We start from the raw sequence: 57,671 nt of genomic DNA on the forward strand, positions 1-57,671 counted from the left end.
TGGTGTATACATTCCGCGAGCTAAGCTAATACGTTGTTTTTGCCCTCCAGATAATAAAATCCCTTTTTCTCCCACTAAAGTTTGAATACCGTCAGGAAAGGTTTTTATTTCTTTTTCCATGGCGCTTTGTTTTAACACTTTTTGCATTGAAATAGACTTCTCTGACAAGCTTGAACCAAACGTTATGTTGTTTTCTAAAGTGTCAGAAAACAAAAAGGGCTCTTGTGTAATGGTTCTTACTGCGGATCGTAGTTCATTACGAGACAACTTAGTTATATCAAATCCATCAATATAAATGCTGTTTTCTGGTATGTCATAAAAACGATTTAAACAATTAACTAGTGTCGATTTTCCACTGCCAACACGCCCTAAAATAGCAATTTTCTCTCCGGGGTTAATATCAAACGAAATGTTTTTTAGTGCGAATTCGTTTTTGTTTATCTCATTATCGATATTGTTTTTATTTGTTGTTTTTGGGTATTTAAAATTTAAGTTTCTTACCTGTAAACCTTTTGAAAAAAGTTTTTCTTGGTTAAATGACGATTTTTCAGTGTCATTCAGGGTGTTTGTATCTTCTATGGTTTGATTTAATATACGGCCCATACTTTTCAAACTTACCATTCCCATTTGAACGGTTGATATCAATCGACCTAACGACATAAAAGGCATAGCTAATAGGGTTGCGTAAGCTAGAAAAGCGGTAATATCTCCTAAAGAAAGCTCTGATTGAACAAGGTACCAACCACCTAGCCCTAATATAATTATTTTTAAAACAGCTTCTGTATATTCTAAAATGGGCATAACGAAACTACGAATTTTAAGTTGTTGTAATGAAACTTCCAGTATTTCATCATTACTTTGACTGAATTTATTTAAGGCCCAAGGTTGAATACCGCTGCCTTTTATTACATCAACCCCATTTAAAAAGTTGACTGCCTGAGATGATAGCGTTTGTAGGTGACGCATTCTTTGTGACATTAGTTTTCGCATAGTTGAAATAGCATAGTTCACAATTAAAAATGCAATAATCATAGGGATAAGACAGTACAGCATGAGTGTAGGAGATATTTGCCACATTTTTATAGGGGTCATTGAAAGCGTAAAGAAAATATTAAAAATATTCATCATGCCAACACCAGCCATAGCGCGTATGCCGTTAATGTCATTATTTACAATAGAAATTAAGCCGCCTACAGGATTTGAACGATAAAAGCTTTGTTGTGATTGGGTTAATACTTTAAAGGCATCGTTTTTAAATGCTTTTTCGACTAGTCGACCGGGGTTGAAAAATAGCATTCTTGAAGCTGTACGAGTTAATAAAACGCACAATGCAAAACCAATAACCCAGTAAATTTTTTCTATTAACAGTTCATAATCTTCTTTGCCTGAACCACCCAATAAATCGATGCTATCACCTAAGTAAATAGGGATAGTTACTGCTAATAAATTTGTTATAAAAAGGCAAACAATACCTAATAAATAAGAGTATTTGTGTTGCAAGGTATAAGAGAAAAATAAGCGTAATTCGTTCAAAGTAATAAACCAGTTTTATAAAAACAAACCAATAAGAATATATATTCTTAGCATGAGAAAGATGAATTAAATAATGAGTTAAGAACTACAGGATAACATTGAGCAACCCACTTTGTTTTTTGCCCAATCTGGACGTTTACCTGCGTATTGCTCAAACTCAGGTTGTTCGTCATAAGGATTTTTAAGTAAGGCATGTAACTGTTTTATTTCGCTAAAGTCACCATTTTCTGCTTTATCTATCGCTTGTTGAGATAAGTAATTTCTTAACACAAACTTAGGGTTTACTTTATTCATTTTTGTTGCACGTGTTGTGTCATCGTAATTTTCAGCAGTAAAGATTTCTTGGTATTGGCTCATCCACAGTACAAGCTTTTCTGTATAAGCATCAGTTATTTGATCTGCATCGTAATAACAGGGAGTGAAGTGTTTTATTAATGTTTCTGCTGCTGTTGGTGCATTCATATCTGTATTTTTAAGTTCAAAAGTGGCGAGTAAACGATAGAAAATGGTCATATCTGTTTCTATCTCACTTAATAGGCGATCTACGTTCTTACATAGGGTTTTATTCGTTTCTTTTGTTGTTTGGTCTTCTAGGCTTGAAGGTGCAGTTAATCCTAATTTTTGCATCATCATTTCATACCATTTTTGTTCATACATAGCGCTATAACTTTCTACTTTAGTTTGTAGTTCTTCAGTACTACCAACAAGTGGGATAATGGCATTCGCTAATTGGCATAAATTCCATAAGCTGACTTCTGCTTGTGCGCCAAAACGGTAGCGTCTGTTTTGGCTGTCGGTTGTGTTAGGTGTCCAGCTTAAGTCAAAGTTATCTATCCAGCCGTATGGGCCAAAATCTATAGTTTCTCCTATAAGTGACATATTGTCGGTATTCATTACGCCATGAACAAAGCCAACTCTCATCCAGTGTACAATTAGGTCGCATGTTGTATCACAAATTTGATCAAACCAAGCGAGATAAACGTTTTTGTCGATAACGGGCTCTTTATCTTGCTCTACATTTTGCGAAAGTAAAGCAGGGAAGTCGTGTGTAATACTGTAATTAACTAACTGTGTTAATAACTCAAGATCACGTCGCATAGCGGGTAATTGAATTGAACCAAATCGCATAAATGATGGAGACACTCTGCAAACTACAGCACCGAGCTCAGGCTTAGCATTTCCGTCGTACATTATATCTCGAACAACGTGTTCTCCTGTTAAACATAAACTTAACGCGCGCGTTGTTGGAATGCCAAGATGGTACATAGCTTCAGAGCATAAAAATTCTCTTACTGATGAACGTAAAACAGCAAAACCATCAGCCGTTCTTGAATAAGGGGTAGGGCCTGAACCTTTTAATTGAAGTGTTTGAGAGCCTTGTTCATCGGTACTGACTTCACCTAAGTTAATGGCTCTACCATCACCTAATTGCCCAGCCCAATTACCAAACTGAAAACCGCCATAACACATAGCATAAGGCTCCATACCGTCAATTAATTGATTGCCTGAAAATATTTGCGCAAAGTCTTCTGAATCAACAAATTCGTTTGTAAAGTTAAACAATTCAGCGACTTCTGTTGCTACTATAATGGTTTTCGGCTGTTTAACGTTAATAGGCATAGCCTGTGAGTAAGCCGCGTGTTCAACTTGTCGGGGATAGGTTTCTTCAATGGGATCACAAGGTAAAATTTTTCGAAAGGTATTATTGAAGTTTAATTTAAGTTTTTGCACAATATCACTTTATAGCATGGCTTTTGTTTTGTATTGCGAATTATAACTGATAGCAGCCTTGGCATAAATGGATCTTTATTTATTTGTTTAGCGTTTTAGCCTATACAGTTTATGCTATAGGTTGTTGGTATCACTTTATTTAAGGTAATTATTTTGCTTGGATATATTCAAAAAAGTTCATTAACGCATACTTATTTTGGTCCTCAAGGTTTTCAGTTATTTAGCTCAGAAGAAGAGCAGAGGGCAGTACAAAGAAAATTCACCGATGATCCATCGTGGAATAATGCTTGGTTTATTGTAGGTATGGATACTGAATTAGGTGATCCCTATTTAATTAATAAAAGTAGTGATGACGCCGTTGTTTACACGGGTGTTTTTAATGGAAATACATGGGAACTTGTACCTGTAGCGCAAACCATATATAGCTTTATTGAATGTTTAACGCTCCTTAGAACCGTAAGTGCGCAAACATCAGAAATATTTGTGCCAGATGATTCAACCTTAACTGATAAAGATATTTTGAAAGACTTAGAACAACAATTAATTGAAATATCTAAATGTGAAGCATTTTGGCAACAATTTATTGTTTGTTATATAGATTGGTTAACAGAGTGATTTTTTCCTAATCCAACATCTTGGTTAACTTTCTAGTAGTACACTCATTGACTTCCCCTTAGAAGAATTATATTCTTTACAAATGTAAGCGCTTTCATTTTTATTATTAAGTGATTTTTACTTTATAACTATTCTAGGAAATATAATGAATTCAAAAGCTTTAGCCGAGCAAAAACTATCATTAAAAGAAAAACTTGGTTATGCATGTGGAGACGTAGCCAGTAATTTTTATTGGCGTGTTTTTGATGTGTTTTTATTTATATTTTATACCGATGTTTTTGGTATTCCTGCAGCAGCCGTAGGTACTATGATGTTGGTGACTCGTTTAGTGGATGCCTTTTCAGATCCCTTAATGGGAGCGCTAGCTGATAGAACACAAACTAAATACGGTAAGTTTAGACCTTATTTACTTTGGGGGATTTTACCTTTAGCGGCAGCAGGGGTGTTAACTTTCACCGTTCCTGATTTGGATGAAAGCGGTAAACTTGTTTGGGCTTACGTAACCTATATTTTTATGATGTTGGCGTATACATTTATTAATGTGCCTTATGGCGCTTTATTAGGTGTAGTTACAGGCAATACACAAGAGCGAACTACGCTAACCAGTTTTAGATTTATTGGAGCATTTTCTGGTGGTAGTTTAGTTGCATTTTTAACGCCTGAGTTGGTGAGCTATTTAGGTAGTGGCGATGAAATTACCGGTTGGCAATTAACCATGGGCTTATATGGTGTTGTAGCGGCTATGCTATTTGCGTTTTCTTTTTATTCCACCAAAGAAAGAATAAAACCTCCAGCCAATCAAAAAACACCGGTTATACAAGATTTAAAAGACCTAACAAAAAATAAGCCATGGATCGTATTATTTTGCCTTGCGCTTATTATTATGATGACAATTTCGCTTAGAGGAAGTACAGGTACTTTTTACTTTAAGTATTTTGTTGGACGAGAAGATTTAATTGGTAGTTTCTCTCTTGCTTATATGCTTTCGTTAGCGGTTGGCGCGGCATCTACACCTTTATTAACTAAGTTTTTTGATAAAAAATCTCTTCTTACTTTACTAATGATGATTGTGGCCATTTTGTCTGTGAGCTTTTACTTTGTGCCAAAAGATCATATTGAATTAATGTTTACTCTTCAAATACTCATTGGTTTAGCGCTCGGACCAAAATCACCTTTGGTTTTTTCAATGTATGCAGACACTGCTGATTATTCCCAATGGAAAACTGGGCGAAGAGCAACAGCGATGATTTTTTCTGCCGCGGCTTTTGCACAAAAGTTAGGAGGAGCAATAGCTGGTGCCATGATAGGTTGGATTTTAGCGTCTATGGGCTATATCGCCAATCAAGCTCAAACTGGTGCATCGGAACAGGGTATTGTTTTATTGATGACCTTGATCCCTGGAGTTATCGCTATTGTTGCCGTAGTTGTTATTCGTTTCTATCCCTTAACTGACGAACAACAAAAACAAATTCAACACGACTTATCAAATCAAATATCAGCAGGAAAATAATTAATGTTAGATCGTAATACCTATTCATTTGCTCATGATGGCCAAAGCATTACTTTACATAGTCCAACTAAGTTACCCAATGCCAGTGGTTTTTTATGGAATAGCCAAATGATGATAAACATGAATTGTAGAGGTTATGCCATATCGCAATTCATGCAACCTGAACCTGCTAAATACTCGTATGCCCCTAACATGGAAGCTAAAACCTTTATGCAACCCGAGCATGCGTATTTTTCTCATCATCCAGGGCGTTTTTTTTATATTAAAGACGAAGATACAGGTGAGATTTTTTCAGCACCTTACGAACCGGTAAGAGCTTCGTTAGACACATTTGATTTTGTATTGAATAAACACAACATTAACTGGGTCATTAGAAAGCTAGATATTGAAGTGCAATTGTCTTTAAGTTTAACGGTAGATAAACCGATTGAATTATGGACGGTAGCGATTAAAAACTTAAGTGATCGAGCGCGTAATATTAGCGTATATCCGTATTTTTCTATCGGTTATATGTCGTGGCTTAATCAGTCAGCTGTGTTTGATTCATCTTTAAATGCTATTGTTGCGACTTGTGTTACGCCATACCAAAAAGTTGAAGACTATCCAAAGCTGAAAGAATTTAAAGACAAAACCTTTTTAATAGCAAACCGTAAACCTATAAGTTGGACGGCTAATCAAAAAGTATTCGAAGGTGAAGGCGGGTTACATAACCCTAGTGCTTTAGCTAATCAATACTTAGCTAAAGAAGAGGCTATATATGAAACTCCGGTTGCGGTACTTCAATATCAATTTCATTTAGCTCCTCAAACATCTGAGTCATTAAAACTTATTTTTGGCGCAGCTAAAACAAATGATGATATTGCGCAGGTAAAGAAACACTTTTTTACGACTAGGCAAGAGAACAGTGGAGAAGATGGCTTTACTGATGAACTAAAACAATATGAAAACTATGTAAATAGCGGTAAAAGTAATATCAACATAGCATCGCCAGATGCTGAATTTAATCATGTAATAAACCATTGGTTACCTAGACAGGTTTTTTATCATGGTGATGTAAACCGACTATCAACCGATCCCCAAACTCGTAATTATCTGCAAGACAATATGGGCATGAGCTACATAAACGCTTCGTTAACTAAACAGTCGTTTATTACCTCGTTATCACAACAGCTATCAAGTGGTGTGATGCCTGATGGCATTTTGCTGCACCCAGATGCGGAGTTAAAATATATTAATCAGGTTCCTCATACCGATCATTGTGTGTGGTTACCGATTTGTTTGTCAGTCTACCTATCTGAAACGAACGACCAAAGTTTGTTAAGCCAACAAATACCTTTTGTTGATTCAGCTCAAACTCAAAGTGTTAAACAGCATATTGATTTAGCTATGGAGTCGTTAATTGCAGCTAGAGATCACCGTGGTTTAAGTTTTATTGAACAAGGCGATTGGTGTGATCCTATGAACATGGTAGGACACAAAGGTAAAGGCGTATCAGCATGGCTTTCTTTAGCAACCGCTTATGCATTAAATACATGGGCTGACTTATGTGAAATTTACACGAATGATCATAATAAAATTGAATATTATAGAAAAACTGCTGCTGAAATTAATGAAGCCGTTAACCTAAATTTGTGGGACGGAAAATGGTATGGCAGAGGTATTACAGACGATAATGTTGTGTTTGGTGTTAAAAAGGATGTGGAAGGGCGTATTTATTTAAATCCTCAATCGTGGTCTATTTTAAGTGGTGCAGCAAATAAAGATAAAATTTGCAGTATGTTAGATGAAGTAGAACAACAACTTTCAACACCTTTTGGTGACATGATGCTAGCGCCGAGTTATACCAAAATGCGTGACGATGTAGGTCGTTTAACGCAAAAGCATCCAGGTGTTTCTGAAAATGGGGCGGTTTATAACCACGCTGCTATTTTTTATGCATATAGTTTGTATACCATCAATAAGAGTGATGAAGCCTTTAGTCTTCTTAAAAAGATGCTCCCATCGTTAGATGATGTAGAAAAGCGCGGACAATTACCCAATTTTATTCCCAACTATTATCGAGGTGCTTATAAACAATTTCCAGAGCAAGCGGGTCGATCAAGCCAGTTGTTTAACACAGGTACAGTGGCATGGTTTCAACGATGTATTGTTGAAGGTTTATGTGGTTTAAAGGGGGTAAAAGGGGAGTTAGTTATTCATCCGCAATTACCTAGCCATTGGAATGAAATGGAAATTACCCGCTCATATTTAGGGGCGCAATTTAACGTTAACATTGTAAGAAAAGACATAAATAAAATGCGCATTATATTAAATGGAGAAGAGTTAATGAGCCATATTATTTCAAATATTAAACAAGGTAGGTGTTATAAACTTAACATTAGTATTCCTTTAAAAAATAGCGATAACTGATTATGAGCTCTATTAAAAAAGCTACCACTAACTCATTGCAATTCATCATTGTAATGGGGGTTAGCGGTTCAGGTAAATCAAGTATTGCAGAAAAAATAGCGAGTCAATTAGGTTATTTATTTGTAGAGGCCGACGATTTTCATTCAGATGAATCAAAAGAATGGATGGCGTCAGGAAAACCTTTAACTAATGAAATGCGTGAACCTTGGGTTATCTCAGTTCAACAATACATAAAAAAACAATTAGCTAATAATGTTTCATGTGTACTCTCATACTCAGGTTTAATCAAATCTCATCGAGATATCTTCAGGCAATTACAGATCAATATACAATTTTTGTTTTTAGATGGTTCAGAGGAACTGATTAAAGGCAGATTGAAGAAAAGACAAAATCATTTTTTTAACCCTTCGTTGTTGCATAGTCAATTTGTTGCTTTGGAGCGACCATTTCATAATGAATATGATACAAAAGTTATTGACATATCTGGAGATTTTGAACAGGTGTATAAAAAGTGCCTTATACATTTAAGCCAATAAAATTAAATGTTTACTTAGTTGCGAGTTGTTTATTTTAGGTTTGTTGTAGTGGGGGTTTTGTGATGGTAACTAATGAGATTTATACCCGTTACCAATCAAGATGTGAATTTCAGAGCATCGTGAATGGTTACGGGTATATATTACTTTAATTCAAACTGAAATAAGGTGGCATTGAGTAGAAAATATACAATAAGGGATGTTTGGTCTATACTAAATTTATGTTTTTATTATTGTGAGAAATCATCATGAAAAGACATTATGCTCAATTTGTAGTTCTATTCCTTTCACTTTTATTACTTTCGGGTTGTGAAAGCATCACTAATGGCTATCGGCAAAACATTAAAAATACCAACGAATTATATTTAGATAGCGCCTACCCAACATCAAATACATTTCAAATAGAAAGCGAAGAAGAGCTTTTCGCCATTGATGAAGAAATGGCAAACATGGTTGAATATGTTTTAAAGCCAGTACGTGATCATGAAAAAAAAGCTCGTCTTTTATTAGAATATATATTTTCATCTAATCATATTGCTATGTCTTATGAAAGCGGCGCTAATGTAACCGCGATAGATGCTTTTCATGGGAGAAAAGCAAATTGCATGTCGTTAACCATTATGGCTTATGCTTTAGCCACTAAAGCAGGTATGAAGTTAAAATTTCAAGATATTCAAGTACCTGAATATTGGATGAGAAAAGGTAGTCATCAATTATTGATGGGGCATGTAAACTTACTAATAAATAAACCTGTGTCTAATTTAGGTAATCAAATTTGGTCAAAGGACATTTTACAAATTGATTTTGACCCCAGTGCAGCTAAATCACATTTTAAACGTAAAGTTGTGAGTAAAAAAACGATAGTCGCCATGTTTTATAATAATAAAGGCGCAGAAGCACTCATTCGCTCTGAATACGATTTAGCTTATGCTTATTTTAAAGCGGCAACACAGGTTGATCCTTTATTTTATAGTGGTTGGGGCAACTTAGGCGTTTTATATAAAATGAATCATCATTACGACTTAGCGGTGAATGCTTATAAGTATGCATTAGATTTGAGTCCTAATGATTTGACTTCTTTAGAAAATATTGCGCTTTTATTCAAAAAATTAGATAGAAAAGACGAAGCATTAAATATACAAAATAAGTTACATACTAAGCGTTTAAGTAATCCTCATTATCATGCGTTATTATCAAATGAAGCGAATTATAAAGGTGAGTACTTATCAGCAATTACCCATTTAAAAAAAGCGATTAGGTTAGAATCTAAGTTTCATGAGTTTCATTACAATTTAGCTAAACTTTATTTAAAAACTGAACAATTAGATTTAGCTAAGTCTTCAATGAGAAAAGCCCTTAAACTCAATAAAAACATGAATACTGAGCGTGAGTACAATAGAAAATTAAATTTTTTGAACCAAGCTTCAATCAGATACGAATCTAAATAAGATTGGAGCAAGTCATTAATTTATTTGTTCCTTTTTCGTGTATTCATTTTATTGTAAAAATCGTATCGTCTCTTTTCAATAAATTGGGTTTTATACTATAGTATTCACCTTCAAATTTAATTATTTCGATCTTTTAATTCAAAACCTAACCATTTGGTAAAGAAATGGTTATAATGTTTTAATTATTAAGATATCAAGAGGCATGAATACCAATGGAAAAAAAATTTATTACCGCTCAAGAACTTTTAGAAGATTCTTTCAGGCTTGCAGCTAAAGTTTACGAAGACGGTTTTAGACCTCAGTTTATAGTAGGAATATGGCGTGGCGGCGCACCTATTGGTATTGCAGTACAAGAATATTTTGATTTTAAAAAAGTTGAAACCGATCATATTGCTGTTCGTACATCATCTTATTACGGCATCAATAAACAAAGTAAAGAAATTAAAGTTCATGGTTTACATTATATTATTGAAAATGCGAATGCTGACGATGGATTACTTATTGTAGACGACGTGTTTGATTCTGGCCGCAGTATCGATGCTTTAATCAAACAATTGAAAAAACTGAGCCGTAATAACATGCCAACAGATGTAAGAGTGGCCTGTCCTTGGTTTAAACCTAAAAATAATAAAGTGGATATTGTTCCTGACTACTATGTACACGAGTCGGATGAATGGTTAGTTTTTCCACACGAGCTTTCTGGGTTAACTGAAGAAGAACTTCTTAACGGCAAAAGTGATTTAGCGAATATTGTACATCTTTTAAAATAAAAATTGTGGGTGGTGGCTAAGATAATAGCCACCATTGCTTTAATAAAACCTTAATCAATTTATTCTAAACTATCATTTCTTTTTACTTATTTAATAGCATCATAATCTAAATATGAAAAATCTCTTTATTGCATCGATTGCTGGTATTGTTTTATTTTTTTCTTTTTTACTTATTACTGACTCAAATAAACAAACAATTAAAACACTTCAAATAACACCAACGATCTTATTGTCGATTGATGGTTTTTCTAATGATTATTTACAACGCTTTAAACCAAAAAATATATTAATGCTGGCTGAAGGCGGCGTAAAAGCTAAGTCGTTAACGCCTGTATTTCCAAGTAAAACATTCCCAAATCATATTTCAATGGTTACAGGAAATTATCCTGCTAAACATGGGGTTATTCATAACAGTTTTTATAATAGGGCGTTAGATAAAAATTATAAATTAGGTTTAGGTAAAGATGACCCTAATTGGTTACGCAGTCCTACGTTATGGTCAATAGCAGAACAACACGATATTAAAACGGGTATTTATTTTTGGCCTGAATCAGAAATTAATACAACTCAATATAAGCCTACCTATGTAAAACCTTATAAACATAATACGCCTAACGAACAGCGCTTTAATCAAATTATTGATTGGTTAAAAATGCCAGTAAATGAACGTCCTTCATTAGTGTTAGGCTATTTTTCGGTAATTGATAGTGCAGGGCACGATTACGGTACTACATCTAAAGAATTGGAAGAGGCGATAGCAGAGCTTGATGATCTCTTAGGTCAATTTATTGATAATTTAAAACAAAACCTAGATTACGAAGTCAATATTGTTTTAGTTTCAGATCATGGCATGACGAATATTTCCCCCAAGACAATATTATATAATCACCTTTTTGAAGGGCTGGAAGATATACGTGTTGTTGATGGCCAAACTCAATTATTTCTTTATCTACCAGAGGACGATAAAGCGAAAGAAGCGGCATTGGTTCGCACTATAAAAAATAGACTAACACCTTTTGAAAAAACATTAGTTAATGTTTATGATTTTGATAATTATCCAAAACATTGGCATTTTAAAGATCGTTCATCGGTAATGCCTAACGTGATTTTAGAAGTATTGCCGCCTTACGTTTTTGGTAAACCTAGAGAAAAAGGTAATGCTACTCATGGTTATGATCCAAAGCTTACTTCAGAGCTGAATGCTATTTTTATTGCTAATGGTCCTAGTTTCAAAGAAGGGTTAGTCATTGAGCCTTTTGAAAATATCTATATATTTCCTATGATGCTTTCGCTGTTAGGGATAGATTTACAACCAGACGCTGATGCCCATCAAAATATTTTATTACCTATATTAAATACCAATAATTAGGGTCTATTGAGCTTTAAATTTTGTTCGAATTTAAAGCTTGTTGAATTGCGGTGTTAAATTGCTGTAGAAACAATTAGACCCTAATGGTTATTTTTGAAAATTAAAATAAGCAGCTTATTGCCTTCTCATTGCATGTAGCTCATTTTGGAGTGATGAGTAGGTTGAAACACAAAAAGGTACAAAGTAAGTCGCGATAATTTTAAAAATATCTAAAGAACTTAAGTCTACGGTTAATAATTTGTCTCCATGGTTTAAAACCGCCAGAAAGCTACCCACAATAAGTGAAATTTTTATACTTCTTTTAATTATGTCTGGACGAGTAGCTATTTGTAACCATGTTGCAGCGTTAGAATTTTCAGTCGTTAACATATAACCTTCTGTAGCTTATCTAAGGTGTGCATTGCTTTTAAGCATTGTACTAAGCTTGCATTAGGTTCTTTCCCTGTTTTTATCGCGTTTATAAACTCTCTGTCTATTAATTCTACGCCATCACCTAATAATGCAAGGTCACCTAAGTCTATTTCTTTACCTGAACCATCAAAGAGTTGATCATAATGAGCTATGTAAGTGCCGTTATCGCATATATAACGGAACTTAGTGCCGAGAGGTCCATCACTATTAAAAGATAGAGATAGGTTACATATAGCTCCGTCTGTTGCTTTTAAACCAATACTCATATCCATAGGGATACCTAACTCTGGGTGTATAGGACCTTGTAGAGCAAAACAATGTTCAATACTTTGGTCTGTTTGATATTGAAATAAATCGACAGTATGACAAGCATGATGCCAGAGCAAATTATCTGTCCAGCTACGAGCTTCTCCTTTGGCGTTGGTATTTGTACGACGAAAGAAGTGTGTTTGTGCTTCAAGTTGTTGTATTTTTAACTCTCCACATTGAATTTTATTATGTATCCATTGGTGACTAGGGTTAAATCTACGGATGTGTCCCGCCATAGCGATAACATCCGTTTTCTTCTGGATCTCAACCAACTCTACGGCATCTTCTATATTATCTGCCATAGGTATTTCTACCAATAAGTGCTTACCTGCAAGCATAACTTGTTTTGCTTGAGAAGCATGAATAGGAGTAGGACTGGTTAGAATGATCCCGTCAATCTCTGAACTATTGAGAGCATCGTTGAGATTGCAACTCCAGTTAGGAATGTTGTGATGCTCGGCAACTGACTTTGTTGATGTTTCAACACCGCCAATTAACCAAGAAACATCAACATTTTCTATTTTTTTTAAAGCTTCTAAATGTTTATTTCCAAAAGCTCCTTCACCGACTACGCACAGTTTTATCATGTTATATTTATTATTTAAGTTCAGGCCAATAAAGCTTAAGAGGGTTTGCAACAAGTAGTTTATGTTGAAGCTCTTGAGTAGGGGCTATTTGAGGTATGAAGTTAACTAAGTTCCCATCATCTGGTATATGAGTTTTCATATTAGGATGTGGCCAGTCTGTTCCCCAAAGGACTCTGTCAGGAAATTCTTCAACTACCCTACGCCCAAATGGAATAGCGTCTTGATATCCATTTGGTCCAGTATTTGATATCCGTTCAGGACAACTTACCTTCGACCAAAAATTATCATTATCACTAAGTAATTTAATAAACAAATCAAAATCAGAACCTTTAACTGGCTTACTTACATCAGGACGTCCCATATGATCAACAACAATGGTTACTGGTAATGATGTGAAGAAATCATAATATTGAGCAAGATCTTGAGCTTCAAAATATATAACAATATGCCAACCTAGTTTTTTGATACGATGAGCAATACTTTCTAATGAATCAAACGGTAATGTATCAACAAGGCGTTTTACAAAATTAAAACGAACACCTTTTACGCCTGCAAAGTCGAGCGCTTGTAGCTCTTCGTCTGATATTGTTGATTTTACAGTTGCTACACCTTTTGCTTTACCTTGGCTATGAATAAGCGCATCAACTAAAGCGCTATTATCTGAACCATGACAAGTGGCTTGAACGATTACATTGCGTTCAAGACCTAGGTAGTCTCTTAATGCAAATAATTGATCTTTAGAGGCATCACAAGGGGTATATTTACGCTCTGGAGAAAAAGGAAATATATCTCCAGGACCAAATACATGGCAATGTGCGTCTACCGAGCCTTTAGGTAATTTAAATGTTGGCTTTGTTGGGTTTTTACACCAATGTAGCCAATTTGCATCTACTTCAAATTTACTCATTCACTGTCCAGGATAATTAATCCTGCTCCTGTATTAGATACGGGTACATGATAATGGCGATAAAGTTCTTTAGGGTTTTTTAAAGCCCCAAGCATGATCATCCACATCACCATTTCTGCGCCTTCTGACCCAGCTTCTCTTAAATATTCTGCATGCCCTATATTTATTAAGCGTTCAGGGTTAGCTGTTAAGTCATCTAAAAATGAAATATCAAATTCTTTATTAACTAAGCCAGCTCTTTCGCCTTGTAACTGGTGCGACATACCACCAGTACCTAAAATACATACTTTCAAATCTTCATCAAAGCTCTCAACAGCATCACGAATAGCTTGACCTAAAGCATAACAACGGGTACCTAAAGGTTGAGGGTATTGAATAACATTGACACAAACAGGGATGACCTGACATGGCCATTCTTCGGGCTGGTCATACATTATTGATAGAGGAACGGTAAGGCCGTGATCAACAGGCATTTCATTGACGATGGTTATATCGAATGAGTTTTTAATCAGGCTTTCGCAAATATGCCAACCTAATTTAGCGTGACCTTTTACTGTAGGCACTTTTCTTGGACCGTAACCTTCATCAGCAGGTTTGTATTCATCAGCTACCCCTACAGCAAAAGTTGGGATCATTTCTAATGAAAATGCTGATGCGTGATCATTGTATACAATAATACATACATCGGGTTTTTCTTTTTCTATCCATTCACGTGGATATTTATACCCATCCATTAATGGGCGCCAATTTTCTTGGTCTGCCATACCTTTATCGACTATAGCACCAATAAGTGGAACATGAGATGTACCTACACCAGATGTGATTTTGGCCATTATTTTTCTTCCCATTCATGTTTATAACGATTACCTTCAGGCTTTCTACCGCCATTTTGCATCATTGTTTTAAATTCTTCTTCAGTAACACCTGACATTAATCCTCCAACGCCTTGCATGGTCATTCCGTCAAATATGGCTAATTTAAAAGTGTAGTAGTAGTTACCGCCTAAACGAAGTAACCCTATCCAATCACGCTCTAAAACAGCTTTCTTTTGATCTTCTGTCATTGGAAATTGTTCTAGGTATTTAGGCTCGTTTGCACGGAATTCGTCGCGGTTTTCTGCTTTATTGAGAGACATGCAAAACATGTTTAAATGGTAACCCATCATATTATGATGAGGATCGAAGACATATGTACCAGGAATGTCGCTATAGTCTCTATCATTACGCATAAAATAACCTTTTCTCTAATTTTATTTATTGACTAAATTCTAACGCTATACAGCGAAGATGTACCAATTATAAAAGATAAAAAGCAGATGAAATTTTATCTTTGCTCTTTTAACCCATACAGAAAGAGTTATAGTTTGCATTTTGAAGGAAAAAATATGAAAAATTTAGTCACTATAACTTCTGCTGATGGTCACCAATTTTCAGGTTATTTAAGCCAGTCTAAGCAAAAAAATATTAAAGGCGCTATTGTATTAGTTCATGAAATATTTGGTATAACGGAACAGATGACAGAGTTAGCTGATCATTATGCAAATTTAGGTTTTACTACGCTTGTTCCTGCATTGTTCGATAGAATTTCAAAAGATGCGGTATTTCCATATAATGAACCCAAAAAAGGCCTAAGCATAGTTGCTCAATGTTCAAAAGAATCTTTATTGTTGGATATTAAAGCGTCTATTGATTATTTAAATCTGAGTAAAGTTTCTGTCGTCGGTTATTGTTGGGGGGGGGACTCGCTTATCTCGCTGCCTGTGAATTGGAGCTATATAGCGGTGCAGCATTTTATGGTACCCGTTTGGAAACATACTTACCTAGCATACCCAAATGCCCATTTCAATTTCATTTCGGCGCATTAGATGACCATAGCCCTAAACACGTTATTGATAATATGAAGAGTGCTGCGACTGAGGCACAGTTTTATATATATCCTGAAGCTGGCCATGCTTTTGCTAATCATCATAAACCTAGCTTTAATCAGAGCGCTAATGAATTATCACAAGAGCGTTTGTTAAAAATTCTCTCGTAATATCTACTATATTTTCGACGCTTAGCTTTCTTTCGAATATGAAACCTGTGACTCAACAAGTTTCATATTTTAAGTTAAATTAATATATTGAATGGTAAAAAGATCTTATTATGCTTAATATTTTCTACTGCTGGAAAGTTAGCTAAGCAACTACAATTTCATCTGCCACTTGTCTTAATTTATTTAGAAACAATTGAGCTGCCGGTGATGGTTCAGTGTGTTTTCGCATTGTTATACCTATGGAGCGATATGTGTCGTCCATTTTTACTGGCAGAACATCGAGTAAATCACTATGTTCATCATAAAAGATTTGGTGCTTAGAAAGTAAAGCAACACGATCGCTGCTAATGAGTAACCCTCTGATCATAGATAACGAACTTGTATGTATTGCTTGGTCAGGTAGGCTGCATCCATGACTATTCATGGTTTCAATGAATAGTTTGCCTGCGGGAGTATGGAATTCTGGTAAAATCCAACCGTATTCATTCAAATCATTTAACGTTACTTTTGACTTATTCATCAAAGGGTGATGCTTACGAGCCACAATCGATAGTTTATCTTCTAAAAGAATTTCAGTTTTTATATCATTCGATTTATCCATGGTTCGTACAGCTCCTATAATAAGGTCGATATCACCACTTCTTAAAGACGACTCCATCAATTCATATGTGCCTTCATAGGTAGTCACTCCTAGTCCAGGGTATTCTTTTAATAATTTATTAATTGCGTTTGGTGTTAAATATGTTCGGGTATATGGCAGTGTACCTATTTTAACGTTACCGCAAGTAATACCGTCAATATTTGCCATATCTTCTATACCATGACGTATTTCAGCAAATGCTAGCTTTATATGTTGTGCTAATACATGACAAAAAGGAACAGGTGAAACTCCGCTTGGAGCGCTATTGAATAGCGGCATTTCAAGCCATTCTTCCATTTGTCGTACTGAGCTATAGATAGCTGCTTTAGTTATATTGAGTTGTTCAGCAGCTCGTTGATAATTATTTAAATGATACAAAGCAATAAACGCAGATAATCTTTTGTAGCTTATATCCATTGAAAATATAGGAATATTCTCAACAGGCCGATTTATATCTGAATATTCAAGCAGTTTGTCACCAACTTTTTTAAATTCATCCATTGCTCTTTTTGAACGTACCGTTAATGATTTTCCGTGTGGAGTTAAAATCATTCCTGTAGAGGTTCTATCGAACAGCTTTTTTCCTACAGTTAATTCAAGATCTGAAATGGCTTTAGTGATTGCTGTTTGAGAACGATTTAGTTCTTTAGAGGCTTTGGTTACATTTTGATATTCGGCCACATAAACAAGAGCTCTTAACTGTCTAAGGCTAATGTCTGGTATTCCATTTGGATCAAATTGAATCATTTTAATGCGCCTTTTATTAAATAAGTTCTACGGGTGTAATGAACAAGAATTTAGCATGAATTTAAATATTCAAGCAATGAGTATTTGTTTGATGTTAATAATATTTTGTTCTTTAGGCCTTTAAAAACTGTAATTGTATATTTGTTTTTGTGTTTTTTGGTATGAATTTTATTGAGTTGTATTCTTTATTTTAGTTGAGGTTAATTATTTTGCATGGCTAGAAAACAGTTTCCCATTGGAAGTTAAACGTATATCGCCTTTATGCTTTACCCATCTCAAAATAAAGGTGGTTAATATTGTGAGTCAAATGTCTATTCCATTTATGCAAATTCGAGGTGGTAGTTCTAAAGGTCTTTACTTTTTAGCTTCTGATTTACCAACCTCTGAAAGTTTAACAAATCAAATAATATTAGATGCGGTAGGAAGGGATGATAGTCAAATAGACGGTTTAGGCGGTGGTCATCCTTTAACGAGTAAAGTAGCTATTGTATCTCCTTCTAAGTTGCCGAATGTTGATATTGATTTTTTATTTATTCAAGTTGTTGTTGGTCAGAATCAAATTGATACGACGCCAAATTGTGGAAATATACTTGCAGGAGTAGGTCCTTTTGCTATTGAATCTGGCTTAGTTACTCCTACTGACTCTATGACTAAAATTACTGTGAACATGCTTAACACAAATAAATTGTGTGAATTGATTTTGCATACCCCGAATGGAGAAATCAATTATAACGGTGACCAGCGTATTGATGGTGTTTCTGGTACATCGGCTCCTATTGTTTGTAACTACATGGATATTTCAGGTTCTGTAACTGGAGAGCTTTTTCCGACCGGAGCCGTTAAAGATAATGTTGATGGTGTTGAAGTGACTTGCATTGATAATGGTATGCCTGTGGTTTTAGTTAGAGCAGAAGACTTACAAGTTAGCGGGTATGAAACACCCGAAGAGCTTAACAGTGATCAAAATCTCAAAGATAAGTTAGAAAGTATTCGTTTAGCTATATCACCTAAAATGAACATTGAAAATGCTCAATCAAAAGCCGTTCCTAAAATGTGTATTATCTCACCAGCAAGGTATGGAGGGCTTATAAATACACGCACATTTATACCACATCATTGTCACTCAGCTATTGGAGTATTAGGAGCTGTTTCAGTTGCTACTGCTTGTATTGTAAAAGGTAGTGTTGCTGAAAATTACAGTAATGGTGTTATTACGCCGAATGATCCTATTTCTGTTGAACATCCGTGTGGGGAATTTACCGTTAATTTAGATTTTGAAGATGATGGCGTTATCCCTCAAATTAATGGTGCGGGAGTTATTAGAACGGCAAGATTATTGAGTAAAGGTGTTTTATTCGTACCACAACCGAATTGATCTAAGGAAATTTAAAATGAAACCTGTAGTTATTAGAAATATTGAAAGAAATGAAGTATCAAGCCTAGATGAGTTGGCACATTACGGAACATCAACGGTACATGAATCTCAAGGTCGAGTCGGGTTATTAAAACCGTACATGAGACCCATTTATCCTGGCGCTAGAATTGCGGGTAATGCCGTTACCATACTGGCTCAACCGGGTGATAATTGGATGTTGCATGTAGCTATGGAATTATGTAAACCGGGCGATATATTAGTTGTTGCATGTACTACTGATAATACAGACGGAATGTTTGGAGATTTACTCGCAACATCAGCACAAGCTAGAGGAGTAAGAGGCTTAGTCATTGATGCTGGTGTTCGTGATGTTAAAGACTTACAAGAAATGTCTTTCCCTGTATGGTCACGTGCTGTAAGTGCTAAAGGAACCGTAAAAAATACCTTAGGTTCGGTAAATATTCCCGTAGTTGTCGCAGGACAAGTTATTAACCCTGGAGATGCAATAGTTGCCGATGATGACGGTGTTTGTGTTGTAGCAAGAAGTGAATTGAAAGAGGTTTTGGTTAGCTCTCATAAAAGAGAAGTTAATGAAGAAGAAAAAAGATTAAAACTGAAAAGTGGTGTTTTAGGATTAGATTTATATAATATGCGTCCACGTCTTGAAGAAGAAGGGTTAACTTACTTTGATTCAAACGAGGAATGGAAAAAAAGTCTTTAGTTAAAAATGTAATACCCGTTCTAATTAAGGGGGGCTATTTATCCAGCTAGAATTTAAAAATTAATTAGTGGGGTTGGTTATGTGGCATAAAATTAAAGCCGCCTTAGGTCTGACAGGAAAAAACAATATAGTTAATGGTGTTATCCTAGGGACCGATTCTCACGAGTATAGTATGTGTAAAAAGTTGCGTTCAAAAAAGGTACAGATCTTGTTTTTTATTTCTGAAGATCCATGGCAATATAATACTTGTTTTGAAGGAGCTATATGCAAGTATCCTATTGAACTGAAAGCCTTGTGTGCAAAACATAATATAACAAACATATATTATTGTGATGAATCGTGGCTAAAAAAAATACCTTCCCTGCCAGTTGGTACTACGCTTATACAATATCACTAATGACCGATTTAATTATTATTAGCTTAGGCTGTTTTGTTGCAGCCTTTATAAACGCTTCATTTGCTACTGGTGGCGTTTATATTATGTTAGCTACTGTGTCTGCTGTATTACCTTTAACTGTAACTATACCTTTATTACCCGCACTTGCCTTACCTTCATTATTTGCTCGCATTGTTTTATTTAAAGATCATATCAATCCATCCATTGTTAAAGCATTTATTTTTGGATCAATTTTTGGCGTTTTGCTTGGTGGGCAAATATTTGTCAGTTTAGATGAACATATTATTTCACTATCAATAGGAGGATTAATATTACTCATTACATGGTGGCCTAGTATTAGTATAAAACTCCCCCGTTTTAATGTGTTTTCGTATATTGGTTTTAGCCATTCGTTTATTGGTACTTTGTTTGGTGTTGGCGGCATTTTACAACCTGCTATATTTAGAACCGCAATGACACAAGCACAAATAACAGGAACTTTAGCTGCTTGCCTGTTTACTATGGATATATTTAAAATTTCTAGTTATGTTTTTAATGGTTTTTCATATTTTTCATATACGCTTCAATTATTGTCTGCCATTTTCTTTGGCTTTTTAGGTGCATGGATAGGTAAGCGAACTTCAGTTGCTATTTCTCGTAAAACGTTTAGACGTATTTTTAAGTTCATTATAACGATGGTGGCTTTAAGACTTATATTTAAAGGGATTATTTATTAAGTAACCTGAACTCGACTTAATAAATACTTCTCTAGCCACTATTTTTCTAACTTCTGCGTTAAATTTACTTGCAATAGAGGAGTATTGACGCGAAATTTGCCTGAATTAATAAAAACTAGCAAGCTAGAGGCTTAAGAAAACTATTTTTTATATTTCAATTTGTTAAGAATCTCTTAAACCGAGTTCAGGTTAAGTACAAAAGCATGATAAATATTTTATTATGGCAAAGTAATTAATATGCATTGGTTTACATTTAATCTTACTCATATGCTATAGCTTGAATTATTTTATTTAGGGAAGTTTATGATTATAGATTGCCATGGCCATTATACGACCACACCCGATGAATTAGGTTTTTATAGAGAGCAACAAAAGCAAGATTTATTAACGGATAAAAACTTTAAGCATCAAAAAGGTATCATTAATATTTCTGATGATCAAATCATAGAAAGCCTTGAAAATGCTCAACTAAAATTACAGCGCGAACGTGGCACAGACCTTACGATTTTCTCTCCTCGAGCAAGTTGGATGGGACACCATATTGGTAATGAGTCAACCAGTAAATACTGGAGCGAGCATTGTAATGATCTGATTCATCGTATTACAAATTTATATCCTAAAAATTTCGCGGGTGGTTGTCAGTTGCCTCAAACACCAGGCTCAGATTTAACTAACAGTGTTATTGAGTTAGAGCGTTGTATTACTGAATTGGGATTTGTAGGCTTTAATTTGAATTTAGATCCTTCAGGCGGACACTGGGATTCTCCACCATTAGGTGACCGTTATTGGTATCCTATTTATGAAAAAATGTGTGAACTAGATGTTCCCGCAATGATTCATGTTAGTGGTTGTTGTAATCCATCTTTTCATACTACGGGTTCTTATTACTTAAGTGCTGATACGGTTGCTTTTATGCAATTAATGACCTCTGATGTATTTAAAGATTTTCCAAACATTAAGTTTATTATTCCACATGGTGGTGGGGCTGTACCTTATCATTGGGGACGATTTAGAGGCTTAGCTGATATGCTTAAGTTACCTCCATTAAATGAGTCTGTTATGAATAATATATACTTTGATACTTGTGTGTATCATCAAGCAGGTATTGATTTATTACTTAAGGTTATTCCCGTTAAAAATATATTGTTTGCATCTGAAATGGTTGGTGCTGTTCGTGGTATTGATCCTGAAACAGGGCATTATTTTGATGATACAAAGCGTTATATAGATGGTAATAAACAACTGAATAGTACTGAAAAACAAGCTATCTTTGCCAATAATGCTCTTAATGTCTTTAGTCGACTTCGCATTTAGCTTAACTATATGGAAATAAATACCTGTCAATAGATGTGATATTAAATCTGACGATGGGTATTTTTTCTATTTATTACACGTTAATTAGCCGAAATTCGCTTTAATCAATGTTTCTCTAGTCGCTATTCTACTGATTTTATTATTATATTTACTCGCAATAGACCAGCTATTGACGAGATATTTGCTTTAAAGCCTAAAAAACGTTCAAACTAGCATAAATTTAAAAATATTATCAATTATTTCAATTGTTTAAAAATATATTAAGCCAAGTTCAACTTAATTATTCGTATTAATATTTTAAGGGTACCTTTATGAAAAAAGTATTTAAATTACTCTGTGGTAGTATTTTTGTTCTGTTACCACTATCGATTCATGCTGCTTCACCTAATACCGCTGAAGATGAATTTCATGTAGCCTATGAAATGCCTGTATTTTCTCCTAGTTTAGGTACACAGTCAGCGGGTACACACCTAAACGCCCCAGGCGATCGTTATCGCTATACTTATATTATTGAAGATAAATACGCAACAGATCCAAGTTTTATATTAAAACGCGCTAATCTTGGTGTACATATTATCGATTCTGACTTCAATAAAGAAACAGGTGACCAAAAGCCTGAGTGGGGCCAAATATTGATTAACAATCAGCCTCGTTATTGGATCCACTTCAAAGAAATAAAAAACTATCGTAAAGACGATGTTTCTGAATTAACAAATTTAGTTGAAATGAAAAGTGATGATGAAGTAGGGGGAGTTCCTCCTTATATTTTTAATGTTACAGAGTTGATAAAAGATCGAAAACTGATCTTGGAAGTTATTAATTTACGTAGCGATGGGGCTATTGATAGTTCTGCGGATTATGGTGATTTTAATGTGTTGCGTGGTGGTTTACACCTTTATTACATTAAAAAATAGATGATATACCCGTTACCAATCAAGAGGCTATTTCAGAGCACTTGAGGGATATCAATTCAAGGCAGTGCTTTGCAATAATGGTCGTTCCCTTATAAAAAGCACTAACGAAGAAGTGATTTTGCTCAAGCGCTTCTTCGATGGGTCTAAAAACAATTTATGCTTCGTTATTAACTTTAGTAAGGTTCCTACACGGATGTAGGACATTAGGGTAACGCAGGAGCAGTTACCGAGAATAACCATGACGTAAATTTAATGCCTTGCATACATGGATGTATGTACTTAGATTTTGTTTGGAACGTAAAATCTGTGCCTAAATTGTTTTTAGTTCCCACTGAAACCTGCATCTTGAATGATAACGGGTATATATACCCGTTACCAATCAAGATGCGGATTTTAGCACCTGAAAATGGTTATTAATGCTCATCCCTAAGGTTATTACCGATACTTGGGGTAATATGGATGAAATACTTTTTCATAGTGACTGATATCAGTGGCGACTACCTGTAGTTTCGATACCTTATCTATCCCTGTTTTTATCCAACCATAACTGACCTTCGTCGCTCATGGTTGGATGTATTGCATCCATGAATAATATAGGTTTATCGCTAACGCTGCTTTTCAACTTGCCATATTGTTAAATGAAATTATGGATTGTTTTTTTAGTAAAAGATTTTACGTTTCTATACTAGTCTTTGTAGGTTATGCTAAGCCAACTTGAATTATACCAATCGCTTAGCTATATCAACCCAATACGTAACACTCTTATGAAATACTTACATTATCTTCCTTTATTTTTATTTATATCTTCTTATCAATGTTTGGCTCAATGGCATGAAAAAAATTTTCATGTAATGGGGACTGAAGCAAAAGTTCAGTTTTGGCATGAAGATTTCCAAAAAGCTCAATTATTGATTAACGCAGTAGAAAATGAAATGGAACGCATTAATCAAACAATGAGTCCATACATTGAAACCAGTGATTTATCGGTCATTAATAATACTGCGGCTATTCATCCTGTTAAAATAAGTACTGAGTTATTTAACTTACTTAAAGCCGCTAACGATATTTCTCGTTTAAGCCATGGTGCATTTGATATCACCTATGCATCAGTGGGTTATCAATATCAATACCGTAATAAAATTAAGCCTAATGAAAAAGCGATTACTGATAATTTAAACAAAATTAACTATCAGGGGATTATCCTCGATCAAGAGAATCAAACGGTTTCATTTTCTGTTGAAGGAATGAAGATTGATCTAGGTGGTATTGCTAAGGGCTATGCAGTGAAAAACTGTTTGACCTTACTAAAAGAGTCTGGCGTAAATCATGGTTTAGTGAGTGCAGGAGGCGATACAGGCTTACTGGGCGATAAACGTGGCCGACCTTGGATTGTGGGTATAAAGCATCCACGGGCAGAAAATAAAACGGCTGTTCATCTACCTTTAGAAAACGAGGCTATTTCCACATCAGGCGATTACGAACGCTATTTTATTGAAGACGGTGAGCGATACCATCATATTTTAAATCCTAAAACGGGAAAATCAGCTAAAGAAGTAGTGAGTGTGTCGGTTATTGGTGATGACCCAACCGTGGTTGATGCACTTTCAACAACGTTGTTTGTGTTAGGTTTACAACCTGCGATGAAACTTATTGATTCGTTAGAAGGGTATGAAGCGATTATTATTGATAAAAAACAGACATTGCATTTCTCGAAAGGGTTAACACAATAATTATTGTTAACCCTTTTAGTCTACTATTAAGTTCATATTAAATTTACAAAAACTGGTATACCCGTTACCAATCAAGAGGCTATTTCAGAGCGTTTGAGCGATATCAATTCAAGGCAATGCTTTGTAATAATGCTTGTTCCTTTATAAAAAGCATTGTTGATGAGGTGATTATGCTCAAACGCTTCTACGATGGATCTAAAAACAATTTATGGGGCTTATTAACTTTAGTCAGGTTCTTACACGGATGTAGGACATTAGGGTAACGCAGGAGCAGTTACCGAGAATAACCATGACGTAAAATTAATACCATGCCTAAATTGTTTTCAGTTCTCACTGAAACCTGCATCTTGAATGATAAAGGGTATATAACCTCAGCTCGGGATAAGCAAAGTTACTCAACAAGCTATTTTTATGCCTAACTTCGTTGAATTTATTACTAATAGCCAGCTATTAGATAGAAAAATTCGCCTTGTTATACACAAAAATATCAATGTTGAGAGACTAATATAATTTAGGAAAACAACGATACAGATTAAGGTTTTGATAAATAGGAATTTTAATTCATTATCTAACATTCATTAACCCGAGTTGAGGTTATATAACTAAACCTGATTGATTGTTCCTGTTACTATGGGTTTAAAAGCGGTTAAAGAATCTAACATTTTAGTGTTTCCTAAGCCTTGCCTTGGTACTAAATTAGTAAACTGACCTGTTTCGCCATGTAAAGCGAGATAGTTTAATAATACTGTTTCTACCAAGAGGTTAACATTATTCGCTGAAGGTGCTGAGGCGGTATCAACAGAAGCGTCTGAACGCATAAAACCTATTTGCTGACTTCTTGCCATTTGATCTTCAGTTGAACCCATTAATTCAGGTTTACCACTTGGGTTAAATACTAAAATAAAAGCAGCACCTGTCGATGAATTATCACCCGTCCATTCACCTTTGCCACGGCCTTCGGTTGAATCGTCTACGCGGCCATTACTGGCAACCGAACCATCGCTAAATACATACATCATTAAAGGTGTGTTTTTTCTAGCGGCATATTCCAAACATGCGCCCATACAGCGACCTGCTCGTAAGTCTCTTAGTTCTCCAGTACCACGTTCACCTGTGTGATAATCAAATCCACCCATGGTTACGGTACCTGCACCTGAGTATCCATCGATGACTAATTTCATGATAGATGATGTTTTTTGAAATTCGCGTTCACTGTCAAATTCATCAATTTTGAATATACCAGCGGGACCTACAATATCAGGATCTGCTACAGGGTTAAGTGTAGAAGGATCACCAAAGCGATCAGCAATATCAGTACTTTTAACGTAACCACAATTAATTAAGTCTTTGATCACATCATCGCGTGTTACTTGTGTATTTACTTGTGACATTTTTTGCGCACTAACTCGCTGAATACTTTCCATTACGGTAACAGCATCTTTTTGCGATAAAAGATTAAATAAATCCCCTACGTCCACTAAACCTGTTGCGTCAGAAGGGCGATCAATTTTGGTTGGTCGTTTATTTAAATCCATAAAAGTAGCGGATGCCATTGAGTTTCCACCCGAATCGGTATTTCTTGAACCGATCAATGGCATTAATGAGCCATCAGCCCCTGCATGTGATATAGCGTACATAGGATTATGTGGATTATTGCTAGTGTCATTATCTGAACGATTTGGTATTACTGCACCGTTAATTTTGGCAGCAGTTTCCGGCGATACCTTTTCTAAAATACCTCTTAAAAATGCAGAGTCTGAATGAAAGGCCAAACCAAGATCTGTATTAATAAAATCTGACTCTCCTGTATTTGGGTTAGCGATAGGAGGCGCCATATCACCAGGTAAGCCTAATTTGTTATAACCGGCGGTTGAAAGAAAGTCTTGTTGTCCGCCCAAACCACCTACTAATACGTTAGAGCCAGCTATATTAGCGCCACCAGCAAGATCAAAAGCAATAAAAGGTATTTTTCCTGCTCCTTGTACATTGATCCCGCAAGTCCCGCTTAATGTTTGAATATCTGGCGATAAAGCTGCATTTGCGCGGTTTGGTGTAGCAAAAAGACTCGCAATAGAAAGCCCCGCTAACATGCCTCCGCCTGTTCTTAAGCCTGAAGAAATAAAATCTCTACGAGATCTTGGTTTAGCATGATCTGAAAATAGTAATGGGCTATCTGGGTGAAAATGTGATGGCTTTTTCATAAGTTACATCCAATTAAATTTGTATAAATCATTACTTATATCTACACAGTTACATGATTAAAATAATGATCGAAATAAGTACGGTTACCGAGTTGCTAATGGCTCTATTGAACAAGTACAACTGCGCTGGCCAATATTGCTGTACATGATGCTTTAGCAATCGTTCTACTTCGATTAGCTTCACAGGCATTAGTACATGACGATAAGCGCGTAATTAACGCATCTATTTCTGTTGTTACAGCATCTTTTTCAGGCTGCGTTGTTATATTTAGCGGTAGTAATTTATCAATTAACAGGGTAATAAATTGGCTACGATTATTAGTATCAAACACAATACTAGGTGCTTGATCGAAATCTATCCCTTCGAACCATGTATTTCTAATAGTTGGATCTTCAATCGCACTATCGCAATAGGTAATGGCAAGTTGTGTTATACCCATTTGCTGTGCCGATATAAATGTTTCAATATTATCAATACTCGGTAGTTGTCTTTGAACTAATTGATAGGTGTTTCTTACTTTACTTGTTTGCGCAGGAATACCTGTTAATACACTCATAGTGGCATTTAATTCAGCAAAGTTTTTAATGCCAATATCTGACGTATTTGTTGCTGAAGGCACTTCAGGCGTAATGATGACTTCACCAGGAAGGGTGATATTGCTAAAGGTTCCGAGTGTTTCAAATGAAAGGAAAAATTCATCATTTTGCGCACCTTTATCAAGACCAATGATGGTACCTAATGATGAAAGAGGTAGGGGAGAAGCAATACTTTCCGTTGAGGATATCGTTACATCTACATTTTTAAATGCTTGCCCTTGAGCACTTTCTTTACCATTTATACCTAGCTTAATACCTTTAATATTTAATGATTCAGGTAAGGTTTTGTTGTCTAAGTTAACCAGCGAAGGGCTATTAAATAAATAACTGTAATTATCAAATTGACTAACTTCAAACACGATAAAAGTATTAGCAAGATTAACTTTTTCGCTAATTGAAAAGAGTAAAAAGAATTTTTCACCCACACCAATATCATAATTTTGTTGAATTTGATCTTGAGTAAGTACGTTATTGTAAATAGCTAATAAACGCACGCTGCCTTGCCAAACGTTGTTATTAGTTGCTTCTTGTCCGAGTATTAACGCAAAGCTGTCATCCCATGCGGATAATGGTGCAACTTCATTATCGGTAATATTAATTAAATTACCATTAACGTAAATTTTTCTCCCTTCAGTTGCATCATAAGTGAGTACTACATGTTGCAATGTTGCTTGTAGCACTTCGTCGTTATCAGGTGTACTCAACGCAGGTTCACCGTTGGTCGATGTTTGTTCGTTACGTAGCATGAAGTCGTAATTGTATTGGGTTTGCCCTAAGGTAAAGTTTCGTTCGGTTTCACTGGCTGAATAACTAATTATTTTTGCAGGGCCTTCTTGCACTACATTACTGGGAGTTACCCAAGCTTCCACAGAAAATTTTCCTGTGGCGGTAATTAGATCATGTAGCTTTTTACTGGAAGCTGTACTTGCTTGTGCTTTCCCATTATTTAATTGTATGCCCCAGCTACCAAGCCATTCATAATCACCGCTCAAGGTTAAGTTAGCGGCAGGGCTAATGCCTGATGTATCGTAAGCGGTATTACTTTCACCTGTTTTGAATTGGTAGAGTGCAATAACGTCTGTTTCAAAACGACCACCACTTGATGCAACAACACCATCAGTAAGTTTTAACGCTTTTGAAATAACCATTTCATCTGCAATCGTATTAATTTCTATTTCATCACGCATTGCCGTAATTTTTTCTAACATTTCGTTGCTGTTTTCTTGGCAGTTTGTCCAGCAATTATGAAACTCAGATCCCAAACGAATCACTAAACGAGATTGTGTAGGGTTATCAATATTAATTACACGCTGTGTCGCTAAATAAGCTTGCTCTATGTTTTGGCTAGCAAAAAATGGAGCCTGTGCATTTACCGCGGTTTCTTGATGGCAATTAGAACAATAGGTTTGTAGCAACGGGTAAACATGATCGTTAAATAAATCCGTAGACTCAGGAAAACTTCTGCTTGCGCCAGCCTCTTTAATAACAGGTGCTTTTAATTCTATGGTATTGGCAATGCTTACTTGATTATCTGCCCATAGTTTTATCCATTGTGTCATGGTTTCACCACAGGCTTGATCACTACCTAACCAACAATTATGACCTGACGCTACTTTAGTTACTAATCGAGAAAGTTCGGGTTTAGATAGGTCAACTAGTGCCGTTGTATCTGCATAGGCTAAGTTTACATCGTCATGGCGCGCGAAATAGGGCGCTTGATCATCAACACGATGACATCCACCACATTTATCGCTTGTTGATACATTATCCCATAAGTTTGCTTTATAACGTTGAATATCATCTGTTTGCGGTGCAGGGCCAGTATATACATTGGTTAATATTTCTGTCTGAACAGGAGGATTACTTTCTACTTCACTACCACCACAGGCGGTGAGTAAGACAAGCGAAACCAGTGTAAAAAAATGAATATGTTTCATGCTTACTCTCCCATGCAGTATGTGCCAATTTCAGCAAATACCTGTTTTAGTTGATAAGCATGCTGTTTGAATGATGCCGTAGTGGTTGTTATTTTAGTTAAATCGTTTTGACTTTCTGGTTCACGTAAACATACATTTTTAAATACCTTTTTAACTTGGCACTGAGCAAAAGCATGACTGTTTGCTAATTCTTCACCGAGGGATTTAGCGCCTTCACCTTGACCCGCTAAAGCTGAATTCCAGCCTAATTTTCGATTGACACCTGAACGCCAATAGTTTTGCCATTTATCGTCAGTGGTCATAAAACCAAAAGGGAAGGTTGTATTGTTATTATGATACTTTGATTGAACACGTGTACCTGTCTGATTATTAAGTTGCCCTTGAGCATTATAAACAAGCTGACCGCTTTCACCGGTAGGATCATTGTCTTGGTCAAAGTCATAATCATAATAAGCAAAAGCTTGGGCTAGTGGATCCATACCGCTATGACAAGCAATACAATTATTAAGAAATAAGCGACTATCACCTCCGGGGCTACGGCTTACATCTTGTCGTATACGATCAGGCGGTAAAGTATTATCTTTTAAAGGTTCTAAGTCGGTACATAAATGATTCATTAAGGTAAAGCGCAACATAGCGCGATTAGTACCTAAATAAAAAAAAGCTTTTGCAGCAGCACGACTTGTTAGTATACCGGCGGTTGCACTAGCGGGTATGTTTGTAATGGTTGATTGAGGTACTTGAACTAAATGGCGAGCTAAATCTGTAAATTCTTCATCAAGTCTTTGGTAGTGAGTATTATTATTGGCGCTAGCGGGAGGTAAACCTAGGTTTTCATTACCTACATAAGTAATGTCTGATTGTAAAATTTCTCTAAAGTCTAGGTCGTCTCTTACCATACCAATAATAGTTGCGCTGTAATCGTTTAGCGGAAGAAAGATATCTTGATCTTTATTTGTCCAAGGTGTGGCAAATAACTTTAATGTTGTTCGATAAAAATCAGGTGAATCCATCGCGATATAGGCAGCTTCAATATCCTTACTATCGTTTAGAAGTGCAGTCATACGGTTTAATGTTTCTTCGTTTGCTGGCACTCCTGCAATACGGTCATGAAGTCTTTTAGCTTGTTCTAAAGTACCTGCATAACTTAGGTTCACCATTGAAATATTGGAAAGGATAAATACTAGCCCAAGTTTATGGAATGTATTTTTTATTACTCCTATTTTGGCTAAAGCAAGTTTGATTATATTGATATCTTTACTACTTTTTTTTTCATATAAAGTGTATTTATTCACTTTATATGAAAACATATTCAATATGTTTTTGTTTGATCCTTGTAAAAAGAAACTCTTCACACAACCTCCTTGAAGGTGTAAATACTAGATTTTTTATGCCTAATTTATAAATATAAATAACATAATCATTTAATGATTTTCTAGATGGGGTAGAATGATTTTTAAACAAATCAGTTTAGAAACTTGGTAATTTATAATTTATTTTTTTACATAATGAAACTGATTTCTTACTTTTTTGTAAAAATAATAGACACTGTCGCCATATGGAAACACTTGATCTTTAAGGGTTTGTATATAAAACGTACTAATTGTGTTGTTTGTGTTATAAAAGTGGACATTCTCTTTCTTTACGATTAATCTTCCAAAAAAATTGAATAGGTCTTACTTATTCTTTTTTGTTTTTTTATAAAATATGGTGTTTTTCATGGATGGTAAGTTATACAGTAGCGGAGTTTTCGCTGTTATATTTTTATTTTTATTAACGGCGTGTAACTCTGAAAAATCAAGCACAGGCGAAATTACAGATCCTGTACTTATTGAATATCCAGTTGTATACATTGAACGGAATGTTTTTATTAATAAAGATGAAGAGCAACCTGAAAGAGCTAGCTTTTCTTCAACAGATCCTATTGCATTTAATCCGGGTGCTAATCTTCTTATAAAAAATAATGCTTTTGCTGAATCTCAAGCTGTTAGCTTAACTAATGGGCTTTTTACTCGCGATAAAGTAGAAGAAAATGATATGGAAATTGATAACCGTATTGATCTACGTGATTTAACTGTATCTGAAGATGGGCAACAATTTCTTATTTCTATACGTGCCCCCAAAATTGTTGATGCTGATGAACAACCCACATGGAATATTTGGCATTACACACAAACCACTAAAAAGCTTGAACGTTTAATTATTGATAACAGCATTGCAGAACAGGGCGATGATCTAATGGCCTCATTCTTACCTGATGGTCGTATTATTTTTGCTTCTAACCGCCAGAGATTGTCAAAAGCCATTTTATTAGATGAAGGAAAATCACAATACCAAGGTCAAAATGAACGACAAGATTTGGGTACTTTTAATATTCATGTCATGCAAGCTGATGGTTCATCAATCAAGCAGTTAACCTATAACCTTAGCCATGACTTTTACCCTTTAGTTATGCAAAACGGGAAAATACTTTATAGCCGGTGGGATGCTATGGGTGGTGTGAACAAAATTAACTTATATCAAATGTTACCTGATGGTACAGAAAATCAATTAGTTTACGGTTGGCATTCGCATGAACTCACGATTGACGATGAAAATTTCGATATCGAGTTTGTAAAACCTCAACAAATGCCTAATGGTGATATTTTGTTGATGTTATCTGCAGATAATGAGAGTACATATCAAAAACGTCCTTTAATCGTAAATATTAACGACTTTATTGATGAGTCTCAGCCTCTAGATAATAATGCTCCTGCTAATGAAACGGCTTCGTCAGTATTATTTTCATCTCAAGGTTTTAACTATAATTTTTCTGATGATCTTAATGAGGCTGGCAGATTAAGCCATATATTTCCTTTACCTGATTCGAGTGAACGTTACTTGTTAAGTTTAGATTTATGCAGGGTAGTGGTAGATGAACTTACTTTAGCCTGCGGTCAGTTAACGGATGAGCAAAAGCTAGATGAGTCAATTGTCGCTGCAGAATCAGCATACGAGTTATGGTTATACAATAAAACTGAAAATACTCAACAGTTAGTGGCTAGCCCAAGTGGTGATAACCAAATGATAACCGAAGCTATTATTTTACAGCCCAGTGATATTAATAATGAGTTTATTGCTGATAAAGTTGTAGGCAATGAACTTGATACTGAATTATTTAACGAACAAGCTGCTGCACTACATATTCGAAGTGTTTATGACTTTAGTGGTATAGATACCACTGAAAATGGAATAGACCAACTTAAAGATCCTACACAAACAACGGCAGCAGAAAGACCTGCTCGTTTTATTCGTATACTACGTGGCGTACCTATGCCTTCTGATGAAGTGAGAGATGTACTCAATACAGACTTTGGTCGAAGTCGTCAGCAACTCATGCGTGAAATTATAGGCTATAGCCCAATACAGCCTGATGGCTCAGTTAAAATAAAAGTACCTGCAAATATTCCTTTCGCTTTAAGTGTATTAGACGGAAACGGGCAACGTATTGGTGGTCGACATCGTCAATGGATAACCGTTAAAGCAGGTGAAACTCTAGAATGTAATGGTTGTCACACCGCTAATGATACCACACCTCATGGTCGTAGAGATGCCGAGATAACTAGTATAAATAGTGGGGCCATTTTAGGCGGAGTACCATACCCAAATACAACCAATACTATTATTCCTGAAATGGGCCAAACGATGGCCGAAGCTGCTGAACAAGTATATGGCTTAGCTGAATTATCAAGTGATTTGGTTTATAGAGACATTTGGTCAGATGGTGATATTTCTCTTGTAAATCCATCAATTGATTTTTTATATAGCCTGTTAGAAACACCTATGCCAAATGGCAGTAATTGTTTTACTAACTGGTTAGCCTATTGCCGAATACAAATTAATTATGCTGAACACATTGCGCCGCTTTGGCAACGTGATAGACAAGTCTTCGATGAAGTAACAAACGAGTTAATTCAAGACAATACTTGTGTGTCCTGCCATCAACCCTTTGACGCAGATAACGTAGCACAAGTACCCGCAGGGCAGCTCGACCTTTCAGCAATACCTTCTGAAGAACCTGCTCATTTAGTAAGTTATCGTGAACTCTTCTTTAATGATGTTGAACAAGAAGTTGTTGACGGTATTTTAATTACTAAATTAATTGAAGTGACTGATAATAATGGAAACACTCTTTTTGAAGTGGATAACGACGGTAACCTTATCTTAGACGATGACAACATGCCTATACCACAATTAACAACAGTACCAGTAAGCAGTGTTATGTCTACACAGGGAGCTCGTGCAAGCAGTAAATTTTTTGATGTGTTTGAACGTGATGATCACCGAAATATGTTATCACCAAGTGAGCGTAAGTTATTAAGCGAATGGTTAGATATTGGTGGGCAATATTATAATACGCCTTTCTATCAATTACCTTAATTCAGTAGGCTTAAGTGAAATGAATACTATGTTAACTGGTATAAACCAAACAAAAATAATAAGGCCGTATATGCCATATAAACGTTATCAGTACTTATATTTAATGTTCAGTTTATTGTTTATCTCATCTTATGCTTTTGCTGAGGCCCTAATTACTGAGCCTACAGCTACTAAGCCCCTTAATTCTGAAATTGTAAGCCAAAACAATCAATTACTCATTGAAGTTCCTTATATTGAATTACTTTCGGGCCCCAGTGCTGGCTACCCAGTTATTAACGTTATTGAAAAGAACGACTTAGTTACAGTGTTAATCAAACGTACTAGTTGGTTAAAAGTTGAAGATAAACGCGGTAATCAAGGTTGGTTCCATCAAAATTCATTATTAAACGTAAGTCATTCTGGTGAAAAAGTGACGTTAAGTGAAATTGAATTTCACGATTACCAGCAGCGCACTTGGGAAGGTACTGTTATGTTTGGTGATTTTAATGGAGCAAATTTTTATAACATTGGATTAGGTTATGTTTTTAGTCCTGTTATTACGAGTGAACTATCTTTGGCTAAATCTCAAGGTGATATATCAGACAGCAATATTTATGAACTACAGCTGGTCAGTCAACCTTTTCCTGATTTAACTGTTAGTCCATATTTTTCTGTTGGACTTGGTCTTATTACTACCGAACCTCATAGTGTTTTAGCCGATGCAAAAACAAGAGAAAACACCCTCATAAGTAGTGCTATTGGTGGGAAATACTATTTAGCTCGAAATTTTGTATTACGAGCAGAATATAAATACTCGTTAGTATTGACTGACAGAGACGACAATGAAGAAATCAAGTTATGGAAAGTTGGTTTCAGCGTATTTTTTTAAACAGGTAAATAAACTTTATGACTTTAAAAACATTAATTATCATCTGTTTAGGATGTGTTAGTTATACAAGCTTTGCGAGCGAAATTTCATCCAATGAAGCTTCATCAAGTGATGTAAATATAAAACCTATTGTTGAACGTAAAGATGTTTTAGATGATGTACTTGATACTGAAAATTTTGAAATTGGACTTCAAGGTGGTTTACTCAGTATTGAAGATTTTGAAAGTAGTAGCTGGGTAAGTGCTCATTTGGCTTATCACATTACCGAGCATTTTTATGTTAAAGCACGTTACGGCGCAGCTGAAGCAGGTACAACAAGTTTTGAGCGATTATCAAACACATCTCCATTATTAACGGATGAACAGCGAGAGCTAACTTATTACGGCTTAAATATTGGTTATAACTTGATGCCAGGTGAAATTTTCTTAGGAAAAAATCTCGCCTTTAACAGCGTGTTTTCTGTGGAATTAGGTGGTGGTACAACTGAGTTTGCTGGTGATGATAACTTTACTGTAAACCTTTCTACTAATTACCGTGTTTTTATTAACGATTGGATCGCTTGGGATATAGGTGTAAGTGATTATATTTTTGATACCACTATTACCGGTGAAACTAAAACAACACATAACTTAAACTTCACCACAGGTTTTGCTGTTTATTTTTAATTAATTTGAAGCACTTAATCCTTATATATTTAGCTAAATAGGAACATTACTTTGTTTATAAAACCTCACAAGAATATGTTAAATAAATTTGTACATACATTAGTTCGAATTGTAACCCGTTCTAGATCTATAAGCCTCACTAAAGGTGTTACAACGTCATTGTTAGTTTTGTTGTCTGTTATTTCATTAAATAGTTCAGCGAATGAATTAGTAAACACTCAAGCATCTGACTTTACTTTGAAAAGTATGGCAGGTGAGAACCTAAATTTAGTAGAGCAACGCGGCAATATAACCGTTATTAACTTTTGGGCTTCTTGGTGTGGCCCTTGTCGAAAAGAGATGCCCGTACTGCAAAATCTTCATAATAAATATACCGATCTTGGTGTTCAGGTTTGGGGTATTAATGTTGAGCAAGATAACCAAGCAGGTCGAGATTTCATCAAAAATATCAATGTAGATTTCCCTATACTATTTGATGATAAAAATATCTTGTCTGAGCTTTATCAAGTGTCTGCTATGCCAACAACTGTAGTAGTTGATCGTAGCGGAAAAATAAGGTTTGTCTTTCGTGGATACAAAGATGGCTACGAAAAAAAGTATGCTAAAGCCATTAAAAAACTTATTCGTGAGTAATGCTGTTTGAATCAAATGCCTTTTTAATAAAGGGCTTAGTTAATAAAAATCTTATTGGACTATGTTATGAACCGTCAATTAATAAAGTACAGTTTACTCATTATTGCCTTATTTATATCAGGTTGTGCCCAGCTTGGGGTAAAGCCTTGGGTTAAACCTTATGAAAGGCAAAATCTTTCGGATCCTGTTATGAATAAAAATCTTCATGCTATAGCCAATAAACATGCAGCACACGTTTCTGAGGCAAGAGAATCAGCTCGTGGTGCAGAAGGGATCGGAGGCGGTGGTTGTGGTTGTAACTAAACGCATTACATACAGTTTATGCGCCATTTTTATGCTCCATGCACTTTTATTTCCACTAAAAGCGGCAGTATTAGACGAAGATAAAGCGGATGTTTTATACCATAGCTATGAAGGTGGTGGTATGAAAATAGATGGACCTGCATTACTTCTGAGAAAAAAAATAAACGAAAACGTTGCTGTGTCAGCCTTTTATTACGTTGATACTATTTCTTCAGCTTCTGTTGATGTACTCAGTAATGCCAGTCCATATACAGAAGAGCGCCAAGAAGGATCGTTAGGCATTGAATACCTACACGACAAAACCACTATGTCATTTGCGGTTAGTAAAAGTGACGAAGACGATTTTTTAGCGCAATCAGTCAGCTTTAATGTGTCTCATGACACCTTTGGTGATTTAACTAATGTCAGTATGGGCGTTAGTTATGGTGATAATGATGTGATGAGAAATGGTGATGAAAACTTCTTTGAAAAAAGTAAACAATATCGTCTTAGAGCCAGCATAAACCAAATACTAACGCGTAATTTAACGGCTGGCATTAGTTTAGAAGGTATAGCTGATGAAGGATACTTAAATAATCCTTATCGTACTGTCCGATATCTTGATCCAACCTCTGAAGCGGGTTTTGCATCACAAGCTGAAATTTACCCTAATACTCGTAATTCTTTCGCGGTTAAATTATCAACCAGCTATTACTTACCTTATAGAGCCGCATTATTCGGGCAGTATCGTTATTTCTCAGATAGTTGGGATATAGAAGCTCACGAAATTGAAATAAGTTACCGTCATCCCTTTGGTGAAGCATTAATGCTTGAACTTAAATACCGAACTTACCAACAAACACAGGCCAACTTTTACAGTGATTTATTTGCCTATCGAGATGCTCAAAATTATTTAGCAAGAGATAAAGAACTCAGTGAATTTGATGATGTTACGGTGGGAATAGGGCTTACTTATTACATTCCTAAACAATACGTTTTCAACGGTCTGAAATCAGAAGCAACATTACAGTGGGATCGCATTACCTTTGATTACCATAACTTTAGAGACAGAACCGTAGGTGCGCCTATTGGCGAAGAACCTTTATATGGTTTTACTGCAGATGTTGTACGCGCGTTTATCAGTGTTTATTTTTAATATTTTAATTTACACGTTAGCTAAATTTGTTAACCAAAATAGCCAAAGAGTTTTTATGATTATAAAACAGTTAAGTAAGTTTCTTATAAGTGCAGCGTTAAGTTGCTCAGTAATATTTTGCACAACGCTGAGTTACCAGGCTATTGCTGAAGAAAACATTCAAAACCCAGAAAGTAATACTATAGCTAGTGAGATTGAACAAATTAAAAAAGAAGTTTTAAAACTTAACAGAGAACTTTTTATTTTAGAGGAAGACTTATTGTTTCCTGCGAGTACTCAAGTAGCTGTGTTTGTGTCAGTTGATATAGGACGTTTTTTTACCTTAGACAGTGTAGAGCTTAAGTTGAATGATGATGAAGTTGCAGGATTTTTATATACAAAACGTCAACGAGAGTCTTTAGAGCAAGGAGGTATTCAACGTTTATTCAAAGGTAATTTAAAAACCGGCCAACACGAGCTTACTGCAATTTTTATTGGTTTAGACCAAGAAAAAAGAACGGTAAAAAGAGCGGTAACCTATCAGTTTGAAAAAGAAGATGATGCAGTAATGATTGAGCTTAAGCTTGAAGACAATACCAGAAACTTTCAAACAGAAGTTATTGTTGAAGAGTGGATACTGTAAGGTTTTATGTTGTTAACTATGCGAATAAATTCAATTTTTCCATTATTAAATCTTTCTCATACAGACAATGAGTACACACTTGTGAAGTATCTTGCGAATCAGACTTTTTCTTTGCATATGTTGTGTGTTGTTATTATTTTAGGTTTAAGCTTTTCAACGAATAAAGCACACTCAAAAGAAAGTTCTACAAAAGTAGAACTTAATACAAAACAGCCATTAAAACAGTTACCCGAACATTTGTCTGAAAAATTTTACCGACAAGCACTTTATTATTATTTTCAAAATAAACCGGATGAAGCACTTAGCCAATTAAATATTAACGACGAGTATTTTACAGAGGCACCAGTACATGCGTCTTTATTTAGAGCTGGGTTGCAAATTTCTCAAGGTTTACCTGAAGAAGCACAAAAGCTTTTAGAGCAACTTTCTAAAAAACTCTCTAATGAGTCAGCTGATAATACTAATCAAACTATAGGTTCTTTTTTTAAAGAAAGTTCAGATCACGATACGATCAGAAGCAACGTACAAAAAGATGAGTTGATGATTATTGTGCTACTGCAATTAGCAGAACAAAAAATAACGCAACAAAATTCTCAATTAGCTAAAAAAGAAGCACAAGACATTTTAAATAACATTCACCTAATACCCGCTCAATATATTGCTCAATACTATTTACTACAACAGCTTATTGCTTGGCCACAACAGCCAAATATTGAAGATTTATCGTTAGCGGAAACAAGTAAAAAGCAATTAGTCGCGTTACTCAATAACGATACTCAAGCACCTTATTTACTCCTAAACGAAGCGTTAAGAGCAATGAGTCAACAAGAGTACGTATTAGCAGAACAAAAACTAAAAGTATTACAAGCTTTTAAATGGCAACAAAAAACAAACGGTTTTTGGCAGCAGCTCTTTGCTAACGAATTAAAACAAACAAGTAAAAATAGAGAAGAACAACAATCTGAACAAAAGATCGAACAAAACGGCATTCATCATTATGCTCAGCTTTTATTAGCTCAACTGTATTTAGAACAAGGCTTATTTCAACAAGGTTATAATCAACTTGAAAGTTTTCCTAAACATTCGCCGTTCACTGAGCAAGCTTTATTTTTGTTTGGCTACTCAGCCTTTAAGTTAAATAAATTTAAAGAGTCAGAGGTGGTATTTAATACTTTAATTACTGATTATCCTTATTCAACATTTACTCAACAAACGTGGGCGTTAAGTGCTGAACAATATATTGCTCAAAACAAGCTTAATCTTGCGCTTAATCGTTACTTACATATTGAAAAATATTATGAGAATAAACAACACGAACTGAACGCGTTTAAACAGTTATTAAATACTGAAGATAACCTACTTAATTTGTATCAAGCGTTAAATGTAGAAGGCATTAGTAAATATGATGTATGGCTGCAAGCCTCTTTAAAAAACACACCATTATCTATAACGTATCAACAGTTATTATCAGTGGACACGTTAATTAAAAAAATTGAAGCACAACAAAATAGAAGTACGTGGTTAGCTAATACCATTACATTAAATAACGCACGACAAAATAAAATTAGAGCCAACCAAAGTAAAACTAATTATCTAGCACTACTCGAGCAACTTGCAGATAAAAAAGCGCAACTAAGTCAATTGCTGAATAAGATAAAAGCTGAAAAATTAAAACAAGGTAATGGTGAGTTATTTGCAAATAATGTTGAACGTAAATGGTTAACACGTATTGAAAATAGTAAACGGGCATTAACTTCTCTACAACTGAGTAGCCAGAACAGCAGTAAAAATAAAAAAGCTAAAGAAACTAAAGCTAAATTTAATCATTACCAACAGCGCTTAGTACGTGTTCAAGGTGTTTTAACTTGGCAGTTACAACAAAAACTTCCTGAACGTTTTTGGCAATCTCAAGAGTCCTTGAATCATGTTGAAGAGTTATATACTCAAACTATGCAGCAGTATAAAAGGGTAGATGATTTACTGTCGAAAAAAAGCGTTTTAACGGGGTTAAGCCTTAAGCATCAAAGTTTAACAAGTAATATTGCGTCGTTATTAGAAATAACACAGCAGTTAAAAGATAGATTGAATGTTAAATTATTAGAACAAAATCAACAGTTTGTTAAAAATGAACAACGTAAAATACAGCAGTTTTTGCTATTTAATCAACGTGCAATGGCAAATGTTATAGAAAGCCTTAATCAACGAGAGGCTTTATAAATGACCGCAACTAATAAACGTTACACCTACTACCTTAGGCTTTTAGTCTCGTCGATACTGATTGCGGGTTGTTCTGTTGTAGGAAGCAATAACGAAAATCAAGGCGACTCTGAAACCTTAGGTAGCTTTGTTAAATCTTCAAATAGAAGTATCACTACCAGTAATGGTGCAGAACAAGGTGAAAGCGAAGATAGTGCTCTTAGTGCTCAGCTGCTCGCTAAACAATTAACAAGAAAAGAGCGCTCTGAAAAGTTAGAAAAAATATATCGTTCAATTTTAACATTAGAACCTAATAAGGGGGTAAGGGCCCAAATACAACACCGCATGGTTCAGCTAGATATTGAAAAATATGAACAAATTGACGTCTTAGAAAATAAAGACATATTAACGGCACTTGTTAGCCAGTATAAAAATTTATTAACGACATATCCAAATCGCCCCGAAAATGAAGATATTCAATATCAATTAGCAAAAACGTATGATTTATTGGCGCAGCCAAAAGAAAGTATTTTAACTATTGAAGCGTTATTAAAAAATTATCCTAATACAAAGCATTACGCAGAGTTACATTTTCGTCGTGCCGAATTATATTACAACGTAGAGCAATATCCACTAGCGTATAAAGCTTATCAAAAAGTACTTAAAGCTGAAAATAATGAGAACTACCGCTTAAATAGCATATACATGTCAGGTTGGAGTCTTTTTAAATTAAACCGACTGTCAGAAGCTGACGATAATTTTATTACGGTATTACACCAGATAGCTGATGTTTATAAAAAAGAGAAGGGGGCCACGAATACAGACATGAATTCAGAGCGTGATTTTTCTTTTAATAATGTATCGGTTTCACATAAAAGTTTAGCTATGGATACTCAGCGCGTATTGAGTATTTCGTTAAGTCAGCAACAGCAGTCTAAAAGCTTAGTTGAATTATTAAACCGACAAGCTCCAATCTTAAGTGCTGAAAGTAATCAACCTTCTACAACAATAACAACGTTGGCTAGTTTTGAACATATTTTATTTCAAAATTTAGCTCACTTTTTGTTAGAAAAAAAATTAGAACATGATGCTATTTTAACGTACAAAAATTATTTAGATTATGCTCCACATTCGTTCTGGTCAGCACAGTTCTCTTTGGCATTAATCGACTTATATAAGCAAAAAGGTCAGTTGGCTAATATAAGAAAAATGAAAGAACGTTTTGTAACCTATTATGGATTAACATCACTTTTTTGGCAGCAATCAAGCTCACAGACAAAAAATTATGTGTTACCTTTTTTGTCTGATTATAGTTTAGCTAAGAGTCGCCGTTTATATGCGTATGCGCAAGATGTAGAAGATGATAAGCAAAGGGAATTAGCTTTTATTGAAACCGCAACCTGGTTAAAAAAATATATTGATGTTGTGGCATATTCTAATACTCAAGTAGAAGAAAAAACTAACTTAGCAACACAAGAATACTTCTTATACGCAGAAGCAAACTTTGAAGCCAAACAATATCTAGAAGCACTTAAAACCTATAAAATGTTAGCCTATTCTTCACCTTATATTAACCAACTTAATACTTATCAAACTAACAAGTTAAGTGCTAATAAAATCAATAATGCTATAAGTGTGGCCGGGGATCAAAACAATAATAATACCGATAAATCTTCATTCGATAATTTACCGCTAAGTTATATTAATCAAGAATCGGCTTATGCAAGCATAGTTACAATGACTGAATTACTTAAGGCTTTTGAGGGGCCAAAAGTTAAAGTAAATTCAATTAATGCGTCAAATTATGTTAATGATAAAAACCAACAGTTACTAAGTCAGTTACTTGAACAGCATAAACAGTTGAATGATTTATTTATTGAACATCATGGTGATGACAGGCGCGCTAAATTAATTGCAGTAAAAGCAGCTGAATATGCCTTTACGCAAAATAACATAGACGACGTTATTAAATACGCTGACTTTGTTTTAACGGCATATCAAGCGGATGCTGCTTCTCTCGCTAAAACCCAAAATAACAGCAAAGTTAAGTATTTACCCAAGCTAGATAGTATAGCTTTAAAACAAGTTGCTATAGCAAGTCAGCTAAAAGCTAATATTCATTTTAAATTTAAGCACTTTGAAGTTGCGGAACAAGACTATTTATTAGCGTTAAACTTTGTGCAAAATCCTGCTAAAAAACAAGAGATAAACGAACTTGTTGCTTATTCAATATATGAACAAGCCAAAGCACAAAAGGCCCTTGGGAGTAAATTAGGCGACCAATCAGCTAATGAACTCGCCATACAGCATTACTTACGTTTAGGTAAATTAGTACCCAATTCGAAATATAGAGCAAATGCTGAATTTGATGCCGCTAATTTATTACTTGCTAGCCAACAGTGGGCAAGAGCTATACCTGTGTTAAATCAATTTAGTCGTCAATTTAAAACGCATCCCTACATTTCAACTATTCCTGCTAAATTAGCATTGAGTTACGAAAAGTTAGAAAACTGGTCGCAAGCAGCACAGCAGTTATTGGTGATGGTAGCGAATGAAAACAATAGTGAGTTAAAGCGTGAATCTCAATACACCGCTGCAGAATACTTTTTAAAAGCGGGTGATACTAAGAGCGCAATTACACACTTTAGAACCTATGCTCACCAATATCCTGAACCTTTTGCTGTAGCACAAGAAGTACGTTTTAAAATGAGCGAATTCTATCGTGAAACTAATGAGCCTAATAAGCGTTACTTTTGGTACAGAAAGATCATTAGCTTCCATAAAAAACAAGAAAAGCAATCTACAGCATTTGATTTAAGCCGTTCAACGTATTTAGCGTCTTACGCTGCATTTGCTTTAGGTCAAGCGCATCAACAAACGTTTAATCAAACTAAATTAAAAGTCCCACTTAATCAAAGTTTAAAACGAAAGCAGCAGGCAATGGCAGAAGCTATTAATTACTATCAATTAGTATTTAAGTGGCAGTTAGCTGAGTTTGTACCGCAAGCGAATTACTCTATTGGTCAGATATATCGTAATTTAGCGGCAGATGTAATGAAATCTGAGCGTCCTAAAGACTTAGATGAGTTAGCGCTTGAAGAATATGAATTTTTATTAGAAGAAATTGCTTATCCGTTTGAAGAAAAGGCCATTGAAGTGCATCAAGCAAATGCCGAGCGTGCTTGGGATAATATTTATGATCAGTGGGTTAAAAATAGCTTGTCGGTATTAGCTGAAATAGAACCAGCAAAATACGATAAATTTGAAATAGTACCTGAGGTGTTTGATGCCATTTTCTAAATCGTTCAATAAGTTATTATCAAAAGGAACACTTAAGTTATTGCCTAAGCTATATTCTACGGTGGCTTTATCCTTAATGGTGTTATCAGTACTTACATTGCAGTCTTGCACATTAATGAGTGAATCTACGAGTTCTAATGGAAAATCAGGCCCAGATGAAAGTAAGGATATTAAAGCAATAGGCAAAAATATTATTGAATTAGGGGATATCCCTAAAGATACGTTGAAGACTGATTCGGCATTACCTTCTAACGATCCTAACAATACTCAAATAGCTAATTCAACTACAGAAAGTAAAACACAGTACCAGATCTTTATCGCACAACAAGCATCACTTAAATCTGAGCTACCTGAAAATATTCATACGTTATATAAATTAGCATTAGCTGAAATGAAGAATAAAAATTGGCAGGGTGCTAGGGAGTTACTGGACGATGTTATTAAACAATATCCTCGTTTGTCTGTAGCCTATTTGAATAAAGCATTGGCTCTTTACCAGTTAAAACAATTAGATGGAGCCGTTATGTCTTTGCAGCAAGCGGAAAAAGTTAACCCTATCAACCCTTATATATATAATCTACAAGGAGTCATAGCACGTGAACAAGGGCAGTTTAATGAAGCTGAAAAACGTTACAAGCAAGCTTTAGCACTATGGCCTGACTATGCTGAAGCTCATCTGAATATTGCTGTGTTTTTTGAGTTATATCGCGGTGAATTTGTTCAAGCTAAAGCGCATTATCAAGCTTACTTAGCGTTAAAACCTGATGATGCTAGAGCAAAAAAATGGTTAGCTGGTTTAGAAGTCAAACTTGCTACTCGTCAGGAGAGTTAATATGAACCTTATAAATAAGTTAAACAGTAACTTTCCACGCTTTATATGGATGTTATCAATGGGGGGATTATGTATATCGTTAAGTTTTTTATCTTTTGCATATAACGAAGAGAGCCAAGCAGTTGAATCGGTAAAGCAGGCTCAAACAGTTCAAACTAAAGATACAGTAAAAAGTAAGACGAATAACTCAACGTATGTGATTGAAACCTTAGTACAGGGTTCGCAAGAGCAACCTAACGTTATTTACATTACGCCATGGCAAGCGAATGAAAAGGCAATAAATATTGAAGGGCAATCGTTACAAGTATCTTTACCTAAACCTATACCTGTCACACCTAAAACCTTTAAAAATAAATTACACCAATACTATAAAAATTAAACGCGTTACTCGCGTTATTAAGAACTGACTTTAAATCATTACATGCCAATCAGCATGATATTTAAGGTATATAACATTGAACACAATAAAGGAAACACCATGAATTTTTTTGATACTATTATTACTTTTTTACAAGATGGAGGTAGCTTTATATACCCTATAGCTTTGGTATTAGTAATAGGTTTAGCTATAACGATTGAGCGTTGGTTTTATTTAACAACCACGTTAAGCGCTAATAAAAAAGCCATGAAGTTAATACAACCGCATTTAATGAAAGGTGATGTTCAAGAAATTATAAATGTGACTAAATCAAGTAAAGCGTCTGTAGCCGATGTATTGTATTCAGGTGCTTCGCGTCTTACTCAGACTAAACGCCGTGAAGATATTGAAAGCGCAATGGAAGATGCCTTAATGGAACACATGTTACGTTTAGAAAAACGTACACCATTTTTAGCTACATTAGCGAATATAGCTACACTTCTCGGTTTGTTAGGAACTATTATGGGGCTTATCGCGGCATTCTCTGCAGTTGCAACAGCAGATCCTGCTGATAAAGCTAACCTATTATCATCAAGTATTTCAGTAGCCATGAACACAACAGCTTTTGGGCTAATTACTGCTATTCCTTTAATTTTATTTCATTCGAGTTTACAAACTAAAACAACGAATATTGTTGATTCTTTAGAAATGGTAGGCCGTAAATTATTAAACTCGCTTTCGTATACAAAGTTTACAGAATCAAACTCAGACCGAGGTTAAGCTTATGAGACGCTTAAGACGTCACAGAGGTGAAGAAGCTGAACTAGATATTACCTCTTTCATGAATTTGATGATTGTATTAGTGCCTGTACTACTGTTGAGTTTAGTGTTTTCACAAGTACGTATTTTAAATCTACAGCTACCGGTATCTGCAGCAGGTGAATCGCCTGAGCAAGAACAAAGTGAAGAAGAAAAACAGTTAGAGTTGGTGATCACAAAAGATAGTTTATATTTAAATTATCCTGCGGGAGTTTTACTTAAAACTTTTGATTTATCTACCGATGAAGGGCAAACGACTCGTTATAACTTCGTTGCGTTATCCTCTTTTTTACAAGATTTAAAACTAACTTTTCAACAAAAAAACATAGAAAAAAGCGATATTGTTATTTTATTATCGCCTGATGTTAACTACCAAAGTATTGTAACGGCAATGGATACAGTTCGTTCATTTAAAGCCGTTGTAGCAGCCAATTTAGTTAATGCTGAGTTATTTCCTAATATTTCTTTAGGTGATGCCCCTATTGATGACATTGAACAAGTTGAATCGAGTGTTGCAGGAGGTGACTCTTGAAACAATCACTTCGATCAAAACGTAAAGCACGACACCATAAACGATTAGGGCAGAGTAGTAAGTTAAACTTAGTTGCACTCATGGATATTTTTACCATTTTAGTCTTCTTTTTAATGGTTAATCAGTCTGAGGTGCGCGTATTACAAAATACAAAAGAGTTAACACTCCCCGTATCGATTGCAGAGCAACTACCTTTTGAAAATATTGTTATTTCAGTATTAAAAGATTCAGTGTTAGTGCAAGGGCGTTTAATTTGGCAACAACAACTTTCTACAACTGATACAGGTTTGTCTGATAATGAAATTGATGATTTATCAAAAGCATTAAAAACTGAGTTGGTTTATCAAACAAGTAAGCGTACTGAATTGTCTGAAAAAGAAATACTTAATGGCAGAGCGGTTACCATTATTGGTGACGCCACGATTGAATATGATTTGTTAAAACACATTATGGCAATATGTGCTGATGCTGATTATAGAAATATGTCGTTGGCGGTTGAACACACATCATCTAAACAGGGAGGTGTTTAATGCTTAACGTAACACTTTCTTATAACGATTCCTCGAACGCTGTATTTAGTGACAACGCCGAACTGTTTACCGACAATAAACAAGATACTTTATTTACTAAAGTGCTTATTGTATTACTGAGTTTGTATTTGATTTTTGGAATTATTGTTCCGTTTATGGATCGTATTGAAGTACAGCGAGAAATAAAAGAACAAGTGCCGGTACAATTAACACGTGTATTGCTAGAGATGAAAGAAAAGGAAATTACACCTCCTGTGGCTATTGAAGAAAAAGAACCTGAGCCAGAAGTTGAAAAAGAAGAAGTTCCTGTAGAAAAAGCTAAAACTCAACGTGAAGTCGCTAAAGAAAAAGCTAAAACTACAGGGCTTGCTGCAATGAAAGACGATCTTTTCTCATTAAGAGATGCGTTTGTTGTAGCACCTAAATCTAGTGTTTTAGTAAAAAGCAAATCAACAGAAGCTGAAAAAGTAAAACGAAAGTTACTTGCAGCTAAAGCGAACGAACAAAGTAAAAACATTGCTTCAGCACAAGTAACTAAAACCGTAGCAAGTGATGCACTGAGTCCCCGCAATACACAAACAGTTCATTTAGCTGAAGAAGAAATATTAGCAGACACAATTGAAAGTGAAGAAGAAAGTAGTGAAAACCTTGCGAGTATACGTTCAGAAATGAAATTACGACAAACGCTTGAAGCCAACAAATCACGCTTATATTCACTTTACAATCGTGCTTTACGTAAAAATCCTTTCTTAAAAGGTAAGGTACTTTTTGAAATCGAGATTCAAGCAAACGGCACAGTGAGTAAAGTAGTAATACAATCAAGCGAACTTGAGGACAAAGCACTAGAGAGACGTTTAATGAGTATTTTAAAATCAATAGATTTTGGTGAAGAAGACGTAAATGTAATGAGTACCATTTGGGCTATTGAATTTTTACCGCGTTAGTTTTTTATTGGTTGTTTAACCTGAGTTTATGATTGTTCAGGTTTAAGGTGGACTAAATTTTAAGCTTATTTGGTACGAATATCTTATGGCCTAATTGCTCCAGTACTGTGAGTATGTCTGCGCCACGTTGTAATAAGTGTGTAGGCGAAGGCAATGTATGTAAGTTACGTTTTTTCAATATTTACTTGGAGGAAGTTGCTTTAACGGCTTTGCATAATGAGATTTCATCAATGTGGTGTCGTCTGAGTAAGTTTGATTCATGATCAATACTTAAACGAGATGACGGAAATAAATAATGCCAACCACGATCCTTATTGGCTTGAATGATAACGGGTATAAAGTTTATACCCGTTAAAGATTAACCGTTACTGCTTACGTCTATTTTTAATTTTTGTCCCGGTTGTAAATATTCTTTTCTGGTTAGATTATTCCATTTTTCAATGTTCTTAATCGATACATTGAACTTGTTTGCGATACGAGCAAAAGAGTCACCACGTCTTACTTTGTAGGTAATACTTTTCGGTTTTGGTGTTGCTGTTGTATTCCAAACAATAAGTTTTTGACCTAACTTTAAGGTCGATTTAGTTGAAATACCATTCCATTTTGCGATGTCTTTAGTACGAACTTTATAAGCTTTACTTATATCCCATAAAGTATCACCCGAACTCACTACATGAATCTGTTTTGTTTCAGTTGGTTTGTTTTCTGTAAGTTGTAGTTGCTCAGGTAATATATATTGTTGATTTTCAGCACCATTTTTTGAGGCAACAGGAATTAATAAATGTTTACCTGCTCGTATATTATTACCTGATAATTTGTTGATGGTTCTAATTGAATCAATGTCTAAATGAAATTTATGGGCGATTTTTCCTAAGCTGTCACCTTGTTTTATTTGATAACGCTGCCAAACCATGTGATCTTTTTTAGGAAGTTTAGCTAACTTTTCGTTAAAACTAGCAATGTTTTCATTAGGTAAAAGAAAACTTGCTGAATGATTAGGATCTGTTGCCCATTGATTAAAGCCTGGGTTTAATTCTTGAAACTTTTGTAAGGGTAAATTAGCTAAATGAGCGGCAACTGATAAGTCAATTTGTGACTTAACGTTAACGGTACTTACTACGGGGGCATTTGCTATAGGGTAAAGGTCAATCTTATATTCTTGAGCGTGTTGAATAATATCAATAACGGCTAAAAGCTTAGGAACATAATCTCGTGTTTCTTTGGGGAGTTCTAATTCCCAATAGTGTGTAGGTCTATTTTTACGGGCATTTTTCTTCATTGCGCGCTGTACACGACCTTCTCCCGAGTTATACGCCGCTAGGGCAAGCATCCAATCGCCATCAAAAAACTTATGTAAGTATTTTAAGTATTCAACTGCACTGTCTGTTGATGCAATAACATCACGCCTGCCGTCGTACCACCAATTTTGTTTTAAACCAAATTGTTTACCTGTTGCAGGAACAAATTGCCATAACCCCGAAGCATCAACACTTGAACGTGCATGAGGGTTAAATGCGCTTTCTACTAAAGGTAATAGGGCAACCTCAAGTGGGATGTTATTTTCTTCTAATTTCTCAATAATGTAGTAAAGAAAAGGCTCTGAACGTTTTAATAAATTGTTTAATGCATTAGGGTGTTTTAAATAGGTGTTCCTATGCCTGATCACATTTTCATGAATAGGAATATCTAGTACGAGATTACTTTTAATACGCTCCCACACATTGGCATATTCTATCGGTGCACCGTCAGGAGTCTTTTGCGAAGAGAGCTCTTTTTCTTCTTGAATACCCAATACGAGTAATCGGTGAATATCAGACGGTTTAGCGGCATTTTCAGGATTTAGGTTAGGATTATTTGTTTGTTTTGCTTGTTGAGAAAATGGCGTGCTTTGACAACCAACAAGTGCTATCGATAATGCTAATGAGAGAGAAATATACTTCATGAAAAGTTCTATTCGTTAAATGTGGCGTAAGTGTTACTTATTTAAAATACTAATTCAAGAAAGAGTCTAAAGTTAAAACTCATTTTTCCAACTTCTTAATTGAGTAAAAACGTCTAATTCACTTGTTAAAGTTGCATTACAATAAGTTTCAACACTGTCTTTTATGTGTTTATCAAAACATCGTAAAAAGGGATTTATTTTTTTCTCGGTACAAATAGAAGTAGGAATACTGCTTTGATTTTTATCGCGTAATGTTTTTACATAGTTATAATAATTCACTAGTTCTTCATTACTTGGATCTACCGTAAGTGAAAAAGCTAAGTTAGCTAAAGTGTATTCATGTGCACAATAGACTTGTGTTTTTTCAGGTAAAGCAGATAGGGTTTTTAAGGAATTAAAGAGTTGTTCACTTGTACCGTCAAATATTCGGCCACAACCCGCAGAAAATAACGTGTCACCACAAAATAAATTATCTTCTATTAAATAAGCTATATGCCCTAAGGTATGCCCTGGAATATCAAGCACACGACATTCTGTCGCTAAGGTTTCTAGATAAATACAATCTGCATTTTTGACTTGAATGTTACTGTATTGTATTGCTTCTTTTGTAGGGCCATATACGGTAATAGGCCAGTTATTATCGTTACAGTACTTAACGAGCTTTTCAACACCGCCAACGTGATCACTGTGTCGGTGAGTAATAAGAATAGTGGCTAGCTGAAGTTTGTTATCTTGTATGTATTTAATACAAACGTCTGCATCGCCAGGGTCAACTATTACAATATGATTTCCTGTATTTGAATGAATGCACCAAATATAGTTATCGGTAAAAGCCTTAATTGCTTTCACATAAAGAAGTGAGCTAGGTTGTGTTGAATTCATTTTAGACTTATTTTTAATATATAATTTCTGTAATACGGTTATTATAAGCTTTCTGTGTAAAATACGATATCAACGTTTTTATTCTTCACAAATTTATTTAAGGAAATTAGGTATATGAAACCTGCTTTAGCTTTTAGAAAGCAACGTTACCCAAAAGGTTGGGAGCAATTACCTAATGGCGAAATTATTCTTGGTGAAATTAATCAAATTTTAGCTCGATGGACACCAAAATTTTTTGGGTACCATTTACTTAAAATAGGGGCGCTAAGCGGGGAAGTTGATTGTAGTCAATCATCTATTAAGCATCAGATAACTATAGATGAAAGATCGCCCGATGCATCTGTGATTTCTGATATTGACGATTTACCTTTTTTAGAGCATAGCGTTGATGTTTGCTTATTGAGTCATGTTTTAGAGTTTACAGGTGACCCTCATCATGTTGTTCGTGAAGCGAATCGTGTATTAATTCCTAACGGGTATTTAGTGATAACAGGTTTTAATCCATTTAGTTTAGCGGGTCTAAACAGCTTTATTCCATACAGACGACAAAAGTCTCCTTGGAATGAACGTTTTTTTTCATCTATGCGAGTGAAAGACTGGTTACATTTAATGGGCTATGAAATTTTAACTGATGAACATTTATTACACTCATCACTTGCAAGTACTATGGGAAAAGGTAAGTTTTTTTCTTATTGGCAACAATTTGCAAATAAATTTTTGCCTCAATTAGGTTCTGTTTACGTTATAGTAGCTAAAAAACGTGTATTGCCATTAACGCCTATTAAGCCGAAGTGGAAGTTACGTCCAAAGTTTTCACCTGTTAAAGTTACAGGCATGAGTTCTAGCCATAAAACACCTAATAAAACTTAGGTTTTTTTCATTCAATAATATTTAAATAGACTATGACATTTAAAACTATTTCCAGTTCAACATTAGAACAATACTTATCAAACTTACTTAAACCTGAAAAAATTAGAGATTTTTGCCCGAATGGTTTACAAGTACAAGGCTCTGAAAATATCGGCAAAATTGTTACGGGAGTTACCGCAACACAAGCACTGATAGATGAAGCTATTAGCGTAGGTGCTGATGCAATTTTAGTGCATCATGGCTATTTTTGGAAAAACGAGTCTTATGTTATTCGAGGTATGAAACATAAGCGTATTAAGTCACTTCTAATGAATGACATTAACTTATTCGCTTACCATTTGCCCTTAGATATTCATCCTACTTTAGGTAATAACGCACAACTCGCTAAGCTATTTGGCATAACCATTACAGGTCCTTTAGAAATTGGTAATGATTACAGTGTTGCTGTTCAAGGGGAATTTACTGAAGAAAAAACGGGTGAAGCCCTTCAGACACTAATTTCTGATACCTTAAGCCGCGAATGTTTGCATATTCAGCCACCTTCAAATAAGCCAATTAAAACGGTTGCGTGGTGCTCAGGTGGTGGTCAAAACTATATTGAATTAGCCGCAGAGCAGGGCATTGATGCATTTATTTCTGGTGAAGTATCAGAACAAACAACTCATGTAGCACATGAAATGGACATTCACTTTTTTGCGGCTGGTCATCATGCAACTGAGCGTTATGGAGCAAAAGCTTTAGGCGAGCACTTACAAGCCGAGCTAGGTGTAGAGGTTGTATTTATTGACATCGACAATCCCGCTTAAAGTCGTATAAAAGATATCCGCGGTCAGCTCTATTAACAGGACTGGCCTATTATACCCGTTACCATTCAAGATGCAGGTTTCAGTGGGAACTAAAAACAATTTAGGCACAGATTTCACGTTCCAAACGAAATCTAAGTACATTCATGTATGCAAGGCATTAAATTTACGTCATGGTTATTCTCGGTAACTGCTCCTGCGTTACCCTAATGTCCTACATCCATGTAGGAACCTGACTAAAGTTAATAAGCCCCATAAATTGTTTTTAGACCCATCTGAGAAGCGCTTGAGCAAAATCACTTCTTCGTTAATGCTTTTTATAAGGGAACGACCATTATTAAAAAGCATTGCCTTGAATTGATATCGCTCAAGTGCTCTGAAATACGCATCTTGATTGGCAACGGGTATATTCCTAAAAATAATCAATCATTGTTATCAGTTTTAAGCCATTGTACAAATTGTCCAAGTCTTTCATACCAAACAACAGATGTTTGATTTAATGCAGTAGATTGGGGTAGTTTTTCAAGAAAATTATCATTGCTGCCTTTATAAAAATATCCTGTTGGAGCAGGAATAGGGGTAGTGTTTTGGTTGATAAAATACTGCACAGCTCTTGGCATATGGTTAGCATTTGTCACCAACGCGAATTTTTTATTAATTAATAGTGGAGCAATTAATATGGCTTCTTCTTCGGTATCTTTAGGTGAAGGCTGCGTGATTATTTTAGCTTCAGGTATTCCTAACGATATAGCAGCATCTTTAACTTTTACAGCATTCGATTTTACATCACCCCCACCATAACCTGAGGTTATAATTGTTGATTCTGGATGTAATTGAAAAACCCTAAACGCTTCTATCAGTCGTTGTAATGAGCATGTTTGTAGTTGAGTTAAAGCAGGTAATTCATTATTGGTTGTATGACCACACCCTAAAATGACGATGTAGTCTAAGGTCGCATCTTGTTTATTAAAGGTTTTATATTGGTTTTCTATCGGCTTGATAAAGCTATTTGAAATAAAGGGTGTAGAAGCTATCAACAACACTATAAAACCTAATATGAGAACACCACGGCTAAGTTTTTGATGATATTTAAATAATAAAATAGCAATGAACAATAAGATAAGTACGATATTAATAGGCATTAATAAAATACCTAAAAGTTTTTTGATAAAGAATAAATCCATGAATATTTAATTAAATTAATACGTTTAGTTGAGTATAACGATTAGTAAAACATTATTCTTTCGATTTTTTCAAATAGCCATCTAAAAGGCTATTGCATTGCTTTTGTATTTAGTGTCTAATACGCATCGTTAAATGCTACTAATTCTTTATTAGTATTTTTTAATACCAGAAGAGGTGCGATAGCCAGGTAAATAATATGAGGAAGCCAATATTCCGATGATTATTATTGAGGGGGACTACCGCCGAGAATATTACTGTTAATGGCACATAATATTCGGTCGCTAGGGTTGAATCCTTAGGGCTGTCACCATGTTGGTGGAGAGCTTCTGGCTGAATGTTTAGTTATAAGTTCATCTGCACACTAATCCAATCAGTCATGCTCTTCCTTATTTTTTAAACGTTTACTAAACGTATTTAGGGAGACTTTAATGTTAAATATCTCACAAACAAATTCTATTCAATTATCTCATTCAATAAGAGCGAGTTTATAATGTCTACTGTAAAAAACTTAACTGTATCGAAATTTGGTGGAACAAGTGTTGCTGATTTTGATGCAATGCTTAGATGCGCAAATATAATTAAAAGTGACGCAGCTAATAAAGTTGTGGTTGTTTCAGCAAGCTCAGGTGTAACGAATTATTTGGTGCGTTTAAGTCAGCCTCAAATTTCACAAGACGAACAACTAGACATTGTTAATAAAATAAAAGCAATTCAATTCAATATTACTCAACATTTAAGTAAAGAGCTTGAGTTAAATGAAAGAGTAGAGCAGTTACTGGCTGAACTTACTCAGCACGCAAAAGAACAATCATTAAATCATAGTTTACGTATTGCCGACGCTATCCTTTCATATGGTGAGCAACTTAGCTCAATTATATTTGCAGAAGTATTACAAACCATAGGTGTAAACGGTAAAGCGTTTGATGTTCGCCAAATAATGAAAACAAATAGTTTATTTGGTAAAGCGGTGGTTGATCTTGATGCATTAAAAACAAATACCACGCAAGTGCTACTTCCTGAACTTGAAAGCAATGTCATTGTGACACAAGGATTTATTGGTCAAAATGAAGCTGGGCAAACAACAACTTTGGGTAGAGGTGGATCTGATTACAGCGCTGCGCTTTTAGCTGAAGCATTAAATGCTAACGATTTAGCTATTTGGACCGATGTTGTAGGCATTTTCACAACAGATCCTCGTATTACTGATCAAGCGCGAGCGATTAAAGAAATCAGTTTTGGTGAAGCTGCAGAAATGGCAACCTTTGGTGCTAAAATTTTGCATCCTGCCACGTTAATTCCTGCCATGAGACAAAACATTCCTGTTTTTGTAGGTAGTAGTAAAGCGCCTGAACAAGGTGGTACACGTATTCAAAAAGCGGTTGACTCTGCACCTACATATCGTTCAATTGCTTTAAGACGAGAACAAACTCTAGTTACCGTTAAAAGTCCTGAAATGCTTCATGCAAGTGGATTTTTAGCAAAAGTATTTACTATTTTAGCCAAGCATGAACTGAGTGTAGACCTTATTACCACAAGTGAAATTAGTATTGCACTAACCTTTGATAATCCAGCTGGTTCTACACAAGCGGTTATTACCAAAGCGGTTGTTGAAGATTTAGAGCAACTTTGTGAAGTAAAAGTTGAACATGGTTTATCATTAGTGGCTGTTATTGGTAATAATATTCATACCACAAGCGGTATAGGTAATGTTATTTTTGATGCTGTTGACGGTGTAAATATTCGAATGATTTGCCAAGGAGCAAGTGCACACAATTTGTGTTTCTTAGTACCAGAAAGCGAAGCTAATAAAGTGGTTGAAACCTTACACCGCAGACTTTTTCCTTTATCATAATAGGATGGTCATACTAAATAGATGCATTTGTTTGGTATGACTCCAGATATGCTTAAATTGCATATTTTAGAATGCCTAATTGTTATTATTTTAAGATTATGGCTATAAATGAAGTTTTTGTTAATAAAGTATTAAATTATTGTTTTAAAAATATTGAACAATGATTATAGTACGTACTATATCGGCTAACTTTTTAGGTGGTCATTAACTTCATTATAGGTGAAATATGTTAGAAAACAGCGATTTAAAAAATATTAACTCAATACTTTTTGTGTGTATGGGCAATATTTGTCGCTCACCGAGTGCTGAAGCTGTTTTCAGATATAAAGCTAATCAAGCGGGTTTATCTATTTTAGTTGATTCAGCAGGAACGATTGGATCTCATGCAAGAGAAAAACCGGATCATCGCGCTCAAAAAGCAGGCATGGCTCGAGGTTATTCTTTCGACAAAATTAAAGCACGTAAAGTTGTAGAGAAAGATTTTGATACTTTCGATCTTGTACTTGCTATGGATAGCGACAATGTTAAAAACCTCAAAAAAATAGCACCTGAACATCTACATTATAAAATTCAACTCTTTCTTGATTACGCTAATAATCATGAAGAATCTGAAGTACCAGATCCTTACTATGGTGGCGCAAAAGGTTTTCAGTTTGTTATAGATTTAGTTGAAGACGCTAGTGATGGTCTGTTAGCTAAACTAAAGTAAGCTCTTTTATTTATCAATAAGCATAAAGGTGCATAATTAATTATTTGTACCTTTTTTAATTTATACCATTACCCTGATAGTTTTTAGTATTCTATTTTCGTCAGCGAAGCCTGCATAATTACCAAACTAGCTGTTGCAAAAAGATGCAGCAAAGGTCAACACGCTCTAATTCCTTTCAAAATATAAATCTTATGTATACTTTTCATAACAACGTACAATGTAAAACATGAGATTTATTGACTTTTATTCGTATACATTTCGCTATTAATTCACTTAGTATAAACCTATTAATTCACTTAGTATAAACCTATTAATTAGCACATAAGTAATGGTGAAAATATATGAATAATCCACTTGTTTCTTCACATTGGTTAAACACGAATATCCATAAAAAAGATTTATATATATTAGACGTAAGTGTGGTAACCGTTATAGGTAAAGAGCCTATTACGTATGATGAATTAATCACTATTCCTAACAGCTACAAAGTGAGTATTGAAGCATTATCTAATTTACGATCACAAGCTATACACGCTTTTCCTTTAAAAGAAGATATTCAACAACTTGCGAAAAAAATAGGTTTTACAAAGCAAAGTACTTTAGTGCTTTACGATAATCAGGGAATATATTCTTCACCTAGAGCTTGGTGGGTTTTTAAGTCGTTTGGTTTTGAGCATGTTTTTATTTTAAATGGCGGTTTACCCAAGTGGATTCAAGATGGCTATTTAACTGAAGATCGCCATGTCGAAGCTTTAAAACCAATAGATGAAATAATCGAACCTAATTATAATCCTCAGTTATTGGTTACTAGTCATGATGTACTTAATAACATAACTTCAGAAACAGCTTTAGTTATTGATGTACGTTCAAAAGGGCGCTTTATGGGTATAGAACCTGAACCACGTCCTGGTGTTAGGTCAGGACATATTCCCAACTCAGTTAATTTACCTTTTGTTGATGTTCTTAATTCAATAGAATATAAAAGTATTGAAGAATTAAAAGCGGTATTTGAAAGTATATGTGGCAGTAAAATTTCATTGATATTTTCGTGCGGAACAGGTGTTACAGCGAGTATTGTTCTTGTTGCTGCTTATATTGTTGGGTTTGATGATGTACGTTTATATGCAGGCTCTTGGGCGGAGTGGGGCGCTGATGATTCACTCCCCATTTCAAAAGAGTAATTCCCATCCACTAATGAAATGTATCTCATTAAAAAATAATCATTTAATAAATTTATAAAGTCGTTTTGATTATTAGAACAAGGACATTGTTTTGAATATTACCTTAAAAGCCGTTTTACTTTCAGCACTTGTATATCCTGGTGCAGGTCATTTCATTTTAGATAAACGCATAACGTGTGTTGTGATTGCATGTGCTTTTACTCTACCTTTACTTTTTTTATTCAGCGATATTATTCAGGTGGCACAAAGCTTAGCTGACCAAATTACTGCTGGGCACATACCACTCGATGTTATTGAAATAAGGCATCACATAGATGCCGAACTTGAAAATATGACTGGTTTTAGTTTTTATATGTATGGATTAGGCATTATTTGGTTGATAGGAATAATAGATGCGTATCGATTGGGGAAAGCTGTTAGTCATTTAAAATAGAGAATATTTTATTATTCAGCTTTAAAAAAACGTTTAAAGCTGAATAAAATAAAGAAATAAAAACTATTTAGCGCGTGCAACTTTTACTGCGTTGGCTAGCACGTTAAGTATTTCTTCACTTTCCGTTAAGTTTACACAAGCATCGGTAATACTTTGTCCGTAGGTTAACGAGTCAATTGATTCAACTTTTTGATTACCTTCAA

At 35.1% G+C, this 57,671-nt stretch carries 49 protein-coding genes, 2 pseudogenes and 1 riboswitch (2 of these 52 only partly in view); of the genes and pseudogenes, 35 read left to right on the forward strand and 16 right to left on the reverse strand.

The window, feature by feature from the left end; all coding sequences use genetic code 11:
* Both AC0L5Q_RS01935 and AC0L5Q_RS01940 read right to left on the reverse strand, forming a co-directional pair.
* On the reverse strand, positions 1–1,533 hold the 5' portion of the coding sequence (locus AC0L5Q_RS01935; RefSeq protein ID WP_473614035.1) for an ABC transporter ATP-binding protein. Its footprint begins 276 nt before the window's first position; the window shows 1,533 of its 1,809 coding nt (coding positions 1–1,533); it begins with the start codon at positions 1,531–1,533; its stop codon lies beyond the left edge, outside the window.
* 78 nt (positions 1,534–1,611) lie between these two features.
* Entirely contained in the window at positions 1,612–3,264 is a 1,653-nt protein-coding gene (locus AC0L5Q_RS01940) for a protein adenylyltransferase SelO (RefSeq protein ID WP_473614036.1), read from the reverse strand.
* Positions 3,265–3,417: 153 nt separating this feature from the next.
* Here AC0L5Q_RS01940 and AC0L5Q_RS01945 point away from each other — a divergent pair, with 153 nt between their 5' ends.
* The 7 genes from AC0L5Q_RS01945 to AC0L5Q_RS01975 all read left to right on the forward strand — a co-directional run bounded on the left by AC0L5Q_RS01945 (position 3,418) and on the right by AC0L5Q_RS01975 (position 11,918).
* The gene (locus AC0L5Q_RS01945) at positions 3,418–3,879 is read left to right on the forward strand and encodes a hypothetical protein (protein WP_473614037.1); all 462 of its coding nucleotides are present in this window, start codon (positions 3,418–3,420) and stop codon (positions 3,877–3,879) included.
* A 145-nt stretch (positions 3,880–4,024) separates the two neighbouring features.
* On the forward strand, positions 4,025–5,389 hold the full coding sequence (locus AC0L5Q_RS01950) for an MFS transporter (protein WP_473614038.1): 1,365 nt from the start codon (positions 4,025–4,027) through the stop codon (positions 5,387–5,389).
* Between the two features lie 3 nt (positions 5,390–5,392).
* Positions 5,393–7,798: a GH36-type glycosyl hydrolase domain-containing protein gene (locus AC0L5Q_RS01955; RefSeq protein WP_473614039.1), complete on the forward strand. Its 2,406-nt coding sequence runs from the start codon at positions 5,393–5,395 to the stop codon at positions 7,796–7,798.
* 2 nt (positions 7,799–7,800) lie between these two features.
* Positions 7,801–8,334: a gluconokinase gene (locus tag AC0L5Q_RS01960; protein ID WP_473614040.1), complete on the forward strand. Its 534-nt coding sequence runs from the start codon at positions 7,801–7,803 to the stop codon at positions 8,332–8,334.
* Positions 8,335–8,579: 245 nt separating this feature from the next.
* Positions 8,580–9,779, forward strand: coding sequence for a tetratricopeptide repeat protein (locus AC0L5Q_RS01965; RefSeq protein WP_473614041.1), 1,200 nt, complete (start codon positions 8,580–8,582; stop codon positions 9,777–9,779).
* Positions 9,780–9,991: 212 nt separating this feature from the next.
* Positions 9,992–10,549, forward strand: coding sequence for a phosphoribosyltransferase (locus AC0L5Q_RS01970; protein ID WP_473614042.1), 558 nt, complete (start codon positions 9,992–9,994; stop codon positions 10,547–10,549).
* Positions 10,550–10,661: 112 nt separating this feature from the next.
* Complete coding sequence (locus tag AC0L5Q_RS01975; protein WP_473614043.1) at positions 10,662–11,918, forward strand: alkaline phosphatase family protein; 1,257 nt, start codon at positions 10,662–10,664, stop codon at positions 11,916–11,918.
* A 114-nt stretch (positions 11,919–12,032) separates the two neighbouring features.
* Here the strand turns inward: AC0L5Q_RS01975 and nrtS are convergent, their stop codons facing one another.
* The 5 genes from nrtS to ligA are packed head-to-tail and all read right to left on the reverse strand — an operon-like array spanning position 12,033 to position 15,360.
* On the reverse strand, positions 12,033–12,287 hold the full coding sequence (gene nrtS, locus AC0L5Q_RS01980; RefSeq protein ID WP_473614044.1) for a nitrate/nitrite transporter NrtS: 255 nt from the start codon (positions 12,285–12,287) through the stop codon (positions 12,033–12,035).
* Positions 12,281–13,225: a Gfo/Idh/MocA family oxidoreductase gene (locus AC0L5Q_RS01985; RefSeq protein ID WP_473614045.1), complete on the reverse strand. Its 945-nt coding sequence runs from the start codon at positions 13,223–13,225 to the stop codon at positions 12,281–12,283. The genes nrtS and AC0L5Q_RS01985 overlap by 7 nt, the downstream gene beginning before the upstream one ends.
* Before the next feature lie 10 nt (positions 13,226–13,235).
* On the reverse strand, positions 13,236–14,132 hold the full coding sequence (locus tag AC0L5Q_RS01990; protein ID WP_473614046.1) for an amidohydrolase family protein: 897 nt from the start codon (positions 14,130–14,132) through the stop codon (positions 13,236–13,238).
* Positions 14,129–14,965, reverse strand: a complete 837-nt coding sequence (locus AC0L5Q_RS01995) for a class III extradiol dioxygenase subunit beta (protein ID WP_473614047.1) — start codon at positions 14,963–14,965, stop codon at positions 14,129–14,131. The genes AC0L5Q_RS01990 and AC0L5Q_RS01995 overlap by 4 nt, the downstream gene beginning before the upstream one ends.
* Positions 14,965–15,360, reverse strand: a complete 396-nt coding sequence (gene ligA / locus AC0L5Q_RS02000; protein WP_473614048.1) for a protocatechuate 4,5-dioxygenase subunit alpha — start codon at positions 15,358–15,360, stop codon at positions 14,965–14,967. The genes AC0L5Q_RS01995 and ligA overlap by 1 nt, the downstream gene beginning before the upstream one ends.
* A 156-nt stretch (positions 15,361–15,516) precedes the next feature.
* Here ligA and AC0L5Q_RS02005 point away from each other — a divergent pair.
* Positions 15,517–16,166: pseudogene (locus tag AC0L5Q_RS02005) on the forward strand (dienelactone hydrolase family protein).
* Positions 16,167–16,308: 142 nt separating this feature from the next.
* Here the strand turns inward: AC0L5Q_RS02005 and AC0L5Q_RS02010 are convergent.
* On the reverse strand, positions 16,309–17,553 hold the full coding sequence (locus AC0L5Q_RS02010) for a LysR family transcriptional regulator (protein WP_473614049.1): 1,245 nt from the start codon (positions 17,551–17,553) through the stop codon (positions 16,309–16,311).
* Positions 17,554–17,860: 307 nt separating this feature from the next.
* Between AC0L5Q_RS02010 and AC0L5Q_RS02015 the strand changes: the two genes are divergently transcribed.
* The 5 genes from AC0L5Q_RS02015 to AC0L5Q_RS02035 all read left to right on the forward strand — a co-directional run bounded on the left by AC0L5Q_RS02015 (position 17,861) and on the right by AC0L5Q_RS02035 (position 22,990).
* Positions 17,861–18,928, forward strand: coding sequence for a 4-oxalomesaconate tautomerase (locus tag AC0L5Q_RS02015; RefSeq protein WP_473618247.1), 1,068 nt, complete (start codon positions 17,861–17,863; stop codon positions 18,926–18,928).
* A 16-nt stretch (positions 18,929–18,944) separates the two neighbouring features.
* The gene (locus tag AC0L5Q_RS02020; RefSeq protein ID WP_473614050.1) at positions 18,945–19,649 is read left to right on the forward strand and encodes a 4-carboxy-4-hydroxy-2-oxoadipate aldolase/oxaloacetate decarboxylase; all 705 of its coding nucleotides are present in this window, start codon (positions 18,945–18,947) and stop codon (positions 19,647–19,649) included.
* A 339-nt stretch (positions 19,650–19,988) separates the two neighbouring features.
* Positions 19,989–20,762 (forward strand): sulfite exporter TauE/SafE family protein, encoded by a 774-nt coding sequence (locus tag AC0L5Q_RS02025; protein WP_473614051.1) that lies wholly within the window; start codon positions 19,989–19,991, stop codon positions 20,760–20,762.
* A 303-nt stretch (positions 20,763–21,065) separates the two neighbouring features.
* Positions 21,066–22,076: an amidohydrolase family protein gene (locus AC0L5Q_RS02030; RefSeq protein WP_473614052.1), complete on the forward strand. Its 1,011-nt coding sequence runs from the start codon at positions 21,066–21,068 to the stop codon at positions 22,074–22,076.
* Positions 22,077–22,387: 311 nt separating this feature from the next.
* The gene (locus AC0L5Q_RS02035; protein ID WP_473614053.1) at positions 22,388–22,990 is read left to right on the forward strand and encodes a hypothetical protein; all 603 of its coding nucleotides are present in this window, start codon (positions 22,388–22,390) and stop codon (positions 22,988–22,990) included.
* A gap of 493 nt (positions 22,991–23,483) precedes the next feature.
* Here the strand turns inward: AC0L5Q_RS02035 and AC0L5Q_RS02040 are convergent.
* Positions 23,484–23,621: pseudogene (locus AC0L5Q_RS02040) on the reverse strand (IS630 family transposase); the annotation flags it as partial.
* Between the two features lie 133 nt (positions 23,622–23,754).
* On the opposite strand from AC0L5Q_RS02040, the gene AC0L5Q_RS02045 reads away from it, so the two are divergent.
* On the forward strand, positions 23,755–24,720 hold the full coding sequence (locus AC0L5Q_RS02045) for an FAD:protein FMN transferase (RefSeq protein WP_473614054.1): 966 nt from the start codon (positions 23,755–23,757) through the stop codon (positions 24,718–24,720).
* A gap of 602 nt (positions 24,721–25,322) precedes the next feature.
* Here AC0L5Q_RS02045 and AC0L5Q_RS02050 read toward each other — a convergent pair.
* The 3 genes from AC0L5Q_RS02050 to AC0L5Q_RS02060 form a co-directional block, all read right to left on the reverse strand.
* Complete coding sequence (locus AC0L5Q_RS02050; RefSeq protein ID WP_473614055.1) at positions 25,323–26,921, reverse strand: hypothetical protein; 1,599 nt, start codon at positions 26,919–26,921, stop codon at positions 25,323–25,325.
* Positions 26,922–27,025: 104 nt separating this feature from the next.
* A complete protein-coding gene (locus AC0L5Q_RS02055) occupies positions 27,026–29,455 on the reverse strand; it encodes a LamG domain-containing protein (RefSeq protein ID WP_473614056.1) in 2,430 nt (809 codons plus the stop codon).
* A 2-nt stretch (positions 29,456–29,457) separates the two neighbouring features.
* Positions 29,458–30,810, reverse strand: a complete 1,353-nt coding sequence (locus AC0L5Q_RS02060) for a hypothetical protein (protein WP_473614057.1) — start codon at positions 30,808–30,810, stop codon at positions 29,458–29,460.
* Positions 30,811–31,174: 364 nt separating this feature from the next.
* On the opposite strand from AC0L5Q_RS02060, the gene AC0L5Q_RS02065 reads away from it, so the two are divergent.
* From AC0L5Q_RS02065 to AC0L5Q_RS02135, 15 genes are all read left to right on the forward strand, one after another.
* Complete coding sequence (locus tag AC0L5Q_RS02065; RefSeq protein ID WP_473614058.1) at positions 31,175–33,874, forward strand: HzsA-related protein; 2,700 nt, start codon at positions 31,175–31,177, stop codon at positions 33,872–33,874.
* A 70-nt stretch (positions 33,875–33,944) separates the two neighbouring features.
* Positions 33,945–34,742 (forward strand): outer membrane beta-barrel protein, encoded by a 798-nt coding sequence (locus AC0L5Q_RS02070; protein WP_473614059.1) that lies wholly within the window; start codon positions 33,945–33,947, stop codon positions 34,740–34,742.
* Positions 34,743–34,759: 17 nt separating this feature from the next.
* Positions 34,760–35,407 (forward strand): outer membrane beta-barrel domain-containing protein, encoded by a 648-nt coding sequence (locus tag AC0L5Q_RS02075; RefSeq protein ID WP_473614060.1) that lies wholly within the window; start codon positions 34,760–34,762, stop codon positions 35,405–35,407.
* A gap of 51 nt (positions 35,408–35,458) precedes the next feature.
* Positions 35,459–36,040 (forward strand): TlpA family protein disulfide reductase, encoded by a 582-nt coding sequence (locus tag AC0L5Q_RS02080; RefSeq protein ID WP_473614061.1) that lies wholly within the window; start codon positions 35,459–35,461, stop codon positions 36,038–36,040.
* A gap of 66 nt (positions 36,041–36,106) precedes the next feature.
* The gene (locus AC0L5Q_RS02085) at positions 36,107–36,343 is read left to right on the forward strand and encodes a DUF4266 domain-containing protein (protein WP_473614062.1); all 237 of its coding nucleotides are present in this window, start codon (positions 36,107–36,109) and stop codon (positions 36,341–36,343) included.
* Entirely contained in the window at positions 36,330–37,478 is a 1,149-nt protein-coding gene (locus AC0L5Q_RS02090; RefSeq protein WP_473614063.1) for a DUF3570 domain-containing protein, read from the forward strand. The genes AC0L5Q_RS02085 and AC0L5Q_RS02090 overlap by 14 nt, the downstream gene beginning before the upstream one ends.
* 55 nt (positions 37,479–37,533) lie before the next feature.
* On the forward strand, positions 37,534–38,100 hold the full coding sequence (locus AC0L5Q_RS02095) for an AraC family transcriptional regulator (RefSeq protein ID WP_473614064.1): 567 nt from the start codon (positions 37,534–37,536) through the stop codon (positions 38,098–38,100).
* Positions 38,101–38,118: 18 nt separating this feature from the next.
* The gene (locus AC0L5Q_RS02100; protein ID WP_473614065.1) at positions 38,119–40,317 is read left to right on the forward strand and encodes a CDC27 family protein; all 2,199 of its coding nucleotides are present in this window, start codon (positions 38,119–38,121) and stop codon (positions 40,315–40,317) included.
* The gene (locus AC0L5Q_RS02105; RefSeq protein WP_473614066.1) at positions 40,318–43,596 is read left to right on the forward strand and encodes a tetratricopeptide repeat protein; all 3,279 of its coding nucleotides are present in this window, start codon (positions 40,318–40,320) and stop codon (positions 43,594–43,596) included.
* A complete protein-coding gene (locus AC0L5Q_RS02110) occupies positions 43,583–44,428 on the forward strand; it encodes a tetratricopeptide repeat protein (RefSeq protein WP_473614067.1) in 846 nt (281 codons plus the stop codon). Before AC0L5Q_RS02105 ends, AC0L5Q_RS02110 begins: the two co-directional genes overlap by 14 nt.
* Before the next feature lies 1 nt (position 44,429).
* The gene (locus tag AC0L5Q_RS02115) at positions 44,430–44,807 is read left to right on the forward strand and encodes a hypothetical protein (RefSeq protein ID WP_473614068.1); all 378 of its coding nucleotides are present in this window, start codon (positions 44,430–44,432) and stop codon (positions 44,805–44,807) included.
* A 99-nt stretch (positions 44,808–44,906) separates the two neighbouring features.
* Positions 44,907–45,566: a MotA/TolQ/ExbB proton channel family protein gene (locus tag AC0L5Q_RS02120; RefSeq protein WP_473614069.1), complete on the forward strand. Its 660-nt coding sequence runs from the start codon at positions 44,907–44,909 to the stop codon at positions 45,564–45,566.
* Between the two features lie 4 nt (positions 45,567–45,570).
* Positions 45,571–46,137: a biopolymer transporter ExbD gene (locus tag AC0L5Q_RS02125; protein WP_473614070.1), complete on the forward strand. Its 567-nt coding sequence runs from the start codon at positions 45,571–45,573 to the stop codon at positions 46,135–46,137.
* Positions 46,134–46,667: an ExbD/TolR family protein gene (locus tag AC0L5Q_RS02130; RefSeq protein ID WP_473614071.1), complete on the forward strand. Its 534-nt coding sequence runs from the start codon at positions 46,134–46,136 to the stop codon at positions 46,665–46,667. Before AC0L5Q_RS02125 ends, AC0L5Q_RS02130 begins: the two co-directional genes overlap by 4 nt.
* A complete protein-coding gene (locus tag AC0L5Q_RS02135; protein ID WP_473614072.1) occupies positions 46,667–47,611 on the forward strand; it encodes an AgmX/PglI C-terminal domain-containing protein in 945 nt (314 codons plus the stop codon). The genes AC0L5Q_RS02130 and AC0L5Q_RS02135 overlap by 1 nt, the downstream gene beginning before the upstream one ends.
* A 358-nt stretch (positions 47,612–47,969) precedes the next feature.
* On the opposite strand, the gene AC0L5Q_RS02140 is transcribed toward AC0L5Q_RS02135, so the two are convergent.
* Together AC0L5Q_RS02140 and gloB are read right to left on the reverse strand one after the other, a co-directional pair.
* Positions 47,970–49,553 carry a LysM peptidoglycan-binding domain-containing protein gene (locus AC0L5Q_RS02140; RefSeq protein WP_473614073.1) on the reverse strand — a complete coding sequence of 528 codons (1,584 nt, stop codon included), beginning with the start codon at positions 49,551–49,553 and terminating at the stop codon, positions 47,970–47,972.
* 72 nt (positions 49,554–49,625) lie between these two features.
* The gene (gene gloB / locus AC0L5Q_RS02145; RefSeq protein WP_473614074.1) at positions 49,626–50,435 is read right to left on the reverse strand and encodes a hydroxyacylglutathione hydrolase; all 810 of its coding nucleotides are present in this window, start codon (positions 50,433–50,435) and stop codon (positions 49,626–49,628) included.
* A gap of 114 nt (positions 50,436–50,549) precedes the next feature.
* Here gloB and AC0L5Q_RS02150 point away from each other — a divergent pair, with 114 nt between their 5' ends.
* Complete coding sequence (locus AC0L5Q_RS02150) at positions 50,550–51,305, forward strand: class I SAM-dependent methyltransferase (RefSeq protein WP_473614075.1); 756 nt, start codon at positions 50,550–50,552, stop codon at positions 51,303–51,305.
* 32 nt (positions 51,306–51,337) lie between these two features.
* Positions 51,338–52,111 (forward strand): Nif3-like dinuclear metal center hexameric protein, encoded by a 774-nt coding sequence (locus AC0L5Q_RS02155; RefSeq protein ID WP_473614076.1) that lies wholly within the window; start codon positions 51,338–51,340, stop codon positions 52,109–52,111.
* 419 nt (positions 52,112–52,530) lie between these two features.
* On the opposite strand, the gene AC0L5Q_RS02160 is transcribed toward AC0L5Q_RS02155, so the two are convergent.
* On the reverse strand, positions 52,531–53,250 hold the full coding sequence (locus tag AC0L5Q_RS02160; RefSeq protein WP_473614077.1) for an ElyC/SanA/YdcF family protein: 720 nt from the start codon (positions 53,248–53,250) through the stop codon (positions 52,531–52,533).
* Positions 53,251–53,454: 204 nt separating this feature from the next.
* Positions 53,455–53,627, forward strand: a riboswitch (Lysine riboswitch).
* A gap of 156 nt (positions 53,628–53,783) precedes the next feature.
* On the opposite strand from AC0L5Q_RS02160, the gene lysC reads away from it, so the two are divergent.
* From lysC to AC0L5Q_RS02180, 4 genes are all read left to right on the forward strand, one after another.
* The gene (gene lysC / locus AC0L5Q_RS02165) at positions 53,784–55,145 is read left to right on the forward strand and encodes a lysine-sensitive aspartokinase 3 (protein ID WP_473614078.1); all 1,362 of its coding nucleotides are present in this window, start codon (positions 53,784–53,786) and stop codon (positions 55,143–55,145) included.
* A 226-nt stretch (positions 55,146–55,371) separates the two neighbouring features.
* Complete coding sequence (locus AC0L5Q_RS02170; RefSeq protein WP_473614079.1) at positions 55,372–55,854, forward strand: low molecular weight protein-tyrosine-phosphatase; 483 nt, start codon at positions 55,372–55,374, stop codon at positions 55,852–55,854.
* 341 nt (positions 55,855–56,195) lie between these two features.
* Positions 56,196–57,035, forward strand: a complete 840-nt coding sequence (locus AC0L5Q_RS02175; RefSeq protein ID WP_473614080.1) for a sulfurtransferase — start codon at positions 56,196–56,198, stop codon at positions 57,033–57,035.
* A gap of 91 nt (positions 57,036–57,126) precedes the next feature.
* Positions 57,127–57,468 carry a hypothetical protein gene (locus AC0L5Q_RS02180; protein WP_473614081.1) on the forward strand — a complete coding sequence of 114 codons (342 nt, stop codon included), beginning with the start codon at positions 57,127–57,129 and terminating at the stop codon, positions 57,466–57,468.
* A gap of 63 nt (positions 57,469–57,531) precedes the next feature.
* Here the strand turns inward: AC0L5Q_RS02180 and AC0L5Q_RS02185 are convergent, their stop codons facing one another.
* A protein-coding gene (locus AC0L5Q_RS02185) for a 3-deoxy-7-phosphoheptulonate synthase (protein WP_473614082.1) crosses the window boundary here: on the reverse strand, positions 57,532–57,671 show its 3' end. 916 nt of this gene lie beyond the right edge of the window; the window shows 140 of its 1,056 coding nt (coding positions 917–1,056); the start codon falls outside the window, past its right edge — the gene reads right to left on this strand; the stop codon is at positions 57,532–57,534.

This window comes from Pseudocolwellia sp. G5-9, from assembly GCF_055808995.1.

What these genes read in the sequence shown, in the direction of transcription:
- AC0L5Q_RS01950 (WP_473614038.1), top strand. Translation starts at nt 4,025, where the DNA reads ATGAATTCAAAAGCTTTAGCCGAGCAAAAACTATCATTAAAAGAAAAA.
- AC0L5Q_RS01955 (WP_473614039.1), top strand. Translation starts at nt 5,393, where the DNA reads ATGTTAGATCGTAATACCTATTCATTTGCTCATGATGGCCAAAGCATT.
- AC0L5Q_RS01960 (WP_473614040.1), top strand. Translation starts at nt 7,801, where the DNA reads ATGAGCTCTATTAAAAAAGCTACCACTAACTCATTGCAATTCATCATT.
- AC0L5Q_RS01965 (WP_473614041.1), top strand. Translation starts at nt 8,580, where the DNA reads ATGAAAAGACATTATGCTCAATTTGTAGTTCTATTCCTTTCACTTTTA.
- AC0L5Q_RS01970 (WP_473614042.1), top strand. Translation starts at nt 9,992, where the DNA reads ATGGAAAAAAAATTTATTACCGCTCAAGAACTTTTAGAAGATTCTTTC.
- AC0L5Q_RS01975 (WP_473614043.1), top strand. Translation starts at nt 10,662, where the DNA reads ATGAAAAATCTCTTTATTGCATCGATTGCTGGTATTGTTTTATTTTTT.
- nrtS (WP_473614044.1), bottom strand. Translation starts at nt 12,287, where the DNA reads ATGTTAACGACTGAAAATTCTAACGCTGCAACATGGTTACAAATAGCT.
- AC0L5Q_RS01985 (WP_473614045.1), bottom strand. Translation starts at nt 13,225, where the DNA reads ATGATAAAACTGTGCGTAGTCGGTGAAGGAGCTTTTGGAAATAAACAT.
- AC0L5Q_RS01990 (WP_473614046.1), bottom strand. Translation starts at nt 14,132, where the DNA reads ATGAGTAAATTTGAAGTAGATGCAAATTGGCTACATTGGTGTAAAAAC.
- AC0L5Q_RS01995 (WP_473614047.1), bottom strand. Translation starts at nt 14,965, where the DNA reads ATGGCCAAAATCACATCTGGTGTAGGTACATCTCATGTTCCACTTATT.
- ligA (WP_473614048.1), bottom strand. Translation starts at nt 15,360, where the DNA reads ATGCGTAATGATAGAGACTATAGCGACATTCCTGGTACATATGTCTTC.
- AC0L5Q_RS02010 (WP_473614049.1), bottom strand. Translation starts at nt 17,553, where the DNA reads ATGATTCAATTTGATCCAAATGGAATACCAGACATTAGCCTTAGACAG.
- AC0L5Q_RS02015 (WP_473618247.1), top strand. Translation starts at nt 17,861, where the DNA reads ATGTCTATTCCATTTATGCAAATTCGAGGTGGTAGTTCTAAAGGTCTT.
- AC0L5Q_RS02020 (WP_473614050.1), top strand. Translation starts at nt 18,945, where the DNA reads ATGAAACCTGTAGTTATTAGAAATATTGAAAGAAATGAAGTATCAAGC.
- AC0L5Q_RS02030 (WP_473614052.1), top strand. Translation starts at nt 21,066, where the DNA reads ATGATTATAGATTGCCATGGCCATTATACGACCACACCCGATGAATTA.
- AC0L5Q_RS02035 (WP_473614053.1), top strand. Translation starts at nt 22,388, where the DNA reads ATGAAAAAAGTATTTAAATTACTCTGTGGTAGTATTTTTGTTCTGTTA.
- AC0L5Q_RS02045 (WP_473614054.1), top strand. Translation starts at nt 23,755, where the DNA reads ATGAAATACTTACATTATCTTCCTTTATTTTTATTTATATCTTCTTAT.
- AC0L5Q_RS02050 (WP_473614055.1), bottom strand. Translation starts at nt 26,921, where the DNA reads ATGAAAAAGCCATCACATTTTCACCCAGATAGCCCATTACTATTTTCA.
- AC0L5Q_RS02055 (WP_473614056.1), bottom strand. Translation starts at nt 29,455, where the DNA reads ATGAAACATATTCATTTTTTTACACTGGTTTCGCTTGTCTTACTCACC.
- AC0L5Q_RS02065 (WP_473614058.1), top strand. Translation starts at nt 31,175, where the DNA reads ATGGATGGTAAGTTATACAGTAGCGGAGTTTTCGCTGTTATATTTTTA.
- AC0L5Q_RS02070 (WP_473614059.1), top strand. Translation starts at nt 33,945, where the DNA reads ATGCCATATAAACGTTATCAGTACTTATATTTAATGTTCAGTTTATTG.
- AC0L5Q_RS02075 (WP_473614060.1), top strand. Translation starts at nt 34,760, where the DNA reads ATGACTTTAAAAACATTAATTATCATCTGTTTAGGATGTGTTAGTTAT.
- AC0L5Q_RS02085 (WP_473614062.1), top strand. Translation starts at nt 36,107, where the DNA reads ATGAACCGTCAATTAATAAAGTACAGTTTACTCATTATTGCCTTATTT.
- AC0L5Q_RS02095 (WP_473614064.1), top strand. Translation starts at nt 37,534, where the DNA reads ATGATTATAAAACAGTTAAGTAAGTTTCTTATAAGTGCAGCGTTAAGT.
- AC0L5Q_RS02100 (WP_473614065.1), top strand. Translation starts at nt 38,119, where the DNA reads ATGCGAATAAATTCAATTTTTCCATTATTAAATCTTTCTCATACAGAC.
- AC0L5Q_RS02105 (WP_473614066.1), top strand. Translation starts at nt 40,318, where the DNA reads ATGACCGCAACTAATAAACGTTACACCTACTACCTTAGGCTTTTAGTC.
- AC0L5Q_RS02110 (WP_473614067.1), top strand. Translation starts at nt 43,583, where the DNA reads ATGCCATTTTCTAAATCGTTCAATAAGTTATTATCAAAAGGAACACTT.
- AC0L5Q_RS02115 (WP_473614068.1), top strand. Translation starts at nt 44,430, where the DNA reads ATGAACCTTATAAATAAGTTAAACAGTAACTTTCCACGCTTTATATGG.
- AC0L5Q_RS02120 (WP_473614069.1), top strand. Translation starts at nt 44,907, where the DNA reads ATGAATTTTTTTGATACTATTATTACTTTTTTACAAGATGGAGGTAGC.
- AC0L5Q_RS02125 (WP_473614070.1), top strand. Translation starts at nt 45,571, where the DNA reads ATGAGACGCTTAAGACGTCACAGAGGTGAAGAAGCTGAACTAGATATT.
- AC0L5Q_RS02135 (WP_473614072.1), top strand. Translation starts at nt 46,667, where the DNA reads ATGCTTAACGTAACACTTTCTTATAACGATTCCTCGAACGCTGTATTT.
- AC0L5Q_RS02140 (WP_473614073.1), bottom strand. Translation starts at nt 49,553, where the DNA reads ATGAAGTATATTTCTCTCTCATTAGCATTATCGATAGCACTTGTTGGT.
- gloB (WP_473614074.1), bottom strand. Translation starts at nt 50,435, where the DNA reads ATGAATTCAACACAACCTAGCTCACTTCTTTATGTGAAAGCAATTAAG.
- AC0L5Q_RS02150 (WP_473614075.1), top strand. Translation starts at nt 50,550, where the DNA reads ATGAAACCTGCTTTAGCTTTTAGAAAGCAACGTTACCCAAAAGGTTGG.
- AC0L5Q_RS02155 (WP_473614076.1), top strand. Translation starts at nt 51,338, where the DNA reads ATGACATTTAAAACTATTTCCAGTTCAACATTAGAACAATACTTATCA.
- AC0L5Q_RS02160 (WP_473614077.1), bottom strand. Translation starts at nt 53,250, where the DNA reads ATGCCTATTAATATCGTACTTATCTTATTGTTCATTGCTATTTTATTA.
- lysC (WP_473614078.1), top strand. Translation starts at nt 53,784, where the DNA reads ATGTCTACTGTAAAAAACTTAACTGTATCGAAATTTGGTGGAACAAGT.
- AC0L5Q_RS02170 (WP_473614079.1), top strand. Translation starts at nt 55,372, where the DNA reads ATGTTAGAAAACAGCGATTTAAAAAATATTAACTCAATACTTTTTGTG.
- AC0L5Q_RS02175 (WP_473614080.1), top strand. Translation starts at nt 56,196, where the DNA reads ATGAATAATCCACTTGTTTCTTCACATTGGTTAAACACGAATATCCAT.